This is a genomic window from Blautia hansenii, from assembly GCF_013304445.1.
GTDB lineage: Bacteria > Bacillota > Clostridia > Lachnospirales > Lachnospiraceae > Blautia.
Genome location: NZ_JAAITA010000020.1, coordinates 1 through 52,910 on the forward strand (window position 1 = coordinate 1; position 52,910 = coordinate 52,910).

47 protein-coding genes are annotated in these 52,910 nt (G+C 38.5%); 5 read left to right on the forward strand and 42 right to left on the reverse strand.

Annotated features, from left to right (window positions below):
- Positions 1–87: 87 nt before the first annotated feature.
- The 3 genes from G5A70_RS12460 to G5A70_RS12470 form a co-directional block, all read right to left on the reverse strand.
- On the reverse strand, positions 88–1,206 hold the full coding sequence (locus tag G5A70_RS12460; protein ID WP_004613101.1) for a tyrosine-type recombinase/integrase: 1,119 nt from the start codon (positions 1,204–1,206) through the stop codon (positions 88–90).
- A 167-nt stretch (positions 1,207–1,373) separates the two neighbouring features.
- On the reverse strand, positions 1,374–3,347 hold the full coding sequence (locus G5A70_RS12465; RefSeq protein WP_044924746.1) for an ATP-dependent DNA helicase: 1,974 nt from the start codon (positions 3,345–3,347) through the stop codon (positions 1,374–1,376).
- Positions 3,348–3,940: 593 nt separating this feature from the next.
- Entirely contained in the window at positions 3,941–4,378 is a 438-nt protein-coding gene (locus G5A70_RS12470; protein ID WP_004613104.1) for a sigma factor-like helix-turn-helix DNA-binding protein, read from the reverse strand.
- A 407-nt stretch (positions 4,379–4,785) separates the two neighbouring features.
- Here G5A70_RS12470 and G5A70_RS12475 point away from each other — a divergent pair, with 407 nt between their 5' ends.
- A complete protein-coding gene (locus G5A70_RS12475; RefSeq protein WP_004613106.1) occupies positions 4,786–5,112 on the forward strand; it encodes a helix-turn-helix domain-containing protein in 327 nt (108 codons plus the stop codon).
- A 103-nt stretch (positions 5,113–5,215) separates the two neighbouring features.
- Here the strand turns inward: G5A70_RS12475 and G5A70_RS12480 are convergent, their stop codons facing one another.
- Positions 5,216–5,551: a hypothetical protein gene (locus G5A70_RS12480; RefSeq protein ID WP_004613107.1), complete on the reverse strand. Its 336-nt coding sequence runs from the start codon at positions 5,549–5,551 to the stop codon at positions 5,216–5,218.
- A gap of 213 nt (positions 5,552–5,764) precedes the next feature.
- Here G5A70_RS12480 and G5A70_RS12485 point away from each other — a divergent pair, with 213 nt between their 5' ends.
- A complete protein-coding gene (locus G5A70_RS12485) occupies positions 5,765–6,016 on the forward strand; it encodes a helix-turn-helix domain-containing protein (RefSeq protein WP_004613108.1) in 252 nt (83 codons plus the stop codon).
- Between the two features lie 31 nt (positions 6,017–6,047).
- Here G5A70_RS12485 and G5A70_RS12490 read toward each other — a convergent pair whose 3' ends face one another.
- From G5A70_RS12490 to G5A70_RS12505, 4 genes are all read right to left on the reverse strand, one after another.
- Positions 6,048–6,389 carry a winged helix-turn-helix domain-containing protein gene (locus G5A70_RS12490; RefSeq protein WP_044924749.1) on the reverse strand — a complete coding sequence of 114 codons (342 nt, stop codon included), beginning with the start codon at positions 6,387–6,389 and terminating at the stop codon, positions 6,048–6,050.
- A 118-nt stretch (positions 6,390–6,507) separates the two neighbouring features.
- On the reverse strand, positions 6,508–7,692 hold the full coding sequence (locus tag G5A70_RS12495) for a DUF6070 family protein (RefSeq protein ID WP_004613111.1): 1,185 nt from the start codon (positions 7,690–7,692) through the stop codon (positions 6,508–6,510).
- Between the two features lie 56 nt (positions 7,693–7,748).
- The gene (locus G5A70_RS12500) at positions 7,749–8,945 is read right to left on the reverse strand and encodes a DUF6070 family protein (protein WP_226853706.1); all 1,197 of its coding nucleotides are present in this window, start codon (positions 8,943–8,945) and stop codon (positions 7,749–7,751) included.
- A gap of 29 nt (positions 8,946–8,974) precedes the next feature.
- Positions 8,975–11,056, reverse strand: coding sequence for a penicillin-binding transpeptidase domain-containing protein (locus G5A70_RS12505; protein WP_028087046.1), 2,082 nt, complete (start codon positions 11,054–11,056; stop codon positions 8,975–8,977).
- Between the two features lie 130 nt (positions 11,057–11,186).
- Here G5A70_RS12505 and G5A70_RS12510 point away from each other — a divergent pair, with 130 nt between their 5' ends.
- From G5A70_RS12510 to G5A70_RS12520, 3 genes are all read left to right on the forward strand, one after another.
- Positions 11,187–11,576, forward strand: coding sequence for a BlaI/MecI/CopY family transcriptional regulator (locus tag G5A70_RS12510; RefSeq protein ID WP_004613115.1), 390 nt, complete (start codon positions 11,187–11,189; stop codon positions 11,574–11,576).
- Positions 11,576–13,366: a BlaR1 family beta-lactam sensor/signal transducer gene (locus tag G5A70_RS12515; RefSeq protein ID WP_004613116.1), complete on the forward strand. Its 1,791-nt coding sequence runs from the start codon at positions 11,576–11,578 to the stop codon at positions 13,364–13,366. The genes G5A70_RS12510 and G5A70_RS12515 overlap by 1 nt, the downstream gene beginning before the upstream one ends.
- Before the next feature lie 159 nt (positions 13,367–13,525).
- Positions 13,526–14,452, forward strand: coding sequence for a penicillin-binding transpeptidase domain-containing protein (locus G5A70_RS12520; protein ID WP_004613118.1), 927 nt, complete (start codon positions 13,526–13,528; stop codon positions 14,450–14,452).
- Positions 14,453–14,726: 274 nt separating this feature from the next.
- Here G5A70_RS12520 and G5A70_RS12525 read toward each other — a convergent pair whose 3' ends face one another.
- The 34 genes from G5A70_RS12525 to G5A70_RS12690 all read right to left on the reverse strand — a co-directional run bounded on the left by G5A70_RS12525 (position 14,727) and on the right by G5A70_RS12690 (position 52,794).
- On the reverse strand, positions 14,727–15,569 hold the full coding sequence (locus G5A70_RS12525; RefSeq protein WP_004613120.1) for a metallophosphoesterase: 843 nt from the start codon (positions 15,567–15,569) through the stop codon (positions 14,727–14,729).
- A gap of 326 nt (positions 15,570–15,895) precedes the next feature.
- A complete protein-coding gene (locus G5A70_RS12530) occupies positions 15,896–17,143 on the reverse strand; it encodes a WD40/YVTN/BNR-like repeat-containing protein (RefSeq protein WP_004613122.1) in 1,248 nt (415 codons plus the stop codon).
- A 431-nt stretch (positions 17,144–17,574) separates the two neighbouring features.
- Positions 17,575–18,108, reverse strand: a complete 534-nt coding sequence (locus G5A70_RS12535; RefSeq protein ID WP_004613123.1) for a hypothetical protein — start codon at positions 18,106–18,108, stop codon at positions 17,575–17,577.
- Position 18,109: 1 nt separating this feature from the next.
- The gene (locus G5A70_RS12540) at positions 18,110–18,640 is read right to left on the reverse strand and encodes a hypothetical protein (RefSeq protein ID WP_004613124.1); all 531 of its coding nucleotides are present in this window, start codon (positions 18,638–18,640) and stop codon (positions 18,110–18,112) included.
- A gap of 30 nt (positions 18,641–18,670) precedes the next feature.
- Entirely contained in the window at positions 18,671–21,424 is a 2,754-nt protein-coding gene (locus tag G5A70_RS12545; RefSeq protein ID WP_044924753.1) for a penicillin-binding transpeptidase domain-containing protein, read from the reverse strand.
- A 91-nt stretch (positions 21,425–21,515) separates the two neighbouring features.
- On the reverse strand, positions 21,516–22,493 hold the full coding sequence (locus G5A70_RS12550) for a D-alanyl-D-alanine carboxypeptidase family protein (protein ID WP_004613127.1): 978 nt from the start codon (positions 22,491–22,493) through the stop codon (positions 21,516–21,518).
- A gap of 398 nt (positions 22,494–22,891) precedes the next feature.
- The gene (locus tag G5A70_RS12555) at positions 22,892–24,094 is read right to left on the reverse strand and encodes a DUF6070 family protein (RefSeq protein WP_004613128.1); all 1,203 of its coding nucleotides are present in this window, start codon (positions 24,092–24,094) and stop codon (positions 22,892–22,894) included.
- A 404-nt stretch (positions 24,095–24,498) separates the two neighbouring features.
- Positions 24,499–26,181 carry a lysozyme family protein gene (locus G5A70_RS12560; protein WP_049947131.1) on the reverse strand — a complete coding sequence of 561 codons (1,683 nt, stop codon included), beginning with the start codon at positions 26,179–26,181 and terminating at the stop codon, positions 24,499–24,501.
- A 47-nt stretch (positions 26,182–26,228) separates the two neighbouring features.
- Positions 26,229–26,522 carry a hypothetical protein gene (locus tag G5A70_RS12565; RefSeq protein WP_179962483.1) on the reverse strand — a complete coding sequence of 98 codons (294 nt, stop codon included), beginning with the start codon at positions 26,520–26,522 and terminating at the stop codon, positions 26,229–26,231.
- Between the two features lie 170 nt (positions 26,523–26,692).
- On the reverse strand, positions 26,693–29,041 hold the full coding sequence (locus G5A70_RS12570; RefSeq protein WP_004613132.1) for a VirB4-like conjugal transfer ATPase, CD1110 family: 2,349 nt from the start codon (positions 29,039–29,041) through the stop codon (positions 26,693–26,695).
- A complete protein-coding gene (locus G5A70_RS12575) occupies positions 29,028–29,453 on the reverse strand; it encodes a PrgI family protein (protein ID WP_004613133.1) in 426 nt (141 codons plus the stop codon). Before G5A70_RS12575 ends, G5A70_RS12570 begins: the two co-directional genes overlap by 14 nt.
- An 80-nt stretch (positions 29,454–29,533) precedes the next feature.
- Positions 29,534–29,962 carry a DUF4313 domain-containing protein gene (locus G5A70_RS12580; protein ID WP_004613134.1) on the reverse strand — a complete coding sequence of 143 codons (429 nt, stop codon included), beginning with the start codon at positions 29,960–29,962 and terminating at the stop codon, positions 29,534–29,536.
- Positions 29,963–29,978: 16 nt separating this feature from the next.
- Positions 29,979–30,824 carry a hypothetical protein gene (locus tag G5A70_RS12585; RefSeq protein ID WP_028087971.1) on the reverse strand — a complete coding sequence of 282 codons (846 nt, stop codon included), beginning with the start codon at positions 30,822–30,824 and terminating at the stop codon, positions 29,979–29,981.
- A gap of 86 nt (positions 30,825–30,910) precedes the next feature.
- A complete protein-coding gene (locus tag G5A70_RS12590) occupies positions 30,911–31,285 on the reverse strand; it encodes a hypothetical protein (protein WP_004613138.1) in 375 nt (124 codons plus the stop codon).
- A complete protein-coding gene (locus tag G5A70_RS12595; RefSeq protein ID WP_330605646.1) occupies positions 31,286–33,055 on the reverse strand; it encodes a VirD4-like conjugal transfer protein, CD1115 family in 1,770 nt (589 codons plus the stop codon).
- Between the two features lie 17 nt (positions 33,056–33,072).
- Positions 33,073–33,351 (reverse strand): DUF4314 domain-containing protein, encoded by a 279-nt coding sequence (locus tag G5A70_RS12600; protein WP_004613140.1) that lies wholly within the window; start codon positions 33,349–33,351, stop codon positions 33,073–33,075.
- On the reverse strand, positions 33,345–33,647 hold the full coding sequence (locus G5A70_RS12605; protein ID WP_004613141.1) for a hypothetical protein: 303 nt from the start codon (positions 33,645–33,647) through the stop codon (positions 33,345–33,347). The genes G5A70_RS12600 and G5A70_RS12605 overlap by 7 nt, the downstream gene beginning before the upstream one ends.
- Positions 33,648–33,727: 80 nt before the next feature.
- On the reverse strand, positions 33,728–34,684 hold the full coding sequence (locus G5A70_RS12610) for a hypothetical protein (protein ID WP_004613142.1): 957 nt from the start codon (positions 34,682–34,684) through the stop codon (positions 33,728–33,730).
- 6 nt (positions 34,685–34,690) lie between these two features.
- Complete coding sequence (locus tag G5A70_RS12615; protein ID WP_004613143.1) at positions 34,691–35,485, reverse strand: PcfB family protein; 795 nt, start codon at positions 35,483–35,485, stop codon at positions 34,691–34,693.
- A gap of 21 nt (positions 35,486–35,506) precedes the next feature.
- On the reverse strand, positions 35,507–36,802 hold the full coding sequence (locus tag G5A70_RS12620) for a relaxase/mobilization nuclease domain-containing protein (protein ID WP_028087629.1): 1,296 nt from the start codon (positions 36,800–36,802) through the stop codon (positions 35,507–35,509).
- 6 nt (positions 36,803–36,808) lie between these two features.
- Positions 36,809–37,117, reverse strand: a complete 309-nt coding sequence (locus G5A70_RS12625) for a plasmid mobilization protein (protein WP_004613145.1) — start codon at positions 37,115–37,117, stop codon at positions 36,809–36,811.
- Entirely contained in the window at positions 37,114–37,266 is a 153-nt protein-coding gene (locus tag G5A70_RS12630) for a DUF3789 domain-containing protein (RefSeq protein WP_118113882.1), read from the reverse strand. Before G5A70_RS12630 ends, G5A70_RS12625 begins: the two co-directional genes overlap by 4 nt.
- A 126-nt stretch (positions 37,267–37,392) precedes the next feature.
- Entirely contained in the window at positions 37,393–37,716 is a 324-nt protein-coding gene (locus tag G5A70_RS12635) for a hypothetical protein (RefSeq protein ID WP_004613147.1), read from the reverse strand.
- 68 nt (positions 37,717–37,784) lie between these two features.
- The gene (locus G5A70_RS12640; protein ID WP_028087628.1) at positions 37,785–38,582 is read right to left on the reverse strand and encodes a DNA-methyltransferase; all 798 of its coding nucleotides are present in this window, start codon (positions 38,580–38,582) and stop codon (positions 37,785–37,787) included.
- Positions 38,583–38,637: 55 nt separating this feature from the next.
- Positions 38,638–39,522 (reverse strand): DUF5688 family protein, encoded by an 885-nt coding sequence (locus tag G5A70_RS12645; RefSeq protein ID WP_004613149.1) that lies wholly within the window; start codon positions 39,520–39,522, stop codon positions 38,638–38,640.
- A gap of 4 nt (positions 39,523–39,526) precedes the next feature.
- A complete protein-coding gene (locus G5A70_RS12650) occupies positions 39,527–40,255 on the reverse strand; it encodes a hypothetical protein (RefSeq protein WP_028087627.1) in 729 nt (242 codons plus the stop codon).
- Between the two features lie 8 nt (positions 40,256–40,263).
- The gene (locus tag G5A70_RS12655; RefSeq protein ID WP_004613151.1) at positions 40,264–41,229 is read right to left on the reverse strand and encodes a DUF3991 domain-containing protein; all 966 of its coding nucleotides are present in this window, start codon (positions 41,227–41,229) and stop codon (positions 40,264–40,266) included.
- The gene (gene metK / locus G5A70_RS12660) at positions 41,229–42,386 is read right to left on the reverse strand and encodes a methionine adenosyltransferase (RefSeq protein WP_004613152.1); all 1,158 of its coding nucleotides are present in this window, start codon (positions 42,384–42,386) and stop codon (positions 41,229–41,231) included. Before metK ends, G5A70_RS12655 begins: the two co-directional genes overlap by 1 nt.
- Before the next feature lie 656 nt (positions 42,387–43,042).
- Entirely contained in the window at positions 43,043–47,629 is a 4,587-nt protein-coding gene (locus G5A70_RS12665) for a SpaA isopeptide-forming pilin-related protein (RefSeq protein ID WP_226853707.1), read from the reverse strand.
- A 22-nt stretch (positions 47,630–47,651) separates the two neighbouring features.
- Positions 47,652–48,155, reverse strand: coding sequence for a gamma-glutamylcyclotransferase family protein (locus tag G5A70_RS12670; RefSeq protein ID WP_028087625.1), 504 nt, complete (start codon positions 48,153–48,155; stop codon positions 47,652–47,654).
- 13 nt (positions 48,156–48,168) lie between these two features.
- Complete coding sequence (locus G5A70_RS12675) at positions 48,169–49,122, reverse strand: amidoligase family protein (protein WP_004613156.1); 954 nt, start codon at positions 49,120–49,122, stop codon at positions 48,169–48,171.
- Between the two features lie 12 nt (positions 49,123–49,134).
- Positions 49,135–50,382, reverse strand: a complete 1,248-nt coding sequence (gene dcm / locus G5A70_RS12680; protein ID WP_179962290.1) for a DNA (cytosine-5-)-methyltransferase — start codon at positions 50,380–50,382, stop codon at positions 49,135–49,137.
- A gap of 117 nt (positions 50,383–50,499) precedes the next feature.
- Positions 50,500–51,912 (reverse strand): group II intron reverse transcriptase/maturase, encoded by a 1,413-nt coding sequence (gene ltrA, locus G5A70_RS12685; RefSeq protein WP_173749961.1) that lies wholly within the window; start codon positions 51,910–51,912, stop codon positions 50,500–50,502.
- A 468-nt stretch (positions 51,913–52,380) separates the two neighbouring features.
- Positions 52,381–52,794 (reverse strand): hypothetical protein, encoded by a 414-nt coding sequence (locus G5A70_RS12690; protein WP_004613159.1) that lies wholly within the window; start codon positions 52,792–52,794, stop codon positions 52,381–52,383.
- Positions 52,795–52,910 lie beyond the last annotated feature (116 nt).

Sequence of the window (52,910 nt, forward strand, 5' to 3'; positions counted from 1 at the left end):
TTACCATACATTATCCTCAAAATATATAGTAGAGATTTAATTTATTCTATACTAGTAATCTGATTGCAGGCACATAACCGCCTCCTCCTATAACAGATGATCAACTCCATACAGGGATTGGTGCTGGCTGTAAAATGCATCACTTGCTTCCATCAGTTCTTCCTCTGTTATATTCAAATATTTCATAGTTGTTTCAATGTGTCGATGACCAAGTGCCTGACTGATAAGTTCTAGTTTCCACCCTGCCTTTCTCCTGGTATTTGCGAAATAATGTCGCAGCATATGTGGTGTCACTTTAATTCCGGTCTTTTTTTCAAGACGCTCCATCAAACTCCGTACACCGCTGTCCTGCATTGGTTTCCCTGCATATTTTCCAGACACATTGACCAGAAGATACTCTTGTTGAAAGATCAGGTCCTTATATTCTTCCAGATAAAACTTTAAGATTTCGAATGTCGCATCACTGACTTTTGCCTTTCGGAATTCTGCATTCTTGGCACGTGCATCATTTTCATTATCTTCTCTAAAATTTACATAGATCAGATGGTTTTCATAATCAATATCTGTTGCATAGCGATTGCCCAAAATTTCTCCGATTCGGAAACCTGTTTCTGCTAATAATAAAAGCAGGACTTGATCGCGGCAATTTGCACATGCCTTTAGTAAAATAACGATCTTGTCCTGCTCTATAGTTCTTCCTATATGTCCTGTTTCCTTTAAGTATCCGTGAAAACTTCTCCGATTCAATATCTTTCGAATTCCTACAGAATTTCTTACAATGTATTGTGCATCAGATAATACTTTTAAACTTTGCTCGCAACCTTCCTGCTGTTCAGCAAAATTGTACAATCGAAACACTTCCTTGAGATATGCATTGCAAGTTTCATTGTATGGCTTTTTCGTGTACTCATCTTTGCTATGCATCCCAGCCTTTAACCATATAAGAAAATCTGTAAAATGTTCCTGTTGCTTTTCGTATTTCATATTCCATACATCTTCCATCGTTAGTTGATTCTCAGACAGATAGTTTAAGTAATATGAAATCACAAGAGCGCTTCTCTTGATGGTGTTTGGCGAACCTTTCGCCCTCATTTTATGCATTAGATATTGGGAAGGAAGAAGAACGATTTCTTGGCTGACTTCTTCCCGTATAAAATAGTATTTCTTAGATTTTTCTGTCTGCATATCCACTATGAAATGTTCCATTTCTTCACTTCCTTTCCTCTAACGCTATACACAGTATACCCACTCTATGCTATGAAAGCTATTCACAAATACCAACAATTCCGAAAGGTTTCTCCTAAAATACTCACTACATTTTTCTCTATTTTCTTTGGAAAACTTAGCACTACCAACAATTTCTCTACAATCTGTTACATATAGTATTCGATTCGTTTTCGGTTCCGAATAAAATTTTCTACATCTGCCATTCTGTCTGTAATCCGACATACTGGAAGTGCATCAATTACCTCTTTGTGGTATTTCCCTCCTCTTCCTGCTCTGGAATCTAATATAGACACTACACAAGTATCTGTTTCCGTCCGGATTGCTCGTCCAAATCCCTGGCGCAGTTTGATCTGCATATCCGGCACTATGATTTTCTGAATATATTCCTTTAAAGTCTGATATCGTTCTCTTTCTGCTTCCCTCACAGGATCGGGTACCGCAAATGGCAAACGGACAATAATCAAAGAAGATACTACATCTCCTGGAAAGTCCACGCCTTCCCAGCAGGAACCAGCTGCAAAAAGCACACAATTTTTCTGTGCCTTAAATTCACGGATCACTGACTGGGAATCTTTCCATACCTTCAACAACGGAAATGGGAGATTCCCTCTCAATTCTCTGTATACATTCCCCATCATAGAATAAGAGGTAAACAGTACAAGAGTATGTCCAAATGTGGAACATACCAGCTTTCGGATCTGCTCAGACAAGAAACGGATTTCTCCATGATAGCTATCATACACTTTTCTCTTCCGTCTTGGCATGTATAGTAAACAATTTTCATCATAATCGAACGGTGAATCAGCCTGATATTCACGTACTCTTCCGACATCTTCGAGTCCGTTCAGTTGCTCTGACCTTTGAAAACTCTCCCCTGCTTTTAAGGTGCCAGATGTAAGAATGGCTGGAAAGCCACGCTCCCAAATATCTGCCTTTATCAAACTTTCTGTTTTTCGATGAACAGTGCAAAACACTGGCAGTCCCTTTGATGTATACTCTAAAAACAATATATTGTTCCGGTCCACATTTAAAAACTGTAACAGGACTTCCCTGCTCTCTTCCAGCCGGTTCTTTGTCCATCTGGATAAATTCCCGATCAACAGATCTTCCGCCCGCTGCAACCAGCGGATGCTGTTTCTTAATGCCTGTCTGGACTCCCTGTTGAGAACAAAGCGAAAACGTGCCTGTTCTTCTAACACTCCCTGTGGTCTTGGCAGACTTTCAAAGAGCTGTGAAAATGCTTCCCGAAGTTTTGCCGCAATATGGGTATAATGTTCCCCTTCTAAAAGACTGCAGATTTCCATAAAATCTTCCGGTCCGAAAGACTTTCCATACATCTGCCTTGCTGCTTCTGGAAATTTATGTGCTTCATCAATGATCAGTGCCTGATAATTTCTTAATAAAGGACGGAAATCATTGGCTCTGTGAAGTGTATCTGCCAGTAGATAATTATGATTACAGATCTGGATAAATACTTTTTCATCTGTAGCTTCTTTTAAATATTTTTGATAACGACAGTACGTTCTCATCTCACAAGTTTCCGGGCAGTATTTGGGGACGCATACCATCCTGCGGTCAAACCCACTCAGATGCTGTACGGAGTCCATGTCATATTGTTCTCTTAATGCATATAAAGCTTCTCTCTGCAGTGGATTTTTTGCTTTTCTTCGTACTGCATCCAACCGAAGCTCCAACCGATTGTCACATACAAAATGTTCTTTCCCTTTTCGGATGACTGCTTGGATAGGGGCAGATATGATTCCTTTCTTCAATAAAACCTGTGATAAAAAAGGTATATATTCTCTTTGGATGGCTTCCTGCAATGCAATGCTTGAGGTTGAGATCACAATAGGCTGACTCTGACCGCACATAGAAAAATATCCAGATAACAATTGACTGTATTTTCGAAAAAGAATGCACGCTACCAGGTATGCATAAGTCTTTCCTACCCCTACTGCTGCATCGCATAATGCAATCTTGTTTCCACACAGGCTGGAAAGCATTTGATGGCAAAGTGTGATCTGTTCTTCCCGAACTTTCATTCCTGCTTGTGGAAGTATTTCTCTGAATATCTCTTCCACCTCTTCGTGTGCCATTCTCCGATATTCGTTCCGATGCATCTTTCCACCCTCTTATCTTTATATTTGTGTTAATATCACATCAATACAGCCAGAGATTTGGTTACTCTGGCTGCATGTATCTGATATCAACAGCACACTTCGATTGATTTTCTTTTGTTGTTGGATATCGTATTTGTCCTCTCACTTCCCCGATATCAAATGGGCACATTATAGCTGGATGTCTGGCAAAACATCCACACAGATATTCCAAACGTCTTACTGATTACAACGTAAGGTTTATCTATCCCTGCATTCGGATCTTTTGGTGTATCATTATCATCCACCCGGACTCATGGCGTCACATTCCTGCCTGGATGCTTACAGAATAAAAGGGGCGCTCTTATATAAAACGATGATCACTGATGCCGTCCGTTGTAGTGAATAACTGAACCATCCTTTTATATCGTCATGGCGTTTCTTTCTGCTACGCTCCGCCGGATGGGAAAGTTTCTATAATGCGGATATCCAATTATCAAGGAACAGAGGAGGGGAAGGCACTAAGTACCTTCCCGAAAATGTATAGGAAAAATTCCTACTTAGGAGAGAACTTACCTCTCCTACTTACTAGCCAACTTCCACAACAAAATATGACGCTAAAAAAAATATTTTTTTAATTTTTTTCTCAAGCGTTTCATTCGTGCAGAAACTGTATTCGCTTTCATTCCAAGCAATTTCCCTATTTCCTCTGTACCATAACCAAACGTTTTTAAAAGAATAATATACAATGTTACTTGATCCAACTTCTGCAGTTCTTTTCTTAGTTTATTGTCATCTAAAGACTTTATGAAGTCTTGCACGTTAACAGGCTGTTGAATTTCCCACTTTCCGGAAGCATCTTCAGTTCTCTCTATAAAATCTGTATCAGGCATTTGATGATTTTTGTAGTTACGTTCTTGTTTAAAACAATTCCAGTCATAATCACGAAGTTCTGCAATAACCTCTTCTGAGACGCCTAGTTCACGTAATTTTTTCTCTTCTTGTTCCTTCCATACTTTCCATTTATATTCTTCTTTTGCTTTGTTATATGCCATATCATTTTTCCTCCGATTTGAATTTTCGAAAATCAAATCGGAAGTGGTGGGCTTCTATTTCTTGGATTACTCCAATAGAAAAAGATGCACTGCAGATTTTCTATCCACAGTAACGTCTTTCTTTTTTGACAATTATATTTATAAGTATATGAAATATGGTATGAGACACCATATTTAAAACCGCATTTTTTTCTATCTGCTGTTACGCTTTTTTTAACGTTTTCTTATGACTGAATCTTCTCCTATTGCCTAATATTGCACATCAATCCCTTATTATAAATTATGTGCCTCTATCCCATTTTCTTTTTTAATATTGCTTAATACACCACATCAAATATTGTTCACTACTATTTTCACTTTTCCAATGTTGCATAATACACTAGATTTCATGGAGGTGAATAGTACACATGGCGCAGATTGATAGTCGTTTAGGTGATATGATTCGTAGCTACCGTGAAAAACTTGGTTTAACGCAAGAAGAAATGGCTGAAAGACTTCAAGTTAATCTTACACATTATGGAAATATTGAGCGTGCCGCATGCAATCCAAGCTTTTCTCTTTTTCTTCGGATTGCCAAAGAATTAAATCTTTCCGTAGATGCTTATCTATATTCTACAAGAGATGATACTGCCGCTGAGATTACACGTTTACTCTCAAAATGTTCCAAGCGCGAATGTCAGATTATCTTAGAAAATATCCTTACCCTTCTTAAGAATCGGGATGAATGCACGTAAATTGATGTTACAGAGTGATTCTGTTTTTATTCCAAATTTTATCTAGCTTTTTTCTAGTTTTAACATTAGCAAAGCGGTCCATGCACATGCATGAACCGCTTGATCATTTCCATTGCTTGATTTTTTCCAACATGTTGGAGGGAACTTTCAATATTCCGCTTCCGGATAGTAAAAGCAGCATATCCACCATTCCCTGCAGATAAGCTTGTTGGTTTTCTTCTTCTGCACATTGTTCTGTCAAGCCAACATATTTCTCAATGACACATTTTTGTTCATCTGTCATTTCACAAACTGTCTGCTCATAAATCGGCTGATATGAAAATTTTTCTTTCATAGCCTTTTGATACTCTGGTAATTGTAACTGTGAAAGTCTTCCGGTATCCTCACATCGAAGTTCCTTTAAAAACTGTGCAGTTTTTTCCCATACTCGCTCATCCATGCTTCCCTCTTCCTTTCATCGTACCAAATCTTTTTTTCTTTTGTTCTATTATTCCTCTATTTCCACTCCGAAACACATAATAATTGCTTTATATTATTCTTCTTTGTATGTTGTATAAAATAATTTTTAAAACTTCATCTTTAGAAGTATATTACCATTCCATTTCGCTAGAATCAATAATGTAACTTCATCTTTAGAAACATTGAGGATATTATGAAAATATATTGGAATGGTGAACGCAAAAACGTAATAGGATCTCGCGTTAAAGAATTAAGGAAAAAACAGGATATTTCCCAAAAGATTTTGGCAGCACGTCTTTCTCTTTCTGGGATTGATTTTACGGAATTGACAATTTTAAGAATTGAAAAAGGGACACGGTTTGTTCCAGATTATGAATTAAGTGTAATTGCTGATTATTTCCATGTAACTTCTGATTATCTGTTAGGCAGAACAAATAAAGAATAGGACAGGTACTCCGTATGTAGCGGGACCTGTCCTATTTCTTCGCAAATTTATACCCTATCCCTCGCACGGTTTGGATAAAAACGGGATTTCGGGGATCTAGTTCTATTTTCTTTCGTATATGACCTATATGTGCGGTAACATTTCCTTCATCACAGAAATATTCTTTTCCCCATACAGTTTCATATATCTGTCGATGAGTAAATACCTGCCCAGGATAACTCGCAAGGAAAAATAGGATATCAAATTCTTTTACTGTTAGATTAATTTTTCTGTTTTTGTGAAATGCTATTCTATTATTGTAATCCAAGTACAAATCTGCATGATTTAATATATTTTTTTCTTGTAGAGCAATTTTTTTTGCAATATAATTCATATTACAAAGCAAAATTTCTTTATAATTCCCCTCTTCTTTTATTCGAATAAGAATTTCAACTTCTATAATGCTTCACCTGCCCTTTTAAATTTCAAGCAAACGCTCATAAATAAACTTTCTATTTTATTTCATCATTTTCTTTATAAATCTTATTCCACTCTCCATAGGTCAAACGGTTTCGGTACCATTTAGAAGTGTCATCTAAGTTCGACTTAATAACTTGATTGGATATATAGTGAAAACGGTTATTATCTAACGGCTGAATGACTAATTCACTTGTCATTGCATTATCCTGCATTGTTCTTTCCCACACCGCATTAATTATAAGTTTAATTTTCCCATCATCCATCTTTTCATATGATACTACTTCTGGATACGGTTCATACGTTGATCCATAGTCATATAATCCTCTTGGTCTGTACAAATACGTTTTTGTTTCTGCATTATAAATGGCATTAGACTCTAATACTTCACTTTCAACTGTTAAAAATGTTTGAATAACTTCCTCAAAATCTTGTTTTGGAATATAATATTCTACTCCTTCTTGACTATAATTATATGGAACATATTTTTCATATTTTAAAAGATACATAATCTCATATAGATCATAAAAATCAAGTTGTGAATAATCACTTTGATTCCAATTCGTTATAAATAACTTATTTCCAGCATAACCTACTGGCATAACATACTTTCTATTCAACTCCCGACATGCTTCATCCAATGGTTCCACACGAAATCCAATTTTCCCATGATATCCATCATATCCCTGTCGATCATATTCTTCTATGAAAAAATACCCATTTTTTGTATACTTCCATGATTGTACTTGAAATTCATTAATGTACTCAGCTTCTGGAGCGTCCTGATCCCAAGTCATATTACTACATATGGCATAAATTTCCCCATTTTGAGAGTTTAAATCATATCTCACAAATCCTCCTGATTCCATAATAGAAAAAATTGTTATACTATCATTAACCTCGTTTTGCACATTCTTGCAAAATTTTTTCACTAGTTCTCCATTTACCATATCTATTTGATTATTTATGTCAACCGCAATATAGTTTTTTCTGCCTAAATATTCAATAATGTCTTGTTGTAATTTCAATGAATTTCTATTGCTTTGATTCCATCTTTCTTTGTATATATGAAAATAATCATCTGCCAAATCTTCGGATTCTACCAGAATTTCTTCAGTTCTTTGAACTAATTGTACTTGATTTGAATTTTTTTGTATTTTATTACATCCTCCTAGTAGAAAACTAATGACACCAATAATGATCATTAATCTAACTTTCATACTCTTCCTCTCCAATTACAATATCAGTTATAAAAAAATCTATTTTCTTAATTTACTTAAAAATCTCTTCGCGGTTTATATTCTGGAATTTTATATGCTCCCTCACGTTCAATACAGTTTCCCAAATATATCCACTTGTCACCTTCTTCTCGGATTGTCACTTCATGTCTGAATGAACAATCTGTTCCTTCTTCCTGAAAAACAGCTTCTACTGTCAAAGTTAATGATCCATCCTCATTTTCTATACAATTCACTACTTCTGGGAAAGGTTGGAATTGTTGAATTCGATTCCATGGACCAATTGCTTCCCATGGATATACCCCCTTCACGTCATCGTATTGAGCATATATTTCCAAGGTTTCTATTGAAATATCAAAATAAGTTGTGACCACTTCTTCAAATTCTACTTTAGGAATGCCTGATGCATATTTTTTTTCATCAATTTTCTCCCCATACTTCATTGTGTATAAAAACTCAAACAAATCATTAAACTCTATATTTTCCAAACTGTTTTGATTCCAATCTACGAGGAACAGATTATTGCAAAAGTAACTAACCGGTGTAATACATTTATTTCCTAATTCTCTGCACTGTTCATCAAGTGGCAAAATTCTATAAAAAACATGCATATCCATTTCTTGATTTCTTGATAATGCCTTCTCCCATATAATCCACCCTTTATCAGTATAGTTCCAATCATATACCTGAATTTTTTCTATCTGCACAATATGTGGACTCATATTATCATCAAATGCAGCTGTTGCTGATGTTACATATAAATCTTTGTTTTTAAATTGAAGTTTATTATATATCCAAACACCACTTGTATTAATTACAAAAAATTCAGTTTCAGTATTTTCTCCTGTTTTTGCCAAAGAAAGAGCATCATCAACTTGTTTATAATTCAACATATTATAATCATGACTGCCACAGGTAATGGCAACATTCTCTTCTGCAATACTTTCGATCATTGTATGAACTGTCTCTTCTTCAAGAACAATATTTGACGCATTACCTTTATCTGCCTGACTGTATATCCTTTTGCATTTTCCAACCATTTTCCTTAAGCGATCACTAATGTCTTTTTCTTCTTTTCTCCCCATTTCAATATTTTTTAATTCATAATCATCATTTTCATCCATCACCACATTCTCTTCTTCTGTATTATTAATTATAAGATCATTTTGAGACCCATTTTTTTCACATCCGGATAATACTAAAGAAACCAAAATAATAGCCAACATTTTCTTCATTAACATTTTCACCTTTTTTCATCTCATTCCTATCGTAAATATTGATCCAATACTCTTTTATCTTTTTGAACTACATAACCACTGCCACCAATATTTTTTACATCTTCAACCATACTAATTAGCAATATTGGATTCTCAATATTAGGATCAGTTGTAAAAACTGCCATCCACCCCAATTCTGTTCCTGTTGCATCTTCTTTTGAAAGCTTTATTTCTGCCGTTCCTGTTTTTCCAGCCAAAGTGTACTCCTCTCTATGTAAACCATATCCCGTTGCTGTTGGTTCACTAATAACTTTCTTCATTGTCTCTAAAACAGTATGAATACTTTCTTTTTGAATAACTTCCGGCATCCATATATTGGGATTATAATTTGGGTTATATAGTAACGTCGGTTCAATTATATTTCCATCATTACTAAATGCGGAATAAATAGAAGCTAGATGCAATGGATTTATTAAGATTTGACCTTGTCCATATCCACTATCTGCCAATTGAATTTCTGACTTTATTCCTTCTGTATTTGAATACTGTGATATTGACATTTTAATATCAAATGGTATTTCTTTGTTAAACCCCAATTTTTCTAAAAAGCTAGTTAAATTATTTTCCCCCAGTTTAAGTGCTACTTTTGCAAAATATATATTATCAGAATATATCATTGCATTTTCCAGTGTTGCAGGTTCAGTCTCATGTAATGTGGTCACATAATAATCCCCCCATGACGAGTCTTTTTGCCAGCTTAAACCTTCGTTTCCATAATCTTCTACAGGATCAAGAATACCTGTGTCTAACCCTATCACTGCAGTAACAGGTTTAAATGTTGATCCGGGACACCATACCTGTCTGAATCGATTGTACAAAGGTTGCCTTTCATCTTCATTTAAGCTTTTCCATAATTTATCTGACATTCCCATTACAAAATCATTTGAGTTAAAAGAAGGAGTACTGACCAGTGCCAAAACTTCTCCTGTATATTGGTTCATAGCAACAGAACAACTCTTATCATCCTTAAACTGTTCATACAAGACTTTTTGCAATTCTGCATCAATTGTTAATTGAATATCCTCTCCGTTTTGAACCGGTTTATCTACAATAATATCTTTTCTGTTTCCAAATTCATCTTCGATATATATCATGCAACCATTTTGACCTTTTAATTTATCTTCATATAAACTTTCTATACCACTTCTCCCTATAACACTATTGGAATCATAACCTTTCCCTTTATTCTCTTCCAAATCTTCCGCTGTAACTTTTTGAATATATCCAACCAAATGTGACGCTGCTTCTTTTAAAGGATAGTCTCTAACTTCGATATCGTTAATCATAACACCTGGAATTGATAGTAATTCCTCTTGATTTTCCTTTAATTTTACAAGATTTTCATCCGGATTAATTTTCATTAATTCCAATTCACTAACTTTAGGAATTGTTTTTATAGGAACAAATGAATCATCTTTTACCCACTCTGCAGACAATTTGTTCTTTATCACATCAATATCCACTTCAAGCAACTCCGCAAGTTTAATTATTGTGTTTTCTTTATCCTGAATTTTACCCGGCACTAGCCCAACTGATGATGCAACCCCTTTTCCAGCTAACACTTTTCCATTCCGATCTAAAATTTGTCCTCGCTCTGCTTCTACAGTATCTATTCGTACTTTATCTGTAGACTCTAATTGCGGAAAAATAATACTATCTTTCCAAACAAGTTTATATTCAAATTTTTCTTTTATAAAGTTTACTTCATTTTGAAATTTCACTTCACCTGCAAGAGTATTAAATGATGTAAGATATGAAATCTCTTTACCATTGGATTTCTCATTTAAAATTTTAATGCTTAAATCCTTCGTTTCTAATCCTTCATATATGTTTTTATTTCTCTTTACAAATTCTTCCATAGAAATATTCGATGAATGTTCTTTAGAAATCATTTTATACATTTTTTCATATTCATGTTTATTGATATAATTCATATATTCGGTTAGCAATTGTTCAGTAGTGTTCTTATGTGTCTGTTTCGTAATAAAAAAAATCAAGCTCAATACTAAAATTAAAGAAAATATTATTAATATCAATCTACCTGTCCATTCAAATTTTTTTCTTTTCATAATTGTCTCCTGTTTCCATATCTTACGTTTGTAATATATTCTATTATCACTTTTTTGTCAATAGCCTTCTTGACGTTTCTATTTCAATGCTCTATAATTATTACGAAAGTAAGATTAAAGGAGAATAAACATGGATAAATTACCACAAATATCTGAAGCAGAATATGAAATCATGAAAATAATATGGGATGAGTCACCAATAAGCACAAATTCTATTTGTGAAAAAGTTCCATCTATACACAATTGGAGTAATAAAACAGTTCATACGTTATTATCTCGTTTAGTGTCAAAACATGTTATTTCTTATGAACAAAAAGGGCGTATGTATTACTATTTTCCCATTATCTCTAAAAATAAATATTTATCACAAGAGAACCATAATTTTTTATCTCGCTTTTATGATGGTGAAATGGCTCCGCTATTATCTTCCTTACTATCCAATGCCCAATTATCTGACAGCGATTTAAAGAATATGTATCATCTTATAGACTCTAAATTGAATGGTGGTGATGAAACCTAATGTTCTCGATTCACTTTTTATTATGTAATCTCACTATCAGTATCTTATTGGGGATAATTCTATTACTCAAAAAACTATTAAAAAATTATATTACAACTAATAGTCGGTATTATTTGTGGTACATTTTTGTATGTGCGCTTATTATTCCTTTCATACCATTCAAAAATATCGGACCACATCAATTATTAATAAAGTTACAACACTTTTTCCAACAAGATACGGGTAAAATTGTAAATACTTCTACAAAACAACTTGATGATATAAATTTATCTGTTCAATTAGGTACTTCTGATTTTGCGTCAGCTCAAGATAATTTTAATTTGTATGATCTTGATAAATACTTATTTGCAATATGGATAATCGGGTGTTTGTTTACATTAGTATATTTTATATATAATATTGTTAAAATTCATTTAATCCAAAAAAAAGCTTTTTTGATAACTTCTGAAAACGAACCAGAACTATACCAACAATACATTTCGTGTCATGAAAAATTAAAAATAAGACGACATGTCGCTTTATACGCTTCATGTAATATTTCAAGCCCTGTTTCTTACGGTCTTCTATATCCCAAGGTAATTATTCCTCAAGATATGGATATATTACTGTCTGAACAGGATGTATATTATATCTTTTTACATGAATTACAGCATTATAAACACAAGGATGCTGCATTAAATTATATAAGTTGCATTTTACAGATCATATATTGGTTTAACCCATTCATTTGGTACGGATTTCATATATTACAAAAAGATCGGGAAATTGCATGCGACAACTCAGTAATTAACATCATAGGGAAAAACAACTGTATAGATTATGGCTATACATTAATAAGATATGCTGAAAAAATGCAACACAATGCTTTTCTCTCTCCACTCTCTCGTTTAGGTGGAGAAAAAAAGGTCATTATAGATAGAATAAAAGAAATAGCAAATTATCAAAAAATTTCTAAAAAGCATAAGAGAAACAGCATTGTAATCTTAGTGTTCGCTTGTGTTCTAGTATACTGCATTAGTCCCTTATTAACTGTCTATGCATCACGAGACTCATCTAATAATTTGACTTCCCAAAATATAGATGACATAGACCTATCTTCTTATTTCAGTAAAACAAGTGGTAGCTTTGTAATATATGATATGACAAATGATAGATACAAAATTTATAATAAAGATTTAAGCACCAAACGAGTTTCTCCGGATTCCACTTATAAAATTTATAGTGGTTTATTTGCATTAGAGGAAGGTGTAATCAATTATAATTCTTCTAATCAGCACTGGGACGGAACAAACTATTATTTTGATTCATGGAACAAAGACCAAACCCTTACTACAGCTTTACGTAATTCTGTTAATTGGTATTTTCAAAATCTTGATACACAAATAGGATACCAAACACTTTATTCTTATTATAACAAAATTTCATATGGGAATTGCGATTTATCAGCTGGTATTGAAGATTATTGGTCCGAATCTTCCTTAAAGATTTCACCGGTAGAACAGGTAATCCTATTATCTGAACTTCTGGAAAATAAATGGGAGTTTGAGGAAAAAAATATTCAAGCAATAAAAGATGCCTTATTTATTTCTGATACATCCATTGGAAAATTATATGGAAAGACAGGTACTGGGTCATTGAATGGACAAAATACAAACGGTTGGTTTATTGGCTTTATTGAACACGGTGAAAATACTTATTGTTTTGCTACCAACCTTCAGAATTCCGAGAATGCCACCGGCAGTGCTGCTTCAGAAATAACTATAGAAATATTAAATTCTTTATTCTCTTAAAAATGAAAATACTTTATTCCCAAAAGCTAAGGAGGTTGATGCCTATTAACACTAGTGTTTATCAAGATAATCAAAGCTTAAAAGTATCGGCTTATATAGTTAATGTAGGTTTATGAAACATTTATAGAATAACTAATTTCTAGGATAGGCAGAAATAATATGAAAAAAAACAAGTCTTTTTATCTATTAATTATTGGAATTTTGGTTGGTATATTTGCATTTTCAGGTTGCACGAATCATAATAATTCAGACGCTAAGAATATACAACAGGATACAAAAGATCCTACTCCAGAGAAATTTTCTGTAGTAGAATCACAAGAACCCACACTAACTGAAGTAGATTGGTCTAATTATTTTGAAGGCTTAACCGGGACCGCAATAGTATACGATCCAACAGAAAAAAACTATATGATATATAATAAAGAACTGGCTCTAACGCAGAGATCTCCATGTTCTACATTTAAAATTATCTCTTCGTTAATCGGTTTAGAAAACGGAATTATTGATCCTGATAATTCTGTGCGTCCTTGGAGCGGTGAAATATTTTGGAATGAGGACTGGAATAGAGATATCAATTTTTCTGATGCATTTCGTACCTCATGTGTTTGGTATTTTCGTCAGGTCACTGATGACATTGGCAAGGTGAAAATGCAGAATGAACTTAATAAACTGAAATATGGAAATTGTGATATTTCTGATTGGGAGGGAAAGTTAAATACTAATAACAACAATAGAGCCTTAACAGGTTTCTGGATAGAATCGTCTTTGAAAATTTCTCCAAAAGAACAGGTTGAAGTGATGGAACGAATCTTCGGAACTGACTCCACCTACTCAGAAAGAACACAAAATATTTTAAAACAAGTAATGTTGATATCAGAAGAGAATAATACGGAAATATCTATTTATGGAAAAACAGGAATGGGAAAAGCAGAGGGTATTGTTGTAGATGCATGGTTCACAGGATTTGCAGAAACACTAGAAGGAAATAAATATTTTTGTGTATATCTCGGACAATCAGATGCAGGCAACACATCAAGCACTGCCGCAAAGGAAATCGCCATTCAAATTCTTAATGACAATAAATGACAATAAGATACCCTATCAAAAATCGCCTCAGACTCTCACAGGCTGGGCGATTTTTTTATAGTAATCTTTTGCCAAATCATTTTGTTCTTTTACTATGTACTCTAAACCTGATCTTAAATTAGTGACATACATAGTCTGTATTTTACATATTACTTCTACATACAAGCACATTATTATTTGGTCTAATTTACCTTTATATAACATCAAATAAGAGAGTGTATCTCTTTTAACACACTATTAACTATTAACAACGTAGCCTTATCAATTCCAATTATTATAAATAAATATGAAATATAGATATTTCTGGAACAACCCCCAACCGACCAGAAACATGTGTAGTTCCGATTCCTGTATTTACGTATATTTTTGTCTTTGAATTTAATTCATACATTCCGCTGACATAATTTTTAGCGAGGTTTGTAGAAGAGATAGCTTTTTGATTAATAGCAGGAATAAACGGGATATTAACTTGCCCGCCATGACTATGTCCGCTCAACACTAAATCATAAGGGTATTCTTGAAAAGAGTCTGCTGTATCTGGCTCATGTATTAACAGAATATTGTAATTCGAATCATATATCTTTGTAGAATCCGGCATATATACATTTCCCAGCATACTATCATCTAACCCTGTAAATAATATTTTTTTATCTGAATCAGTAGTCACATACCAATTTTCATTTTTCAGCACAGTAAATCCTGATTGCTGCATAATATTTTCATACTGTCTGGCAGCTCCACCACCGCAATCGCGATTCCCCCATATTGCTATTTTATCATATGTTGCATTGATTTTTTGTAGTTCTTTTATGATATGTTCATCATCATGATACTTGGCATAATTGTCATACAAGTCCCCTGTAAACACAACAACATCTGGATTTTGCTTATTGATATAGTTTACAACCTTATCCAGGTTCTTATAATTAAAATCCGCTTTTATATGCGTGTCTGAGAATTGAACAACTTTAATAAAATCAGAAGTTTTTTCGTTTAAATATAATTGATTTGATGCAATACGATACGGTTCGATTTTAAAAGCATAAAACACACAACTTCCAATCAAAATAAGAAGTGTGAAGACTGTTCCAAAAAAAATTTTCAAAAATCTTATCATAAAGATCTATCCTTCCCATAAATTATCTTGCTCAAAATAAAAGCTGCTTGTGACATTTATGTTACAAAAAATGTGGCATAAAGAAATATATAATCTTTAAACCACAATGTTTTTTAACTTACAATCTTCCAGTTACTTGCCTTACAAATTGTCAATTTATGCTGGACATCTGTGTGGTTTTGGCCTGATTAGTAACAAACTTTACAATTGCATTAACTATTACAGCCAACCATTGCATCTTAAATCTAAAGCTATAGCAAAGAATACTAATGTCTAAAATTACATCCAGGTAACCAACCCCAGATTCTGACATTCCATATGTATACTCACTCTACACTAATTCCAGCATATGCCCATGTCTCTCCGTTATCCTTTGACTCAAAGCGAATTCCCTGGATTTCCCCAGCTCCTGTTAAAAGCTTTATAGTCAGGATATCCTCTTTCTTTTTCGGCATCTCACAGTATTTATAATTTTCTATGGTAAAGTTAAGTTCTTTTGCCAAAGGCGGTAGCTCTGTCACAGTCTCCAAAGGTAGCTGAAGTTCCGTAAAGGTTGTACCTCCATCCCTGGTGACATAAAGGCTGGAATGGGACTGGGAAGCTCCTGTCAGCCCTGCAAACCCGAAATTTTTATCAAAGAATTCCAACCCCTCTGTTACCCCAAGATTTCCGCCAAAGGGATTCTGGTTTGCCATTTCCCATGTGTCACCGCCATCCGCAGTTTTTTCCAACTGGTAAAATCTGCTTCCCGCCGCCGCATCAGCCACCACCAGACGCCATCCTATCTTATCATCTAAAAAGAAATACATACTGCCGTCTGTCTGATCTACTGTCCAGCTTTCCACATCTTTTACCTCATCCATCTGTTCTTTATCTAACACTTCCTGGCTGATATATTCTGGTTCCATCATATAGCGAACAGGAGTGATATCTTTCACAGCTGGCATGTGAAGAGAAACCTCAAATCCCACAATTTCTCCGCCATTGAAAAGTTGTGTAAAATTTTCACTTCCTTGATCAACACCATCTCCGTCTGCATCACCGGGAAGATAACGCAGCCCGTCCATCACTCCGAAAGACCGGCGCCCATAATATACAAGTTCATAGGTCTCATTTTCCAAAATTGAAGACCACATTTTCACCTGATTTTCGCTGTCTGCTTTCTCCAATATCCGGAGCATTGGCTCAAAACGCATATCGGCATTATAATCGGCATTGGCTTCTCCGTTCACCCAAACAATAATCTTCTCATTTATCTTTCTGTCATAAGTAATCAGATATGTCTTTTCTGTTCCTTTTTTATTTTTTCCGTAAAGAAAGGTATCTAAGGTCTGAACTTTCCCAGTCTCATTAAAGGACATCTTAAATCCATTTACCACATAAAGATTTTTCGGCATCTCAAGCTTTTCCTCTAAATCCGTCAGAATTCCTTCGATACCATCTTCAAAGAAGTTATCGTGGACAAAATCTACTTCCCTTTTCTTCCATAATTCATCAAGCTTCCATGACAAATGCCCGTTGTACGGAATTGCTGAATAAATGATACGCCCGCCAAAATAGATTGTACCAAGCAACGCAAGAAAAATCTCTATTCGTAAAAGAACTTTATTCTCGAGCTAAGATGTTTGCTGCATCTTTTTCCTTGCAATCATCCATAGTACAGAACTAAGCAAAATTCCAGACAGACTAATCAGCAAAATCAGCAAATGCCTTCTCAGCCCACCATACTGACATACATACCATGCCTGATATAAAAACAGCAGGTAAAAACAAAGACTGGTTTTCCCACATAATTTATAAATATTCTTCATACACCCCTCGATTCTTTCATTTTTGTCTCTTCTAACATGATGTGTCAGTCATATTTTGGCAACTTTATCATATTCCAAAGATAACATGTAACTGTAATCATTTGAGATATGTCCATCCATAAATCCAATAAATGGATTTATGAATTGGAAAAGGGATTCTTATTTGATCCCTAACATTTATTTCAATCTAATAATTACTCTAAATTGATATTAATGTGATTTTTATTTTTTATAAATGTAATAAATTGCTCCTCTGTACCAAAACTAAATTCATCGCCATTAATTACAAGCCCTTTATTACCATATCCTAACCAACAAAGATTCTTTTTGATATTACAACAGGTTATATTCTTCCATTCAATAATGGTTCTATCGTACTTTCTTATAATTTCCAGCTTATCGTCATAAAAGTTATAAGTTACTTTCTCTTTATACCTTTTATAAGAATAATTTGAATCTAATTTTAAAAATATTTTCTTAGTATAACTTATTGTCCAATAATATAAAAATATAAAAGTTATTGCAATAAGCGGAATACTATAGATCCATTTGTCTGATCCAATCAAAGTACAAACTACAATTCCAATAAATACTTCAATGATTATAAAGTGACGACTCAGATCAGCCAATTCCCTTTTTCCATTTTTATTTTCATATTTTAAATTTTGATAATAATATTCTATCACCGCCTCATCATACAATGTATGATTTTGTAAAATGACATCCATTTTAATTTCTTCCTTTCCATACTCTACTCCAATCTTCTCCAGCTAATGTGTTTAATTTAATAAATCTTTTAAAGTCTTCTATATCTCCGATAACAAAATTTTCTTTTCTTATAAAAATAAGTTGATTAATAACGCGAATCCAGCAATACTCTTTTATGGTGCCAATTTCCATAATTTCGATAAAAGACACTATTATTTTCTTACCGCTTTCCGGAACTAAAACATTAATCTCATCTTTTTTTATTGTCATAATTCTTTTTCCAGTTCCATACTGTTTTAAAGCAGTTTCCATTTGTATATAAGTCGCTAGTCTCAGATATATATTATTTATCAATATCACAGCACAAACAAATAATATCATCATAGTCATAATCATTTCTCTTCCAATTTTACTACATAGACAAAATGAAAATATAATCACTGCTCCACAAAAGAATAATAATATCCTTCTGTACTTTCTATTTTGGGTTTGATAATATAAACAAAAGAGTTCTTTGTTCCACTCATAATGTATTTGAAATAATATATCCATTATGTTTTTCTCCTCAACTTATGCACTAACTTATTCTATACCGAAATAATACTCAAAAATATTTTTTCCGCATTCTACTGCGTTCCCTGCCTCATACCCATTTACAATTCGAACTGCTACTGCTATTTCTGGATCATCAGCAGGTGCATATCCTATAAATAGACCATGATCCGGTCTATTCTTAACTTCTTGAGCTGTACCTGATTTTCCTGCAACCGATATTGGAAATCCGTCAAATATCCCCGTGCTTTGAGTATATAATTCCATACCTGCATGGACTCCTTCCCAGCTTCTTTTATTGATTTCAATCTGGCTTTCCACTTTCGGGCTTGTTTCTACCCCGTCAATTTTGTCAATTAGTGACAATTGGAAACTAGTACCTTCGTTTGCAAGTGTTGTTACATACCTTCCCAATTGGACTGTAGAAAAGTTATTTGTTCCTTGTCCGATAGCTGATGGAATAGCATAATTATCAGTTATCTTAGGTTTACTTTCGGTTAACTCAATTCCACTTTTTTCATCTAAATCAAACATTTTCGCGTACTCTTGTATATAATTTAGTGCCTGTTTATCCGAAAATTCATCATTGTCTATCATTCCTAAACGATATGACACTTCACATAAATAATCATTACATGAATTCTTCAATGCGCTATCTACACCATTAACAGCCCCATGCCCTGCATGGTTCCAGCATTTTAAAGGTGGATCTACTTTATCAAACACTCCATCGCATTCAACCATGGTTGACTCATCTATTACACCTTCTTCTAATCCCGCAATAATTGTAACAGGTTTAAATGTTGAGCCTGGTGCTGATAACTGTTGTGTTGCACGATTAAATAAGGGTAATGATGCATTATTATATATTTTATAATAATATTTGTTATCCATTTGGTTTGCTAAACGATTATTATCATATCCCGGATAAGATACACATGCTAGCACTTTTCCTGTTGCGGTATCTGTAACAACTGCTGATCCCGAACATGGATCTAACGCTAAATCCGCTGGCGTAATTTCAAGTTTCTGTATTTTTTTAATTAACAAATCAAAAGTGGTAATTAGCCCTCGATTCCAGTTTTCGTAATCCTCATCTTCAGGATTTAAAAATTGCTGTTCATATAATAGCCTAACGATATCATCTGGCAATATCTCATCGTTGAGTACCAAGTATTTATTTATTAACTCATCAAACTGACTATTTTCCTGTAATTCATTTACTATAAAAGAGACCAATGATTCATAGATTTCATCTTTGTTCAAGTATTCTTCTTCTGACGCAATTATATCTGAATTTATGTTTCCAACACCAATTTGGTCATACAAATAGTCTTTCATTGATAATTCGCCTTTTTCCCATTTTTCAACTAATTCTTCATTATTGTTCTTGTTATTTATAATGTTCAAATTATCAATGATAAAACTCTGGTATTCTTGATTTTCAATTCCCAATTCATTATATTTCGTTGACAATTCTCTTAAATCTTTTTCAATACCTTGAACCACTTCACTTTTCTTTTTCAGAAAAATTTGAAAAAACTTTCTCTCTAATTCCGAAGCATCCTCTTCTCTTAATTGTTCTAAATCAATAACGCCATTGTTTAAAAGTGCAATATACACATCATATATTGGAATTTTTATTTCAGTAGTATCATCTACCCCTTTTTTATCAAAAGTTTTTGTGTTAATCAGATGTTGCACTAATATATCGGCTATCTTCCTTTCTAATGCTTCATATGTTTTTTTCTGTAATTCAACATCTATGCTTAAATATACGTCTTTTCCTGCTCTCGGTTGCTGTATTACTCCAAGATCTTGTGTAGTTCTCCCTGTATTATCTACATATACTTCCTTTTTCCCATCTCTTCCTTGAAGAACTTGATCTAAATATTGCTCCATTCCAGATTTACCCACTATGGAATTAATGGTTAATTTACTATCATCCCTTTCTTTTAACTCCTCGGATGATATAGTGCCTGTGTATCCTAATATAGAGGAACACGCTTCTCCTCCTTCATACACTCGTATTGTATCCTGTTTAATATCAACTCCTGAAATATCATATTGATTTTCCATAATGGCAGCAACAGTTTCATCTGATACATCTTTTACCACTGTTACTGAAAGATATTTTTGATATGCCTGTAAAGATAATGCGTAGCGTATATTTAAAATATCAAGTAGATCACTTTTTTCAAACTGTTGCGGTAATCCATAATCTTTTTTTTCTTTATCTGTATACTTCTTCTCTCCTTGCGCAAAAACACAGAACTTATCTGATAAATAAGAGACTATTTCATCTGCTGTAGAATTTCGTTCCTTAGCTTCCATATCGTCGATGTTCGCTTTTCCATATACATCTGCTTTAAATCTTTGAAGCCAAAAATCATCTACAGAAAATTGGAAATTACCGTTTGGATCTATTATAATTTTTAGACTAGTTTCTATGCTATCTCCTTTACTTTTTATAATACGAATCATCTGATAAATTTTTGAATTCAAATTCAACTGTCGCTCTCGATCTGAATTATAAGTTTCTTGATCTTCGAATGTAACCGAATTAGCTAACTTATTTGTAGCAAGTGGTTTGCCATTACGATCATAAATATTTCCTCTTGCTCCAGATAGTACAATTTCTCTTTTCGTTTGTAAAATAAAATTATTTTCGTATTCTTGTCCTTTCACAATCTGTAATTGAAACAACCGTACTATTAAAATCGAGAACATTATAAAAAAAACAATTAATAGGACTAAACTTCTTGGTATTTTTAATTTCTTCATAATTTATTTTCTGAATTTCCAAAGAATAATCTCTGAAGTACTCCTTTTTAATATTTCCTCCCTGCATTTGTATGATTATAAATTTAAAAAATCATTGCGATTGTAGTTGATTATATAAATAAAAAGCATCATTTACATGAAATGGTTCTGTATTATGATTTCCTTCTGCATTTACTGTTATAGCAATATATTTTCGACCATTAACAATCGCTTCTGAGGCTAAACAAAGCCCTGCCTCATCTGTATAACCTGTTTTTCCTCCCACAATTTCACCCTCATCCAACTCCCATTGATCTCGTAGTTTAAACATACTACTATAAAAAGTAAAACCACTTAAATGCTGGTCTGTCGGCGCAACAAAATAACTTTTTGACTGAAATATATCATTAAAAGTTTGATTTTTTAATGCATACTGTAAAAGAATTCCTATATCTTTCACTGTAGTATAGTGAGATTCATTATGTAATCCTGTTGCATTCATAAAATGTGTATTATTCATTCCTAAATCTTTAGCTTTCTCATTCATTAGTTCTACAAATGCTTGTTCTGAACCAGCAACATACTCCGCTAAAGCAATTGAACACTCTCCCCCTGAAGGCAAAATGTTTCCATACAATATGTCAATTATTTTTGCATTTTCACCAGGTAGAAAGCCCGCCATTGACGCATTTTGGGCATATAGTTCATCAAATATTTCTGGCTCTAATGTAATAGTTGCTTCCAAATTGTTTATATTTTCAATTGCTAGAATACATGTCATTATTTTCGTTAATGATGCTGGAAATATTTTTTCATCCTGTTGAAATTGAAATATAACTTTACTGTCATCGAGACTGATTACAATTCCAGCACTACTATGTAGCTGATCTAAATCCAGTTTCCGCTGTTGTGTCTGAATAACTAATGGTTTTACTGTTTCTTCAGATTTTTCTTCTATTTTCTCCCTCTCTTGCGGATTGAAAATTTTTAATAAGACTAACAAACTGATAAGTATTATAAAAAGCAAACTTTCTATTATCCAAACTATCTTTCTATTTTTCTTTTTTACTTTTTTTCTTCTCTTACTCATATATACCTTAATCTTCTTTCTATAACCTGATAACTAAATATTCGTTTACAAAAACCACGCGTGTAAGACTTATAGCTAATAAATCTTTTTTATTTTTACAGGTGTCATATTTAGAAGTATATATATAACACCACGAATCTTACACGCGTAAGACATTTATAATATTACATACGTAAGATTGGAATGTCAATATATTTTTTTCTATTTCATATTCTACGTGATCATGTTATTTGACCTTTTGCAAATTACCTGCATTGATTTTAATTCATCAAATATACCTTAACTTTAAACGAAACATGTCTATAATATTTGAGGGCAGAATCGCAAAAATACGAATCTGCCCTCAAATATTATAGTGCAATGCTTAGATATATAATTTAACTTGTTGAAATTCTTTTTCAATACTCTTCGTATACTGGAATATCTAATTCAATTTTCTGTACTTTATTAGACAAATATTGACAAGTTCCATCGCCATACGGTTTAATGACAATTTCATTTTTAAAAGCACAATCAGTATTCCTATCTGGCCATACAGCATCAACATATAGCGTGAGTGTTCCATCACTATTATCCAAATAATCTACTACTTCACCAAAAGGGGATGTTCCTCGATAAAAAAAGGTTCCACTATCATAGGTATTACTTTCCATATCATATCCACAATGCTTTCGCAATTCTTCTATTGTAACAGGTAAACAAGCTATCATAACATTTTCATATATTTCTGCTGAAATTCTCCCTGAATCTTTCTTTAATTGTTCACCTGTATGTACCTGATATAAATCCTCAAACAATCTAGGTAATAATATCGTTTCTACATTACTTTCGTCCCAATTTTGAGTAAGAAAATTATAGTTCAAATAGTTAAATACAGAAACATATTGATCAGTTAATATTCGCAATGTGTCCGATAACGGTTTTACACGATAATATTCTTTTAGTGCTGCATGTGCAACAATATACTCATATGAATAGATTAGATATCCTTTTGATGTGTATTTTATTTCAGCAATATTGTTCGCTGTTCCGTTTGATATTTCAGCTTGTTCTCCTTTTTCCCAAGTAAGAGTCATTGTAAAAGTTTGCAACACTTTATTTCGATATATAAAAGTTTCAGAACAAAAAGAACCATCATTATTTACCTCATATATTGTAACATCTGTTTCTCTATCCTCTAAATAATCCAGATAAAATTCTTCCACTTTTTCATAATTTTCCATATTCATATTTTCAGCCACACATACCAAACCATTTTCGCCAAAACGCTTTTTTATCTTTTTTACTTCCTCTCTTGAAATACTCTGATATCCTGTTGTTTGATCAATAATTGGATGATAAATATCCTTACATTGAGTTACTATTTTTAATAATTGATTTCGAAGTTCTTGCTTCTCTTTTTCTGTTAAAATACATTTCGTTTCTTCTCTAATAAATGGATTTTGGATATTCTGTTCTTCTTTTTCTTCTAACTGTTGATATACTTTCCAATTGTCTTCATTACCTTTTTTTTCTTGTATCTTTTCTTTGCAACTGGTCAAAGCATATAATATAATCAATATTGTGAGAAGTATAATCATTATCTTCCACTTTTTCTGCATTTTTTCTTTCTCCTTAATATTACATTTGTAAGACAAAATATAATATTATATGTATATAACTATAAAGTCAAGATTATTAGTATAAATTCAAAATTTAGATATTCTGAATACAAAAATTTAAAGTTCTATATATTTTAAGTAAAAATCTATAGTCAATTTATACGCCTTTTAATTTCCCTGTCTACAATTTTTTAATCACTAAATTTTTCCTTATGACACAAATAATTGCGTAAAGGAAAAGATATCAGTCAAAACAATCTCCATTTAAAGATTTTTAAAAAAAATTTATAAAAACACTACTTTAACAACAGACTTGTGAAATATTATACTCCACAAGTCTGCCTGTTTCCTTTTATTATGTTTATTAAGTGCCTGTATAAAATAGCACTTCTTATTCTCTTTATTTAAATAATCCCATATCCAAGAATAGTTGCACTTCCAACAGAATATGAATGTTTCCAAACCCCTCGGACATTATTACCACCAATGTTAGTACCTGTATTTCCTTCTACTGTATAAATGATTCCACCTTCATATTTTTCCACGATTCCCACATGATCCGATATGCCATCTCCATTCCAATCAAAAAATACCAAGGAACCTGCACTCGGAATGCCGCCTGTTTCCTGCCACTTTCCATGACTTTTAAACCAATCAATTCCATTTTCGCACAAAGAAAACTTCGGCATTGCACCAGATTCTATCAATCCAGCTTGTTCCCCACACCAACTGACAAAGCAGGCACACCATTCCACATAAGAATCAAATCCATACCATCTCCAGTATTTTTCCCCATTACTACTTCCAACTTCCTGTTTTGCCACTTGCACAATCTGTCCGTTTCCAAATATTCCGCCAAGGATACCACCTCCAGAATAGTATCTCTGAACATGAGGAACATATTGAGGATCTCCATATCTTGGCCAACCAAGTTCCGCTGCCTTTTCTTGGCTAAACTGCAATGCATTTTCCAGACTATAACCGCCATGATGTTCTAAAGCCCATCCAATATAACCATTTCCGTAATTATATCCTTGCCAACTGAGTTGTAGCCTGCTGATATCTAATGGACTTTCACATCCTGCCTGTCTTACACAATCTGCATAATATTGTACCCCTACCTGTATGGAATACTCTGGATCTTGAATCGCCCCTGGACTATTTGGATAGCGGGTATTGTACGGACATTCACTTGCCTGCATAGGATCTGTTCCACGTCCTCCGGATTCCTGCATCATGATTGCTTGGATTGAAGGTACATATTCCGAAATTCCATACTGTGAAGCATACCTCTGAATGGTAGATGTATAAGCCAGTACCTCCTGACTTAGTGGCTCCGCACTAGTACTCCCGGAGCTTCCTGCAATTCCACCAATCACCCCCAGAACAATTACCAACAGCACAACAATCCAGCCGCCTGCCACCAGAAAGGTTCCTAATGATTTTACTGCGGTAACTCCCGTTTTAACCGCTGTTTTTATTCCAGATACTGTCCGTTTAGCTGCCTTTGCAGATTGTGTTGCAGCCTTTTTCCCTTGGACAGCTAATTTTTTTCCAGAACGGTAAGCATGTTCTGCCTGTTTCTTTAATTTTGACGCTTCCTTTGAAGTTTTCGCTGTATGTGCTTGTTTGATACGATTTGCAGAATCTCTCAAAGGGGTCGCATTTTTTACCTCTGCAATGTTCTCTCTCGCTACTCCTGCTGTTCTTTTGTTTACCGCTTCTTTTGTTTTAATTCGTATATCAGTTTGACGTTCTGTTTGTGAATTTCCTTGAGTTCCACTGTTTCTACTCTGTTCAGCAGTACGATCCGCATTTTTACTCCTTCGTTCTTTGATGACTCTCCAGGTCTTCTCTGCCTTTTTTTTTGCCGCTTTTTTACTGCCTTGAGAAACGATGGTTTCCCCTTTACTGGCCGACCACTTGATTCCTTCTTCCAGCCGGTCAGAAGCATACTGTTCCGGAGACTGTTTGGGAGAAAAATGGGAACCGTCATGCGTAGATAGCAGGGAACGTTCTGCAGATTTTAAAGTAATATCCTTGATCAATTCTTTGGGAAGCTGTTTGGCATGTTCCCGGACTTTCAACGTCCGGTCTACCTCTTTTGTTTTAATATCTGCCTTATTCTCCTCCTTTATCGTTCCACCTGTTTTTTCCTATCTAACAGTTTCTGCATATCTTTTTGTGCTTTCTGTACCAGTGGGTGCTTCTCATAAGCCTCCACAAGTGCAATTAAATCCCGCTCCACCCCATTTCCTTGATATAAAGGATAGTGGATATCACTGTACTCAGGCACATCTGGATCATGTAAAATAAATCCAATCCCAACCCCCATACCGGATCTTTTCTGTTCCATTTTCTGGTATATCCGAAAGGCTTCTTTTAATGTGGCGCACTCTGTCACTTCTCCCATTGTTTCAAATTCCATGCATTCAGCTGTATAAAAAGATATTTTCTTTTCCTGTACATCTTTTATCACATTTACACACCCTTTCTCTATGAATCAAAAACCGTTACACAGTCCCCCATGTAACGGCTTTCATATTTTTTGATTCAATTATGACGTACTGTAAAACACATTTGATGAACGAACCTATGCTATACAGCTTTCAAACTTTCTCCTGGTTTTGTTGTCATCAGTTGGTACAACTTTGTATTCCTTGGGAATGTATTTTCAAATGGAACCAGATTTCCAGAACAGCGTATCAAACCACTTCCAGCTTTCACATTTGTGATATATCCTAACTGGTTGTCGGAAATGTTCAAAAGTCTTGCCAATTCTTCCCGGTCCGTACTTGCCTGGTTCAGCATAACTAAAAACTCACTGTTTGCGAGCATAAGTCTTGCCGTATCGGAACGTAGAACCTCATCTACATTCTGGCTCATGGCATTCACGAACCCATTATACTTTCGGATACGCTTCCATAACTTATAAAAAAATTCCGCACTGTATGGATAACGGAATAACAGATAAAACTCATCACAAAAGATCCAGGTCCGTTTTCCTTTTTTCCAGTTCTGGATCACACGGTTGAAAATGGCATCCAGTGTTACCAGCATGCCAAGGGGCATGAGCTGGGAACCCAGTTCCCGGATATCATAATCCATGATACGGTTCTTCGTATCCACATTTGTTTTATGCGCAAACGTGTTCAGACTTCCACTGGTAAATAATTCTGCTGATAAGGCAAGAGCTCTTGCTTCTGGCTCTTCCTGCAGCATCAGCTGTCGGTATAAGTCCTTTAAAGTCGGCACTTCCTTGGTATAACCGCTGCGGATATAATCACGATAAGTATCAGCTGTACAGCGGTCAATGATGGATTTATCCTTTGCGCCCAGATTGCCTGCCCCTATCAGCTGTTCAAAAACAGACAACAGAAATTCTGATTTTTCAATTAGTGGATTGGTATCATCCCCATAGCTGCTGTCCATATCCATAGCATTCAGATGCATTCCAGAAGTTGCTGATACTTTTACAACTTCTCCCCCTAATGCTACTGTCAGGTTTCCAAATTCGGATTCCGGATCTAGAATTAGGATGTCATCCTCCGTGGCAAGTGCTAATGCAACAATCTCTTCTTTGGCAGAAAAACTTTTTCCGGATCCACTGACTCCTAAGCGAAAACTGTTGCCATTCAGCAGTTTCTTCCGGTCCACAACGATCATATTTTTGCTGACCGCATTCTGCCCGTAATAAATCCCGCCTTCCTGCATAATCTCCTGGGTATGGAAAGGGATCAGCACAGCTGTGGACTCTGTGGTCAGGGTACGCAGAGCGTTGATCTTTCGTGGTCCAAAAGGCAGCGCCGTATGCAGACCGTCCATTTGCTGCCACCGCAGAGTGGACAGCTGACACAGATTTTTCCTCGCAATGGATTTCAAGGTTTCCGTATCTGAGTTCAACTCCTTATAACTGTCTGCCATATGCACAATGGTCAACACCCCGAACATCATTCTCTGGTCTCTGGTGGTCAGATCATTTAACATCTCCTTTGTTTCGGTTCTCTGCAACTCCATCTCATACGGAATGGTTGCAGAAAAGTTATTGTTTTCGTTCTGCCTTCTCTGCCAGTTGGTCACGTTCGTTTCTACACCAAGCAGTTTGTTTTGTATCTCACGGACTGCTTCATCCGTAGGGACTGGCAGGATATCAATTGACAGCATTAAGTTTCTGCTCAGATCACAGAGCTCCGATACCATGCTGTCCCGGACGTAAGTTGCATAATCCTGCATATATAAAACACGCCCATATCGCCCATCAATCTTAAAATGATCCTGCAAGAACTCCATAGAATCTGGTGCAAACCAGTCTTTAAAATCATGTCCTCTTTTTACAGCTTCCTTAAAATCAAACTCTGCTGTCGCAGAAACGTCTTCTTTAAAGAAATCACGGAAAATCTTCAGACGCTCTCCAGCATCCAGTTCTTCCCCAATGGAAGATAACTTCGCCAGATGTGTGGTGATATCCGTTCCAACACGTGCGAAATAGGTCCTTGCCTCATCAATGTTCTTCTTATGGACACTGATCGTCAGATAACGTTCCCGAAGAATACTGTTATTGGTATCACTGATCTTGGATAACAACATTTCGTTGTATTCTTTTCGGTATTCATCCAATTCGTCCTCTTTCATAGGGATCAGAATGGATTGTTCAAATTCTGCCTTATTGATGCGGCGGTTATTAATGGTAAGTTTGGCGGATGCGCCGGAGTCCAATGCATTTAAAAGCTCGGAATAATCCAGAAACATTTCTGTCTTATCCTCTTTGCTTGCAATGGAATAATTGATATCCGTAAAACGGAACGATTTTGAAAACAGCCTGCCGGACTGAAAGATGCCATCCGGCCAGATCCGCTGTATCGGGATTGCCTGCTGTACAGACTTCGGAATCATAAATTTCTCTTTTTCTAGTTTTAATGTACGATGCAGCGTTTTAATCAACCGCATCCCCCCTTCCTTTCTTTTTTCTATTTTTGCTTCTCTTTCGTTCTACCAGCTCCGTGCCATTTCTGCAGGAACGTGTTCCGATTTCTATTGTCTCTTCCAGACATTTCAGATAGAGATTCTCCGATTGAAACACCAGCTTTTTGGGGCATAAGATCTCTGATTTTAACCACACCCATACGAACTTTTCCAGTGTCATCTGGTGATAGCGGAAAAAACCACATCCCGCAAAAGGGGCTGCAGCAAAAACACTCAGCCATCCGGCAATCTCCGTTCCACAGGTATCTTTTGTCCCTAGATAAACACCTACTGCAGCAGCAATCGCCAATACAGAAAAGAAACACTGCCGCATGCTCAGTCCAAAGAAAAAGGACTCCTGAAATTCCTGGATCTCTTTGTTCATTTTTACTTCCATTTTGTCAATACAAATAACAGAAAATAAGCCAGGGGACGGCCTTTTCTGTCATAACTCCTTTCCTTTTGTATTCCCACATTTTACCGTTCCATTTGATTTCGTTTTTTCTTTTTCGGCACTTGGCTCTGTTCTTCAAGTTCTGGATGATCCTTATAAAAACGTTTCATTCCTTCTGGATCTAATTCCTCCAGCCGCTTAAGATCAAATGCCACTTTTGCATAGGTACAGAATCCAGAATGTCCTCGCTCTGGAAGAATTTTACCCAACTTATGTTTTTGAATAAATTTCAATTTTTCCTTACTCCCAAAGTCCTGGATAAAGGCCTCATGAACATCCGATCTCTCAAACGGTAAATTTACCGTCAGATCACTAAAAGATTCCCATACACCATCTTCCTTTGCCAGCATTCCAATATACAGACCTTTTCCTGTATAGTAAGTGCCTATCTCCAGTTTGATTTCTTCATGTCCCATTTCCCAATCATATCCTAAAATTGGTTGTTCTTTCATACTCCTGCCTCCTTACTTATAACCCCATGATTTCTTTTACAATCCGGTCCGCTGCCTTAATTGCCCCTACCAATACTAATAGGTTAAAGATCAGCTCTGCCACATAATTCCATACAATATTCACCGCAGATAAACTGCTGTCTGCGATTGCCGGCGGACTGGCAGCAAATACAGAAAAAATAATGCAGGCAAGTGCAATGATTGCTCCTTCCATACAAACCCCTGCATAGGAACGGACAAAGTTCTTCCCTATGTTCTGTGTAGGCTCTCCCGCAAAAGTCGCAATGGGAATGGGTGCTATGGCTGTGTACATATACAGCTTGAACATCCTTCCATACACGGTCAAGATCATAATAAATGACAAGACTGTAATAAACAGGCTGCCAAGCAGTGTAACAATCCAAAGAGGAATAGAATCTAATAATCCTACACTTTCAATCTTCTCCACCATTTCAGCCGGAAGTTCGATTACATCTGAATCCCCACCAAATCCTGAATTTTGCATGATTGTAGATACCATTCCCTGTATGACAGAAAAAAGTGCCATCATCAATTCCAGCCCATACCCTACTGCCCCTTTTGCCAGTGCAAATCGAATAAACAATTTCACCGCATGCTCTGGCTTTTTTACGTCCAGATAGCTGCTACAGGTTTTCACTACACTGATCGCAAAAAAAAGTACTAAAAGTCCATACCCGATTCCTTTTAGAGCATCATGAATGGTCAGCATCACACTCCAGATATCTCCGCCTTTAAAGGTTTCCGGGCTTTGCGTTAAAAGCTGCCAGATTTCTGACAGCTTAGAATTCCATGTTTCTAACGCATTGTTTAGATTTTGAACGATCCAGTTATCACTTTCCAAGTAGCATTTCACCTCCCTGTTGTTTCCATTTACAGACAGGGAGAACAGCACAGTGTCTGCTCTCCCGCTGTACTGCTGATATCAGATTACACCATGATCAAATCCAAAATCTCTTTTGCAAAGGTAATGATGACGCCGCCTGCTAAAGTCAAAAATCCATTTGCCCTCTGGCTTGGATCATGCGATTTTAAAGACAAGCCGATCTGCACCACACCAAATCCTAACAAGATCAAGCCAATCGCCCGGATCAAGGAAAAAATAAAATCAGACAAGTTATTCACCACTGCTAATGGATCTCCTGCAGCCAGAACAGGGGTTGTACACCACATCATGGCGAATACGATTACTGCATAGCTGACAAAAAATCGTTTTTGTACACCACTCATTCGCAAAGGCTTCGTCTTCGGATTCTTTTTCTTAAACAATTTCTGCATCATATGCACGATACACATTCCTCCCATCTAAAAAGGCTGCTCTTTGCCGAGGATGTCCTCTTCACAGAGCAGCTCATAATCATCTAAGCGTTCAATATCAATATTCAAATCATCATGTGACCTCGGAGCTTTCGCATAGTCATACGGAGGCGCACCGCCATCCTCTGTCCATTTCACATTTGGATGTTTCTTTAAATTATATTTGTCATCCAGCATGGGACGTTCCCCTCGGACAAACAGGATTGCTTTCCGGTTATCCAGTAAGCGGATCTCATCCGGTGTAAAGAGTTCCCGCCCTGTCTGCTGATAGTTCGTAGAATAACTTCCGTTTCGTCCTTTTGTCTGTCCATAAGTATTCGTATCTAAAGTTTCTTTTCCCAACAGTTCCGAAATATATTTATGTCCCTCTTTTTCGTTGCCTCCCAGATATAAAAATTCATCGCAATTACCTACCAAGCTTTCCCATGAGTCCTTAAACAGGGCTTTCATTTGCGCCATATTCTGGATGATGATACTGCAGGAAATTGCGCGTGACCGCATGGTAGCAAGGATCTTATCAAAATCATCCGGCAAGGCTACATTCGGCCACTCATCCATGATACAGTGGACGGGTACCGGCAATCTCCCTCCATATTTTCGGTCTGCTACATAATACAGTGTCTGGAACAGATTGCTATAAATCATACCTACCAGATAGTTCAAAGAAGTATCGGCATCGGGGATACAGCAGAACAACGCCACTTTCTTTTCTCCGATACTTGCCAGATCCAGCTCATCCGTACAGGTTAAGTTTGCAATCTCTTTCAGATTAAATGCAGCCAACCGGACACCAACAGAAATCAAGATAGACTTTGCTGTTTTTCCCGCTGCCTGCTTGTAAATCTGATACTGTTTCACCGCAATGCTGTCCGGCTTTCTCATTTCTAACCTTTCAAACAAAATGTCCAGAGGTGACTGATATTCCTCATCTTCTTCCTTAACCTGGGCACTACCTAACATCTCCATGATCATAGGGAAATTCTGCTCTTCCGGCGGTGCTTCATGTAACAGGTACAGCATCAGAGCCTGCAACAGCGCTGTTTCGCTCTTCTCCCAAAATGGATCCGATGCCTGTGAACCTTTTGGTGTTGTATTGCGGATCAGGTTGTTGATAAGTTTTAACACATCTTTGTCATCATGGACATAACAAAATGGATTATAACAAAAGGATGTATCCGGGTTGATCAGATCAAACACCCGTACCTCATATCCCATCCGTTCCAGCAGTCCTCCAGTCTTCCGGAGTAGCTCTCCTTTCGGATCCGTTACTACAATGGAACAGCCACCGCCTTTTTTCGACTCAGCCTGAGAGCATTGAAGAATATTAGGAACTGCATAGGTACGACTTTTTCCGGCTCCTGAGCCACCCGCCACCAAGACATTTAAGTTTCTCTGGTGCTTATAGACTTCCTGGCTCATGCGAAAGTTTTGTGTCAAAAGAAGATTATGGGTATACTCCTTGTCTGCATATCTCTTACAAATCTGATGGACGTCTCCCCAACGGGCGGAACCGTGTTCCACACCTCTTCTATAATTTTTCTGCTGAGAATAATAGATACAGATACCTGTGATATAGGCAAATGATAGAATCAAGATACACTTTCCCGTATATACGGTGTAGTGCAAAGAAAAAGGCTGGCGAAGAATCTGACTCAGCCTGTCTAAAATTTCAAATATATTTTCCCCTGGTTGAATCGCACAGGCAAGGGAAGCCCCCATCCACCAGACAATCGGAAGAAAAATCCCCCAGACAATCAAGTCTGCTTTTCTAAATGTTACCTCTGCATGTCATGCTCCTTTCTCTTATGCGGCTCTCCTATTTTATGGAACGAATCCACTTCTGGCAAAACCGCAAGGGAACTACCATTCTCCCAGTTCACATGGATCTGTCCGGCATCATCTACGTAACATACTTTTCCTTTTAATCCAGAGGGCATATTCCTTTCACCCTCCATCTCATCTAAGCAAATCTGCGTTCCTTCTGGATACATCTTTCGTATGCGTTCTACCTGTTTTCGATCTAATATCTGAATGATCACCCCTCCTTTTACCACGGGAAGTGCTTGGTCCTATGGGGTTTCATAACCTCCATGATAGCTGCTTCCACACCATCAGTATATTTTCCTTCCTCTAAACGCTGATTGCGGAGATCATTTAAGGCATGGCGAAGAACCCTCTGTTCATCAGAAGTGATTTCCATCCTCTTTTCTTTCAGATCAAAATCCCAGAGTTTTAAACCCATTTGTCTTGCCTCTTCTGATTCAGGTCCTTTTTTCCGGTAAAGACTCAGCAATGCATCTGACATCATATTTCTTCTGGTTTCTTTCATTTCGATATAATATTTTGTCATATATGACACCTGCCTTTCTTACACCAACCATATCACACACGTTCCGCAATAGCTATCACAAATCCAACTTTTACTGTGCTTTATCGCTCTGGTTCATTTTTACTCTTTTTCCCTTTGTCCGGAGATTTTTTCTCGCTTTCTCCTACTGTAAAGGTATCCTCTGTCACAAACTGCTGTTCCGGCTCCCGCAAATTCCGTTCGATATGACCACGGATTCCATAAGCTGCTGTCCGGACATCATTTAAGAATAGCCTTAACTCCTGTGGATCTTTCTGACCATGCTCCTGAATTCCTGCCACTTTCTCAAGATCAAAACCGGAGACATCCACACCATATCTTTTTCCTAATATGTATGTGGCACAAAATGCCTGTGCATTAACTCTATTTCTGGCATAGTTTCCATCATGCTGGTCTAGTGCTGCACAGGCAAGTTCTCGGTTAATAGCATGAAAAGTAGTAATCTCTGACATTCCGTTTCGTATGTAAATCGTCCTTTGATTTGGAATATATTGTGCCTGAATCTTATCCGGAAGATTATCCGCAATCTGCAGACGGATATTCTGATTTTTCAACACTGCTTCCAATAATGTGTGGATATCTCTCTGAGGACGTTCCTCTAACGGCCTTCCTTTGGTCTGCGTAATATCATAGCCCTTGCTGATCGCATAACCGGAACGCATTTCTCCATCCTTCTCATACTTTGTATCAATAATATAAGTATAACCATGTACTCCTGTTCTCAAGGAACGTCTGTCATGCTTCCACTCATCAAAAGATTTTACCAGCTTTACTTCGGGATTCTGGGAATATAAAAGCAAAAGGTTCGGAACCTTTGGCATATTATACTGCCCTGTCATAAAATCCAGAAACTTCTGCAAGGACGCTCCATCCTTGAACACCGACTGTGCCTGTCCATCGATCTGCATCCACGTTTCTTCCCGCTCCTGTTTCTTTAAAGCTGCATACTCTTCTTTCGATAACTTTTGCTCCGAGTTCTGATCCTCCACAGGATTCTGAATCATACCTGTTAAATCCATATAGCATTACCTCCCTTTTCCCTTTTTCTTGTATTTTCGCCCTTTCGTCTTTTGACGCTGTCTGCTTTGTTTCTGCCGATTCTTCTGTGCCTGCTCTTTTTTTATCTCTTTGATCTCTGCACGCACAGAGGGCTTTGCTCCATGTTCCCTATTTTTCTGACCGGAAGAAAAATCTCTGCTGGGCGAGGAAGTCCCGGACGGAAGCTTTTCTTCCTTCCCCTGCGTAAAATTTCCTTCTTCAAAGAACAAATCCCCAAAATCAAACTTCTGATCCGATTCATCAATTTCAAATTCAATGGTTCCTTCCGGCATAGATACTGTTTGGACTTTCTTTTCCTGTCCTTCTTTAGTGGTTCTTTCCAGTTCCATTCCCTTTGTTTCTTCTTTCTTGGGATCGCTTGTATCAAATTCCACTTTCCCGGATTCTGCTTTTACATAGTCAATATCCATGCGATCCAATACCCGGTTCATTTTGGCAGCGTCTTCTGCAAATACCATAATCTCGTTATTGATTGGTTTCTTTTTATCCTTAATGACGACATATAAAAGACCTCTTGCTTTTGCTTCTCTGGCAAATTCTTTCATACGGTCATCCGGCACGGTAAAAAATTTGGTCGGCCTTCGTTCTTTGATCATACGTACCATCTGTGTCTTTCCATAAGTCTTTTTCTGGTCTTTTAACACTGCTACGATGAAAACTGCCAGATTTTTTGCGATACTCCCGGAAATCCGAAGCGTATGTTCCATCCCTTCCATCGAATAACGAACAATCTGATCTGCCGCATCACCACCGTAATTCATACCGCTCACCTCCTCGATTTTTTACTTCACATAGGATTCCTTTATCTGCTCCTTCTTTCGTTGCATATTTTTCTCTGCCTGTTCCATCCTCTCCTTTGCCCGTTTCATCCGCTGCTCCATTTCTACGGAATACTGCTCAATCCGCAGCGACATCCGGATATCCTTGCGGATCTGTTTCATCTCTTCTGTAATCTTTCCAATCCGTTCACATCCGGGCTGGCTGCGATACAGTTGCCCGCGTTCCAATAGCAACTGTGCCATTTTTTCTTCCAGCGGGTGCCGGAATTCCTGCAGCTGTTCTAGGGTGGAAATGTCCTGTTTCTGAAGAAATTCTATCTGCGCAATCCGCTGATCCAGCCTGCGGATATCTTCCCGCACTTCATAAGGGATGCGCTTGGGTTTCTTTTGAAAAACACCCATCTGATACAAATAGGAATAATACAATGCCTGTAGTCCGGTCCGTTTCTTTCTTTGTTTTGACCATTGCAGATATACTTTTTCTGTCTCCCGAATCTTTGGTCTTAAGATCCACTCCCGGATTTCCATTTCTCCATATCCTTTTCCCAAAGATCGTAAGCGTACATATCGTTCCATTCCAGGAGCCTTTAGAGCAAGATATTTCCTATCTGTCCGCCATACATAACCTCTTGTTTCCATTTCTTTTACAAACTGAGTCCAGCTGTAGCTTGCTTTCACTGTCTCACGAATATCCGAACGGATGGCTGTCCGCCAGGTTGGTTTTCCCTCTTTCTCCGCTTTCCATTGTACATAATGTATCCCTTTTTTCTGATTTGTCTGGATTACGGACAACCCATATTTTCGGCAAAGTTCATCGGAAATCTTTCGAACCTCCATATAATAACTTTGTTCATTGCTATGATACTTATGCCCATCTTCCATAGACACGGAATTCCAGACCAGATGGTTATGGAAATGACTGGTATTTAAGTGAGTGGTGATAACCACTTCAAACTGTCCTCTCAGCAGACGCTCTGCCAGTTCCACTCCTATCAAATGTGCCAGTTCCGGACTAACCTCTCCCTCTGCGAAACTTTGTACCAGATGGAATCCCTGCACCTTGTCTGTTTTATGAAATCTTTTTTTCGTAGCAACCATATCCTGATATGCCTGATCTATGGTACAGCCAATGGCATCTTCAAAAAACACTTGCTCCGTTTTATCCCGGTTCAATGCATAATCGATTGCTTCTTCCAGAGAACCGGCCGTATTCCCTTTCTTTTGAGTCTTTTCTTTATCCCGGATATAGTCTACAGAACGGTCCAGGCGGTGAACGGGAATAATACTTGTATATGCAATAAGCCATCACCACATTTCCCTTACTTCTTCCCAGACTTTTCTGGATATCCTCAGCATTTCGTTGACACTCTCCTGACTGGCAGTTCCTGTTGCATTGGCAACGTGTGCCAGCTGATTCGCATTATTACACAATCCTGCAACTTTCCGCAGCAAATCTGCATGATGGGTACAAGGCTTTGCACGCACTTCCGCCCCTAAGATCAAGGTACGGAGATATTCTTCCCTGTTTAGCCCACTGACTGCAACCTGTGTCTCCAGATGTTTCATTTCTTTTGTATTCAGCCTTATAGGAATCACATGATTGCGTTTCCTCATTCAAACACCTTCCCCTCTAATGCTGATGTTTCTTTCTTCTTTTCAATATGTTCCATATCCTCATCTGCTTGTTTTCCTATCACCGTAAGGCACACAATTCCAACTCCACACATACCGCCAAACATTGCACCTATGATAAAATTCCACATATTTGATCTCCTCTCATGCTCTGTCACGGGGGATTGGGGTTCTCCCCAAAGGGCGTTTGGATATCCAAACGCTATGCTTGCAAAACAAGTCGCACCGCAAGTCTGTCTCCTTCCCCCCTCTGTCATTTACTTGGTTTCTTTGATCTGAATCAGTCCCTCTAAAGTCGTACAGATGATATGCAGTCGATCCGCAGTACTGATCTCTGTATTCATGTTTTCTGTCACTTCATTTCCGCAGACTACTACCATACGGCATCGTTTTAAAAGAAGCATGGACATCTGAGCCAGTCCCTGCTGATCTTCCGCATTGCTCTCATCCAGAAATGGCACAAATCCAAATCTGGGACAGATGGGGATATAACCCAGTTCATAAATCTTCCTGCAGTATTTCTGCACCTTTACTCTGCTGTCCTCTTCAGAGCAGCTCACATACGCAAACGCTCGATCCATATCTCATCTCCTTTCGGCAGGCATCCTTATGGATGCCCTAAGTTTCTATCACGAAAAAAACGGACATCCTATTGGACATCCACTTCTTCTTTCAATGCTTCTCTCACTCTTTCCGTTCCCAATTGGAAATACGCATCTGTCACTTCAATCCCCACTGCCTGGTATCCCTGCTGGGCAGCCGCAAGAATCGTAGTACCTGCTCCGGCAAAAGGATCTAAGATTCTTCCGCCTGGCTCGCATATCTGCACCACGTCCTTCATCAACTGCAGCGGTTTCTCTGTCACATGCACCCGGTTCTGGGGATTCCCATATCGGAACACACCTGGAAGACAGGAAACCGGACGGCTGATCGGCATAGGTCCGTTACTTCCCCATATGATAAACTCTGTCTGCTGACGGAACCTTCCCTTCTGTGGCCGGCTGTTTGTCTTATCCCAGACCGCTGTTCCTCTCCAGATCCACCCCGCCCATTGAAGAGCATCCGTCATCGATGGATACTGTCTCCAATCAATAAAAAGGCATATCGGAGCACCACTTTTACATGCTTTTCTCACATCATACAGCCACTCTGCCATCCAATGGGTCCAGGAACGCTGATCTTTCTGGTCGCCGTCAAAATCTGGCAGGGCTTTTTCCGGTGACATGCTGCTGTATTTCTGATTGGTTGTCCGGTTCCTTTCATTCTGCTTTGTACCGCCCGATGCGTAGGGCGGATCTGTGATCACTGCATCAAAAGTTCCCGGTTGAAACGCTTTTACTAATTTCAGTGTATCTCCGTGTAAGATCCTCCAGTTGTCTCCTCCTTCAGACTCCACAGGATACATTCCATCTTTCAATATTTCCCCTAACTGCAGGGTATGTTCCATAGGCATCATCCTTTCTCTTCAACGAATTAACCGCTTTTTCGAGTTTACTTTTCTCTTATCGCTCCCGATTTTTTTTCTTTTCATCGAGACAACGTTTCAATTTTTTATCTCTTCCACTGTACTCATAGACATGATCACTTAACATCTGCTGGATACCCATTTCACGGTTCCTTTGTTTCAACGCCTCTCTAAGATATCTTATCGGCGCATTCTCGGTTTTTCCTACAATCAAAACTTCATGGATATTAGCTGGGATCACATAAAAATCCATACCTGCCATTTTCCTTAATTGTTCTAACATTCCCGGATATGTGATGGTAGTCGCTCCATTTCTCCCTTCTCTGTTTGAAAGGATAAAGTAAGGGAATCTACCATTCGTATCTACTGGCATCACCACAGGAGGATTTATTTTTATCGTATTTTCCATCGCCTGCTTCATCATGGTGCTTTGACTCACGCCACAAACTTCCAATACATCCCTTCCCAGTCTTACCATAACTAACTGGTTCTTCTGTTCCAATCTAAGGTACAGAACCAATGCCCCCATAGGCTGCTTTTCAAAAATTCCATGAGATAAATGTTCTCCGTTGAACTCAGAACGTTCCAGTTCTACCACCAGCAGATCTTTTATGCAATCATAATCTCTGAAATCAATTCCTTGCGTACCATCTATCTCTGGGATCATCATAAATGCAGTATTTACTGTATCTTGTATAGTTTCTATAACTTCTTCTATACTTTTTTTGTTCTGTGAAAAATCCTGATACATCTCCTCCATAGAGATACCTGGTACAACTTCCTTGTCAGACTTATTGATGATCAACATCTCGCCAAGCCCGTACTCTGTTTGATCCACAATAGTGATTACATAACCTTCTTCTTGTGGCAGAATCCTTTTTGCCTGTTCCATGATCTGTTGTTTAAATACAGCATATTCCATAGGTTTACCTTTCCCTTTCTGTTTTCTTTTTTCCTTGTTTCTCCGGCTTTGGTTGATCCATGTCCCTGCTCAGTTCCGTTTCCACGTATTCGCTGATGATCGCAAGTGCCTGCTCATAACTTTGGGAAGACGTGACTCTGTCAAACATCTCTTTTGCGGCTTCTGGCTGTCCATTCTGTTTTAAAAGCCTGCTGGCATCACCTAAAATAGAAAAAACATTTCCATCATGTCCAAGCAGTTTTAACTTTGGTTTTACTGCACATTCCGGTTTTATCTGCTCCGGAATCTTGTGCAGGATATCCATCCGGAAATAGTCACTATTCCAGAAATGAACATTTAAAACACCATCTTCTACCGGAATATCCTGTTGTTCAAATCCTTCTCCCCAGCCATCGGAATATTGCCCAGTCAGATAAGTTTCCAGTCGATTCATTTCCCATCGATCTAAGGGCGCTTGGATGGTAACTTCCGCACATCCCATAAGTTCTCCAGCCTTTAAGACAACCGACAACTCCAGATTTGTAACTTTTTCTTTGACGGAATCCTTTTCATCGTAATATTCCATCAGATCTTCTCCTACATGATCCGCTCTCTCCTGCATCTTCTGTAGAATGTCTGCTCCATATACTGCCAGTGCACGGCCATCCATCACGTCATCCGGGTACATCCGGTCACTCTCGTTTTCATAAAATTCTGCCTGTAATGGTGATAATAAATATAGTTTTCGTTCCATAGAGACTCCTACCTTTCCATTCGATTTTTTTCTTTCTTTTCCCATGCTTCCTTTGACAGGTCTGCATAGTCTGCCCCTTCACGCTCCGGTAAGTTTATCAAAATCTCATATCTATCCCGATATGTTCTTTTCATAGTTTCACACGCATATCTGCCCGGTCCGTCATTATTGGTACAGATTTCAATCTGCGTAACCTCCGGATGGTTCTCCAGAAAATGTTCCAATGCCAGTGGCGGTTTTTCCTCTTTTTTTCGCCTGCCATCTTTTGGAGCATAAATCCCCCCAACGGACAAGCGATATTTATCTGTACGATTTCCCTCCAGCGTCATGTGTGCTAAGGTTTCGATTGCCGCTTCATATACCGCCACTCTGCAACACTTCCCACTTGGTGGAACACAAAAACTATATGCTTTATCACTTCCTGACTGTTCCATCTTAAAGGGTTTCCCCCGGTCATAGATTCCCCGCAGGAAAGCATACCGGGCTTGTCCTTTTTCATCCCTGCCAACAAAAACAACATTATGATATGGCAGGCTTTCATAGAGAATCCCTTGGTTCACACAGTACACAAAAGTTTCCCTGCTGATTCCCCTGTGTTTCAGATAATTCCAGATACGGTTCACATCCTTCGCACGTTCTGGAAGAGCAAATGGCTTCTTTGCCATTTCACGTTCCTGTATGTTAGGCGGTATATAAGATGGGTTCTGCTCCAGCAAAAAACCAACTGCATCCAGAAAAGACATCCCATTCACATGAACCAGGAAATTCAATGCACTGATTCCTCCGATATCCCTGGATTTCCAATGCCACTGGCTGGTGATCTCATTGATCTTGAAGCTGTCATGATCGGTCAGCTCATATTCATGTCGAAGCCCTCTGCATGGTTTCAGCCGCTGTGGTTCATATCGTTTTAAGTATTCAATCGCTGTCATTTCCCTAGCCTTTTCCAAATCTTCTTTTTCATACCACGGCATTACAATAGTGCTGACCGTAGTGCTTCTACCTTATCGGTACGTTCCCACGGAAACTCCTTTCTTCCAAAATGTCCAAACACCGCTGTTTGGCTATAGATTGGACGTTGCAGCTTGAAATGGTCTATGATCTGTTTTGGCGTCAAACCAAACACCAGCGGAATGGCTGCAGCCAGACAGTCATCCGCACACACAGTTCCAGTACCAAAAGTATCTACCTGCACCATCACAGGTTCTGCCACACCAATTGCATAAGCAAGCGAAACCAAACACTTTTCAGCCAATCCGGCAGCCACCATGTTTTTGGCAATATACCTTGCCATATATGCCCCTGAACGATCCACCTTTGTTGCGTCTTTTCCAGAAAAGGCACCGCCTCCATGTGGCGCTATGCTACCATAACAGTCCACCATTAATTTCCTTCCTGTCAGCCCCGTATCTGCATCCAGACCGCCCACCACAAATTTCCCTGACGGATTGATCAAAATCCTGGTATCCTCATCTGGTGGAAGCAGCCGCAGTGCCAGGCGTAACACTTTCTGCCGAATCTCCCGTTCCAGATCTTTTTGGGACTTTTCTTCAGCATGCTGGCAGGACACAATGACCGTATCCAAACGGACAGGTTTCCCATCTTCATATTCCACGGTTATCTGTGCTTTCCCATCTGGCAGTAATCCCCGGATATATTCACTGATCCTGCAAGCCGACAATTCCCGGACAATCCGATGTGCCAGTACCACGGGAAGTGGCAGAAATTGTTTCGTTTCACTGCATGCATACCCCGTCATGACTCCCTGATCTCCGGCTCCCATTTTCCATTCTTCGCCAGCTACATGCTGCTTTCTGGATTCCATGGAGTTTTGAACCCCCTGTGCGATATCCGGGCTTTGCTGATGGATCAAGGCATCAAAGAGGATTTCTCCTGCCTGGTATCCGACTTTTTCTACTACATCTTCAGCAACCGCCAAAACATCCGGCTCATACTTACTTGTAATTTCCCCGGCCAGAAGTACCGTTCCCTTTGTTGCAAATACCTCACAGGCTACTCTTGCTTCTGGATCCCCTTTCAAACACTCATCCAGGATACTATCTGCAATCAGATCACAGAGTTTATCCGGATGCCCTTCTGTTACAGATTCCGCTGTATAAAATCGTTTCATATCTTTTTTCTCCTTTCAGACAAAAACAGCAGGAACACGATACTTACCGCATTCCTGCTGTTTATTTTTCTCTTTTTTACCCTGCCTTTTTACAGGCTGGATTTATGCTGTTTGTTTTTTCCGTTCTACTTTTATGACACGGATAAATTTCCCCATCAAAGGGAAATAAGTCACCAGAAAAACGAGAAGTGACCCCAGAAACGGAATCTTCCTTTTCTCCTTTGGAACACTCAACCCAATCATGACTCCGATGGCACATAAGCAGAACTTAACGAGTGCCAGATCCTTCCACGTACAGTTCTTAATATATGCGTCAGCATAAGAAAATAGAGACTTCACGAACATTCCCCCTTGCATTTTCACACAGAATTTCCTAGTTAATTTCATTATATTCCGTCTGCCTCGCCAGTACAAGAATTCCCATCTTTAAATCTCTTTTTTCTACCCTACATCAGGAGGATCCTGGCGCTTTCCTGCATGTAAGAACAGACTACACACAGGAAGGCTCGTCAACACCCTGTTGCAATTCTCCTTGTTTTGAACACTTCCAGCTGGAAGAGAGGATGAGAGATCATGGATTTCGAACACTTCTCGGACACCTTTCTTTTCCAGCCGGTTTTCCTATTTTCCCGGCTGTTTTGAAATACCACTATTATTTAGTTTTCTTCTTTTTCATCTGTTTCCTGCTTTTTCTTGCGATAAACAAAGCATCCAATCAGTATTCCTGTACAAACCGCACAAATACCAAGAAGCAGCATTGGTGATACCGTATCATCCCCTGTTTTTGGAGCATCTGTTGGGATTCTCTGATTGGTCACATCCAGCTCCACTAAAATCTCTCCATCCTTTTCCCCTTCTAAATCAAAGGTAACCGGATGTGGCCTGGAATCCAGCTGGTATCCCTCTGGAGCCTTTGTTTCCACAACTTCATACTGGAACAGTTCTTTGATTCCTTTCTCGTTATAACTTCCGATCAGCAGTTCTTCACTTTCTGCCTGCCCGTTCTGGTCTGTCTTAAGAACTCCGGCCACTTCATTGGTCGTTTTATTCCGGATTTCAAATTCTGCACCTGCAAGGGCATCTCCGCTTTGAAGGTCTGTTTTCCTTAAGAAGATTTTTCCATAGACAAATTCATTTTTCATGGATACCTTCTGTACTTCACCCGTATCCTCTAAAGTAAACTTCACATCCTCCGCCAGCGTGTATCCAGAAATTGTCTGGGTTTCACGGAGCGTCAGTTCTTCTCCCACTGGCAGATATTCAATCGGATGTTCTGTTCCATCGGAAATCCATTCATCCAGCACTTCTTCTTTGCTGTTTAATACCTGAAGTTTCACACCTACAAGCTCGGTATCTCCAGTAATATCCGTTTTGCTGATATCCACTTTTGAAAAATCATCCTTCATTTCCACTTTTGTGATCGTTCCATCTTCTTTAACCTCAAAAGACACATCCTCTGCACTTACATATCCATCCTCTAACGGTGGAAGTTCTTCATGAAGGATATAGTTTCCCGCCGGAAGTGCATATTCCAGATGTTCTTCCTTGGTTGTGATCCATTCACGGACAACGGTTCCTTCTTCATCCAGAATCTGCAGTTTTGCACCTTCTACCGGTTCACCGGTTACAATATCTGTCTTTGTAAAATAGCTTTCTGTCGGCTGGTTCTCTACTTCCTTTTCCAGAAGGATAGCCGGAAGATTCTGGTCTTCATACGTTGCATCAATTTCCCAGATTTCATCATTTGGCAGATATCCCGGCAGATGCTGGTCTTCTTTTACATAATAATGTCCATGCCACAGGTCACTTTCAAAGGTAAGTCTGCCTTCCTGATCTGTCGCTTTTGTTTCAAGCAGCGTATCTTTTTCCACCACAACCTTGCCCTGCGTATTTTTGATATCTTCCCCGGCATACAAACCAAACACCACACCCTCCAGTGCTTCTTTGGTTACGGAATTTTTCTTCTCCACAGAAATTTGGATTTTCTGCCGCTCATTCTTATAAGTAACACCTTCATAAACAACGGATACTGTGTCATCTTCTGCAGAAAGTGTGAACTCCTTCTGTTCAGGATTTAAGACAAAATGGTCACCAGCTGTCGTTTCTTTTAAATAATAACTTCCTAATGGCAACTCTCCTATTTCCGCTTTCCCATCTTCATCTGTAGTCAGCGTTGCCACAAGTGCATCTTTTTCATAACGGATGATGCGGTTTCCATTCTCATCTACAGCTCCGTCTGGCGTATAGATGGTTTCTTTCGCATGAAGTTCAAAAACAGCTCCTTCCACACCGGATTCCTCATAGATAAACTTCTTTTCCAGTCCAGATTCAACTGAAACTTCCCCCATAACCATATCTTTCAATGTTACAAAGAATTTTTTTGCTTTTTCCAGCAGGTTCTCATCTTTGACTGTTTTTAGCTGTTCTCCTACTTTTTGCAAAGTAAGATGACCTGTCTGCACCTCATTATACTGTACGACTTCCACAATATAAGCGCCTGTATCCGGATCGATCTGATGAGGCGTGTCAGAATTAATCACAATTTCAATAGCCTTTGTTTGTTCTTCCTCATACCCTTGTCTCACATATCCATCCGGTGCCTGGATTTCTTCAATCCGATAATGCCCTGCCTTTAATTCTTCTGGCAGGATCAGATATCCGTCTGCATTAGTGGAAAACTCAGAGATTTTCTCTTTCTCTGGATAATATACCATTTGTTCCACATATGCTTTTTTCTCAAAATCCCAAATCTTATAAGTTGCAGAATTATTTAATACATTATGGTCTGTTTCCGCATCTTTCTTTATGATCTTCAGCATGAATTCAAATGGGCGGTCATCAAAGACTCTCCATTCCTGCGGATCTCTGCTGTCTTCGTTTACAGTTACCAAAAACGGATGGACTTGTTTCAGATTTTCCGGTGTTTTGGTCTCTGCAACCACATACTGTCCATATGGAAGTTCCACGCTCTTGGCATATCCTTTTTTATCTGTTACAAGGACAGGTACTTCTATTTCTTTCCCATCCTCATATGTGACTGCCACTTCTTCGTCTGTAAAATCATAACCAATAAAATCTTCCGGGGTAAATTCAGAACCATTTCCCGGTTTTAAGGTACCGTCTTTTACTTTGGAGAGATTGCTGACCAGATATATGGTAAATTCTGCTCCCTCCACTAAATCTGTCTCCGTCTGATCTCCATCCTCTGAAATCTTAATGATCTGAAACGCCTGTTTCTTAACTTTTTCCTTGACAGTCAGCGCCTTTACTACAATCGGTTTTTCCTGTCCTTCATAAATAAGCGTTGCATCATATTCCGTTTCGTCCAGAAGGTATCCTTCTGGTGCAGCGATTTCTTTCACATACATTGCTCCAAGGTATACATTCTCAAATACGATTTCTCCGCTCTTTCCAAAGGTTTTTTCCTGAATCAGGCTTCCTGCTTTGTATAAAACTCCAGTTCCATCTGGTTTCTGGATATCTTCTTTCGCATACAGCCCGTAAACAGCACCGTCCAGTTTTGCATCTCCCTGCGGAAGGAAATCTCCCGTATCCACGTCCTGTTTCTTCACCGTGATCTTGCCTTTTACCGAGGTATTTACTGCTTCTACCTCTACACTTGATCCAGCGGACACATGAACCGGATATACAGTCTTATTGATTGCATATCCATTAGGCGCTGTGATCTCTTTTACATAAACAGTTTCTAATGCTGCATCAAAATAGTCACTGTAACTGATACCGTCTTCACCTGTCATAGCAATGGTCAACAGCTGGTCCGTACAGGTACTGTTTTTATAAACGCCATAGACTGCACCATCTAACGGGTTCCCTGTCTCCGCATCCTTTTTCAGAATCTTAACTCTGGCAAGATTTAGCCACTGGATATCAAAAGATACCGGAGCTGCTTTTTCAGAGATAAATGCTCCGATATCCTGATTGTTTCCTCCGGTGGAAGTTAAAACCAATGTTTTCCAGCTCTCACGGACAGAACCATAAAGCTGCCCGCTTTCCCATTTCCCAGTTACCGTAAGAGGTGCCTGCAGATAGAACGTATCTCCCCCATAAACTTCCAGATTTCCGCCGCTTACATTTGTTCCTTTTGACTTGTTATATCCGGTTACACCCTGTGGAACAGGAATGGTAATCTTATTCCGATGGTCACCGTTCAATGTAATATCTGGTGTTTTCTGGATATCACCTTCTCTTACTGCAGTCACATTTGCATTGGAAAAAGACAGCTCACCTTTTGGCGGCTCTTCCATGCCAAATAAGTGATTGATATAAGCAATCACACCTGCATTGACCAGGTTTTCATACGGGCATCCTGTAAATGCCAGATCCCCACAATAGGCATAAGATGCTGCAAGATGGGTATAAACATACTTTTCGTCATCACTTTTCCCAGACAGGTAACTGCCTGTGATATCTCCGGCTCCGCCATACCCATAATAAAGAACTTTCTGAAGATTCTTATTACTTTCCAGAATATCCGCAACATAGTCACCAGTAGGCGGTGATGCACGGTGGGATTCCAGACAGTACGCCAGTTTTCCATTCACCGTAAATAAACAGGTCAGATAATTACCTAAATAATCCGGATAGTAAATGGTCCGTCCTTTATTCAGATGGACTGTTTCACTTTTTCCCATACCATCTGCAGCAGAAAGCATCATCACATTTCCCTCTTCAATATCTCTTTCCAGCTCTGCAAGGACATCCGGGGTATCTTCCGGCTGGGAACTGGTAATCTCTACAGGAAGAGGCTGCTCCGAATCTTCCTCAGAAGACGTATCTTCCTTCTGTTTCTCCCCGCCATTGGATTCCGAGTGTGCCAGCCCTTCCGTATCGGTCAATGTGATGGTCCGTCCAATCATATATGGCTCACTTCCATCTTTTGGGGTAACCAGATACTGTGCGTAATAAACACCTGGGTTTTCCGGCTGGAAAGAGCCTCCATCCTGATCTTTGATTTCAGACAGCAGTACACTCTCCCGCTCCGGGTCATAAGAAATCCCTTCCATAGAAGTTTCTACCCGGAACTCTTTATCTGAGACATCTTTTACAATATCTTCTGCTCTTACCTTCTCTTCCGTCTGTTCCTCAAATACCTGCGTTTCCGTTTCTACTTTTGTCTCCGGCTGTTCCGCCGCAGCATAAACGGATGAAGAAATCATCGAACTCATTCCCATACTAAAAGCCATGACAAATGCCATGGCTCTGGTTTTCCATTTTCCTTTCATAATCATTCTTTCTCCTTTATCCTTATCGTCCCACTTCTCGACCATGAGACTCTTTTTTCTTCTCTTGCTTCTTCATTTCTTTTCTGGTCGCATGGACAGCTTTTTGAATCTCATTTTCCGATAATCCATTCTGCCTGCATCCTTCCAGAATCCCTTCCAGATATAATTTGCCCGGAAGTGCCGGTTGGCTCTGGTAGGGTTCATTCATAATATATACAGCTGCATAAAGTTCCTGCCCATCTTCACACTGCACAAGAATATCCTGTTTTCCATACAGATATGGATATCCTTCATAGTAATCCAGGCTTTTTTCGCATTTTTCTGTAATACTCCATAACACACCCGATACCTGTTCCCCTTGCTCCGGCAGGATACTGGCTACTCCATTTCCCCTGCTATTCCCCCGGAATGCCAAGCGGTAATCTTTCACCATTACATTTCCTATTACTTCTGCATCCGGGCATCGAAATTCCATTTGATCCAGATTCATGTTACTTCCATACGCAAAATACAAACGTTCTTTGATAACTTTCCCTCCTTTATCGCTCTTCCTGCTTTCTCTTCAGACATTCATAGGTGTTCTTGTCATATCTCCATGCTTTGTCCCCTTCCAGATGATCCAATAAGTGTTTCCGCACATTCTTATATTCTGGTCCGATCAGGCCAAGCCGAAGAAGAAAGGTCCGAAAAGTAAAACAGGGGTTTTCAGAAATCTCCGTCTTTCTCATATGGGTACATTTCTGATTGATAGCTTGAGCAGAAATTGCTAAAGCAAGGGTGATATTTGCACGTACTTTTCCTGCATGGAGGGTACTGTTAAAACACCGCCATTCCACCGTTCCCTTATCAAACACAGCATGCAGGTTCAGCGCATAGTACCTGGTATCATCATAGTGACTATGCGATCTTCCTCCCATTCTTCTTTCCTCATACCACAGCTGACGAAATTTATCCATGGACATATTCCCGGAAGGCATTTTCCGGATATCTTCCAGCACATTTTCACGGACTTTTTTACACCATTGTTCCACCCGGCTGGGATTTACCTGCAGTGCTTTAAATAAAATATCTTCTTTGGAATACATGATCGTGAGCGCATTCTTTAAGCTTCGTGGTGTATGATTGGAGGCATCCACATGAACATGCATTCCACAGGAGGAATTGACTTTTCCCCCATGGCTTCTTAAACAGCGCACAACCTGTTGCAGTTTTTCCATTTCGCCATATTCCAGTTTCGGACTGACCATTTCTGTGCTGTACTCACTATCTGCATAAACATAACGGTTTCCATTTCTTCGCTGTGTATGGATGCTCCCATCGTAGGTAAACTTCCACTCTTTTCCTTCCAGATCTCTGACTCCCCAAGTACTGTAATAGGTTCCAATATAATATGGCTGTGTTCCAAACAATTCTCCTACTGCGTTTGCTGCCTCTTCTCTGGTAATCCCCGTCATTTCTATTTCGGTTCCAAAGTATTGTTCTTTCAAATCCATCCTGACACCACCTTACTGCAGAATATGGATACCGGAATGTACCTGAAACAAGCGTCTTCCTATGGCTTCGATCACATTAACGGTTACCCCGTTTCCTGCCTGCTTATATGCCTGTGCATCAGAATTAAGTTCCAAAATCTTGTCGATCTGTTCCTCATAATATCCCTGTAATCTCAGGCATTCCCGTGGTGTCAGTCTCCGGATTCTTCCTTCATAACACACCCCATGCCGGTCCTGTGCAGTTAAAGTGAACATTTCTTCCTCTGGTGCTTTCATCCTACGTCCCTGTTGACGGATATTTTTCCTTTCGGGTGTCAAAACAGCTCTTGGTCCCTCTTCTTCCAATGCTCCGGAGCGTTCCCCTAGATGTTTGTCACTAAGGCTATTCTGCCTTGTTGTGATACAGCGTGCCACTTCGGTTACACGCAGTCTGGAATCCAGATCTACAAAATGCACGGTTCCCTGGGTACTGCCCGTTGTCAGCGTATGGGCAACCTGATGCCCCACTCTTCCCCGTCGGGTATTCATCCCGGCATATCCCAGATCAATGCTGTCGCCTTCATATGCCATCTTATAACCTTTTTTGGTATTTTCCTTAATGGGTACTCCAACATCATAAAGCCCTGTTTTTCCTCCCATCCCTCCTGCAGTGGAAGTGATAGTACAGCTTAATCCGTCTTTGGAATAAACTCTGCTCCCTTGGCAGCCTGGGACGATTTGAACAAGAGCCTTCTTGTTTGCTCCGGTGAAAGGTAATATTTTTCCGGCACATCTTTCATCAAGATATCCGATAAGATACACTCTTTTTCTGGACTGAGGGACTCCGAAATCCTTGCTGTTAAGCACTTGCCATTCCACATGATACCCCAGTTCATAAAGCGTATATAAGATGGTGTTAAACGTCGCGCCTTTGTTATGCGATAACAATCCGGGTACATTTTCAAGTAAAAGATACGGAGGTCGTCTTGCTTTAACCAGTCTGGCAATTTCAAAGAATAAAGTTCCTCTGGCATCTTCAAAACCTTGTCTTTTTCCAGCAACTGAAAAAGCCTGGCACGGAAATCCTCCGCACAAGAGATCAAACTCTGGTAGTTCTTCTGGTCGTATTTTTTTTGCGTCATTACAAAACCACTCTCCTTCTGTGTTAAAAATTGCTCGATAACTTCGGTCTGCATACTTATCGATTTCGCAATGTCCAACACAGGAAAAACCACCAGCCCTGTTGAGCCCTTCCCGAAATCCCCCTATACCGCTGAACATATCAAAAAATCGAATATTTTTTCTGACCACTCCCTTCAATCGAGTAGAAGGCTAACCATTAGTTGATTAGCCGACCTCTCACACCACCGTGCGTACCGTTCGGTACACGGCGGTTCTTTAGTTTTCGTAGACTACTAGATAATAGTCAAGCATGGATGTATATCCTAACTTGGCTATTATTTTATTCGAAAAGATTTGGTTCAAGACTTTCGCCATTCTCCAATAGCCTTTTCTACTGTTGGCTAATTCCTTGGCTTTCCAATCCTCTAATCCTAGTGCTTTCAGCATTCGGCACTTTGTTTTGATTTTCTTCCACTGTTTCCAATAGACCGCTCTGATTCTGCGTCTTGCCCATTCGTCCGTTTTCTGGAGAAGTTTCTTCATGTCTGCAAGTCTAAAATATTCTACCCATCCTCGCACATACTCTTGATACTTCTTTTCTCGCACTTCATTGCTTATCCCTTTGTTCCTGTCAGTAAGTTCTCTGATTCTATTCTTCATCTTTGCTACTGACTTCGGGTGTACTCTAAATCTGCATTTACCTTTATGTCTATAAAAGCTATATCCGAGGTATTTGACTGTGCTGATATGAGCCACCTCTGTTTTCTTCCGATTTACTTTAAGAAATAGTTTCTTTTCAATAAATGGAATGATGTTCTTCAAGGTTCTTTCTGCGCTTTTTCTGCTCTTGCAGAAAATCATACAATCGTCTGCGTATCGGACAAATCTATGTCCTCTATTCTCCAGTTCCTTATCCAACTCATTTAGCATTACATTACTAAGCAATGGGCTAAGCGGACCGCCTTGTGGCATTCCAACCTCTGTACGTTCAAACATTCCTTTTGCGATTACTCCCGCATTCAGATATTTGTGTATCAAGGATATAACTCTGCCATCTTTGATGGTTCTTGACAATACTTCTATCAGCTTATTCTGGCATACTGTGTCGAAGAACTTTTCCAAGTCCATATCTACCACATATACATAGCCATCATTTACGTTCTTTTGGCATTGTCTGAGAGCATCGTGTGCTCCTCGCTTTGGTCTGAAACCGAAACTATTTTCTGAGAATTGCTCCTCATAGATTGGCGATAATTCCTGTGCTATTGCCTGTTGAATAACTCTATCAACAACAGTAGGAACTCCTAACTTTCGAAATTCGCCTTTTGTTTCCTTGGGTATTTCTACCCTTCGAACTGGGTTAGGCTTATACTTTCCTTCCCTTATCTCTTGGATTAAGGAATCTTGGTTTTCTCTAAGGAAGGGCAGAAGTTCATCCACCTGCATACCATCGATTCCACCTTTTCCTTTGTTTTTCTTGACTTGTTTATAGGCATTGTTTAGATTGCCTTTTCGCAAAATCAAATCCAAAAGATTGTTCGTCCAATAGTCTGTGATGACACCGCTCTTTTCAGCAATCTTAGAGTAGTCGAACACTTCTGCATACTCTTTCTGTTCCGCAGATACCATTTGCAGATAGTCTTCCATATGAAGTTGTCTGTTCTTAAATCTACTTTCAGTTACATTCATTGCTTGTGTCTCCTAAAGTTCAGCCCTTCGCCAGTGTTTGCAACCACTGGTTTACTATGGCTTCTGCTGACTTCTCACCATTCGTTGTTACTGACGGATTTCATACTCTGTTTTCATCCGCTGACGAGACCTCCCTTGGTACCACACGTTTCTTTCTCTCCATATATCTGCCACATTTACTACTGTTAATTCCGAGTAGTTATTGGACTTTAGTTTGTCGTGCAACCTTATCCTTAACTGTAGCCTGATGTGATTTCTGTTCGTCAGACCAGAGATTTGCCTCCACCTTCCTTCAGATTCCCCTCACGTTAATCATAGTAACTCTATGAATAGGACACCCTTGGTCTTGGCTATATCCTTCCCACTACTAGGGTGGATTAGGGACTTTCACCCATTAGAAACGTGCGCCGCAAGGCGCACACGAAAAAAAGTACGGGCATACCCGCACTTTTTATACAGTTTCCTTATTTATTCTGTTTCTTCCTCTGATTCTGCCTCTTGCAGACGCTCTTCATTCTCTAATTCCAATTCTTCAGGCTGTGTTACATGAAGTTCCGGTTCATCCTCATCTTGTTTTTCCAGTTCATCCGCTGCATCCAGTGCCTGGGTGATAATTTCGATCAGATAGTCTTTCTGAGTGAAACGCCCGCGTCTTTGGCGTTTCTCCTTTTCTACTCTCTCTTTTAAGCGGTTGAATAATTCCTCGGATACTTGTACTGCCAATGTTTTTGCTTCCATCTTTTCCACTCCTTTTTTCATAAAATGCTCTTCGATAACCTTTTGTAAAAACTGAGGAATTGTCATTTCTGTTCCTTCCAGTTCTTCCCTGACCTTTTCATGTAATTCTACTGGTATCTTGCCACAGATGTTTTTGGTTTCCATAGAAGTCTTTCTCCTTTCTTTTTGTTACAACCAACATACTCCAAAGGTCATCACAAAGCTAAGTCAGCAACCACCAGTTCAACTGGTGGTTTGATATTAGCCCTCAAAAGGGCTTT

Bases quoted from the DNA above. Each gene is read 5' to 3' on its own strand.
- G5A70_RS12615 (WP_004613143.1), bottom strand. From the start codon at position 35,485: ATGAATTACGGTGGTGATGCGGCAGATCAGATTGTTCGTTATTCGATG.
- G5A70_RS12470 (WP_004613104.1), bottom strand. From the start codon at position 4,378: ATGGCATATAACAAAGCAAAAGAAGAATATAAATGGAAAGTATGGAAG.
- G5A70_RS12605 (WP_004613141.1), bottom strand. From the start codon at position 33,647: ATGACAAAATATTATATCGAAATGAAAGAAACCAGAAGAAATATGATG.
- G5A70_RS12515 (WP_004613116.1), top strand. From the start codon at position 11,576: ATGTTCTCGATTCACTTTTTATTATGTAATCTCACTATCAGTATCTTA.
- G5A70_RS12540 (WP_004613124.1), bottom strand. From the start codon at position 18,640: ATGGATATATTATTTCAAATACATTATGAGTGGAACAAAGAACTCTTT.
- G5A70_RS12625 (WP_004613145.1), bottom strand. From the start codon at position 37,117: ATGAGGAAACGCAATCATGTGATTCCTATAAGGCTGAATACAAAAGAA.
- G5A70_RS12520 (WP_004613118.1), top strand. From the start codon at position 13,526: ATGAAAAAAAACAAGTCTTTTTATCTATTAATTATTGGAATTTTGGTT.
- G5A70_RS12475 (WP_004613106.1), top strand. From the start codon at position 4,786: ATGGCGCAGATTGATAGTCGTTTAGGTGATATGATTCGTAGCTACCGT.
- G5A70_RS12665 (WP_226853707.1), bottom strand. From the start codon at position 47,629: ATGAAAGGAAAATGGAAAACCAGAGCCATGGCATTTGTCATGGCTTTT.
- G5A70_RS12570 (WP_004613132.1), bottom strand. From the start codon at position 29,041: ATGCGGTTGATTAAAACGCTGCATCGTACATTAAAACTAGAAAAAGAG.
- G5A70_RS12465 (WP_044924746.1), bottom strand. From the start codon at position 3,347: ATGCATCGGAACGAATATCGGAGAATGGCACACGAAGAGGTGGAAGAG.
- G5A70_RS12550 (WP_004613127.1), bottom strand. From the start codon at position 22,493: ATGAGTAAGAGAAGAAAAAAAGTAAAAAAGAAAAATAGAAAGATAGTT.
- G5A70_RS12495 (WP_004613111.1), bottom strand. From the start codon at position 7,692: ATGAAAGTTAGATTAATGATCATTATTGGTGTCATTAGTTTTCTACTA.
- G5A70_RS12655 (WP_004613151.1), bottom strand. From the start codon at position 41,229: ATGCCGTGGTATGAAAAAGAAGATTTGGAAAAGGCTAGGGAAATGACA.
- G5A70_RS12510 (WP_004613115.1), top strand. From the start codon at position 11,187: ATGGATAAATTACCACAAATATCTGAAGCAGAATATGAAATCATGAAA.
- G5A70_RS12590 (WP_004613138.1), bottom strand. From the start codon at position 31,285: ATGGGAGGAATGTGTATCGTGCATATGATGCAGAAATTGTTTAAGAAA.
- G5A70_RS12555 (WP_004613128.1), bottom strand. From the start codon at position 24,094: ATGCAGAAAAAGTGGAAGATAATGATTATACTTCTCACAATATTGATT.
- G5A70_RS12490 (WP_044924749.1), bottom strand. From the start codon at position 6,389: ATGAATTATATTGCAAAAAAAATTGCTCTACAAGAAAAAAATATATTA.
- G5A70_RS12505 (WP_028087046.1), bottom strand. From the start codon at position 11,056: ATGAAAAGAAAAAAATTTGAATGGACAGGTAGATTGATATTAATAATA.
- metK (WP_004613152.1), bottom strand. From the start codon at position 42,386: ATGAAACGATTTTATACAGCGGAATCTGTAACAGAAGGGCATCCGGAT.
- G5A70_RS12690 (WP_004613159.1), bottom strand. From the start codon at position 52,794: ATGGAAACCAAAAACATCTGTGGCAAGATACCAGTAGAATTACATGAA.
- G5A70_RS12645 (WP_004613149.1), bottom strand. From the start codon at position 39,522: ATGGAATATGCTGTATTTAAACAACAGATCATGGAACAGGCAAAAAGG.
- G5A70_RS12535 (WP_004613123.1), bottom strand. From the start codon at position 18,108: ATGGATGTCATTTTACAAAATCATACATTGTATGATGAGGCGGTGATA.
- G5A70_RS12610 (WP_004613142.1), bottom strand. From the start codon at position 34,684: ATGGATTTAACAGGTATGATTCAGAATCCTGTGGAGGATCAGAACTCG.
- G5A70_RS12545 (WP_044924753.1), bottom strand. From the start codon at position 21,424: ATGAAGAAATTAAAAATACCAAGAAGTTTAGTCCTATTAATTGTTTTT.
- G5A70_RS12500 (WP_226853706.1), bottom strand. From the start codon at position 8,945: ATGAAGAAAATGTTGGCTATTATTTTGGTTTCTTTAGTATTATCCGGA.
- ltrA (WP_173749961.1), bottom strand. From the start codon at position 51,912: ATGAATGTAACTGAAAGTAGATTTAAGAACAGACAACTTCATATGGAA.
- G5A70_RS12480 (WP_004613107.1), bottom strand. From the start codon at position 5,551: ATGGATGAGCGAGTATGGGAAAAAACTGCACAGTTTTTAAAGGAACTT.
- G5A70_RS12580 (WP_004613134.1), bottom strand. From the start codon at position 29,962: ATGAAAGAACAACCAATTTTAGGATATGATTGGGAAATGGGACATGAA.
- G5A70_RS12650 (WP_028087627.1), bottom strand. From the start codon at position 40,255: ATGGAACGAAAACTATATTTATTATCACCATTACAGGCAGAATTTTAT.
- G5A70_RS12565 (WP_179962483.1), bottom strand. From the start codon at position 26,522: ATGGAATTTGAAACAATGGGAGAAGTGACAGAGTGCGCCACATTAAAA.
- G5A70_RS12575 (WP_004613133.1), bottom strand. From the start codon at position 29,453: ATGGAAGTAAAAATGAACAAAGAGATCCAGGAATTTCAGGAGTCCTTT.
- G5A70_RS12485 (WP_004613108.1), top strand. From the start codon at position 5,765: ATGAAAATATATTGGAATGGTGAACGCAAAAACGTAATAGGATCTCGC.
- G5A70_RS12640 (WP_028087628.1), bottom strand. From the start codon at position 38,582: ATGGAACATACCCTGCAGTTAGGGGAAATATTGAAAGATGGAATGTAT.
- dcm (WP_179962290.1), bottom strand. From the start codon at position 50,382: ATGTTCAGCGGTATAGGGGGATTTCGGGAAGGGCTCAACAGGGCTGGT.
- G5A70_RS12635 (WP_004613147.1), bottom strand. From the start codon at position 37,716: ATGGATCGAGCGTTTGCGTATGTGAGCTGCTCTGAAGAGGACAGCAGA.
- G5A70_RS12675 (WP_004613156.1), bottom strand. From the start codon at position 49,122: ATGGATTTGAAAGAACAATACTTTGGAACCGAAATAGAAATGACGGGG.
- G5A70_RS12630 (WP_118113882.1), bottom strand. From the start codon at position 37,266: ATGTGGAATTTTATCATAGGTGCAATGTTTGGCGGTATGTGTGGAGTT.
- G5A70_RS12460 (WP_004613101.1), bottom strand. From the start codon at position 1,206: ATGGAACATTTCATAGTGGATATGCAGACAGAAAAATCTAAGAAATAC.
- G5A70_RS12525 (WP_004613120.1), bottom strand. From the start codon at position 15,569: ATGATAAGATTTTTGAAAATTTTTTTTGGAACAGTCTTCACACTTCTT.